Annotated in this window: 56 protein-coding genes (2 of these 56 cut by a window edge); 26 read left to right on the forward strand and 30 right to left on the reverse strand. The window is 63.9% G+C overall.

What is annotated here, in order from left to right; translation table 11 throughout:
- Window positions 1–134, reverse strand: partial view of a sugar ABC transporter substrate-binding protein gene (locus AB4037_RS17190; protein ID WP_441772333.1) — the beginning only. Its footprint begins 892 nt before the window's first position; the window shows 134 of its 1,026 coding nt (coding positions 1–134); the start codon lies at window positions 132–134; its stop codon lies beyond the left edge, outside the window.
- 211 nt (window positions 135–345) lie between these two features.
- Between AB4037_RS17190 and AB4037_RS17195 the strand changes: the two genes are divergently transcribed.
- The 3 genes from AB4037_RS17195 to AB4037_RS17205 are packed head-to-tail and all read left to right on the forward strand — an operon-like array spanning window position 346 to window position 3,552.
- Window positions 346–1,071 (forward strand): GntR family transcriptional regulator, encoded by a 726-nt coding sequence (locus tag AB4037_RS17195; RefSeq protein ID WP_434957073.1) that lies wholly within the window; start codon window positions 346–348, stop codon window positions 1,069–1,071.
- A gap of 4 nt (window positions 1,072–1,075) precedes the next feature.
- A complete protein-coding gene (locus AB4037_RS17200) occupies window positions 1,076–2,545 on the forward strand; it encodes a mannitol dehydrogenase family protein (RefSeq protein ID WP_441772334.1) in 1,470 nt (489 codons plus the stop codon).
- Window positions 2,542–3,552, forward strand: a complete 1,011-nt coding sequence (locus AB4037_RS17205; RefSeq protein WP_441772335.1) for a zinc-binding alcohol dehydrogenase family protein — start codon at window positions 2,542–2,544, stop codon at window positions 3,550–3,552. The genes AB4037_RS17200 and AB4037_RS17205 overlap by 4 nt, the downstream gene beginning before the upstream one ends.
- 132 nt (window positions 3,553–3,684) lie before the next feature.
- Here the strand turns inward: AB4037_RS17205 and AB4037_RS17210 are convergent, their stop codons facing one another.
- The 11 genes from AB4037_RS17210 to AB4037_RS17260 form a co-directional block, all read right to left on the reverse strand.
- Window positions 3,685–5,055, reverse strand: a complete 1,371-nt coding sequence (locus tag AB4037_RS17210; protein WP_441772336.1) for an FAD/NAD(P)-binding protein — start codon at window positions 5,053–5,055, stop codon at window positions 3,685–3,687.
- Between the two features lie 115 nt (window positions 5,056–5,170).
- Entirely contained in the window at window positions 5,171–5,620 is a 450-nt protein-coding gene (locus tag AB4037_RS17215) for an RrF2 family transcriptional regulator (RefSeq protein WP_149254599.1), read from the reverse strand.
- Between the two features lie 135 nt (window positions 5,621–5,755).
- On the reverse strand, window positions 5,756–7,177 hold the full coding sequence (locus AB4037_RS17220; RefSeq protein ID WP_441772337.1) for an LLM class flavin-dependent oxidoreductase: 1,422 nt from the start codon (window positions 7,175–7,177) through the stop codon (window positions 5,756–5,758).
- 100 nt (window positions 7,178–7,277) lie between these two features.
- Entirely contained in the window at window positions 7,278–8,471 is a 1,194-nt protein-coding gene (gene ssuD / locus AB4037_RS17225) for an FMNH2-dependent alkanesulfonate monooxygenase (RefSeq protein WP_434957078.1), read from the reverse strand.
- 191 nt (window positions 8,472–8,662) lie between these two features.
- A complete protein-coding gene (locus AB4037_RS17230; RefSeq protein WP_441772338.1) occupies window positions 8,663–9,922 on the reverse strand; it encodes an SfnB family sulfur acquisition oxidoreductase in 1,260 nt (419 codons plus the stop codon).
- Between the two features lie 101 nt (window positions 9,923–10,023).
- Window positions 10,024–11,262: an SfnB family sulfur acquisition oxidoreductase gene (locus tag AB4037_RS17235; protein ID WP_441772339.1), complete on the reverse strand. Its 1,239-nt coding sequence runs from the start codon at window positions 11,260–11,262 to the stop codon at window positions 10,024–10,026.
- A 21-nt stretch (window positions 11,263–11,283) separates the two neighbouring features.
- Window positions 11,284–11,793: a flavin reductase family protein gene (locus AB4037_RS17240; RefSeq protein ID WP_434957081.1), complete on the reverse strand. Its 510-nt coding sequence runs from the start codon at window positions 11,791–11,793 to the stop codon at window positions 11,284–11,286.
- Between the two features lie 259 nt (window positions 11,794–12,052).
- The gene (locus tag AB4037_RS17245; RefSeq protein WP_441772340.1) at window positions 12,053–12,865 is read right to left on the reverse strand and encodes a MetQ/NlpA family ABC transporter substrate-binding protein; all 813 of its coding nucleotides are present in this window, start codon (window positions 12,863–12,865) and stop codon (window positions 12,053–12,055) included.
- A 148-nt stretch (window positions 12,866–13,013) separates the two neighbouring features.
- A complete protein-coding gene (locus tag AB4037_RS17250) occupies window positions 13,014–13,679 on the reverse strand; it encodes a methionine ABC transporter permease (protein WP_434957083.1) in 666 nt (221 codons plus the stop codon).
- Window positions 13,669–14,772 (reverse strand): methionine ABC transporter ATP-binding protein, encoded by a 1,104-nt coding sequence (locus tag AB4037_RS17255; protein ID WP_441772341.1) that lies wholly within the window; start codon window positions 14,770–14,772, stop codon window positions 13,669–13,671. The genes AB4037_RS17250 and AB4037_RS17255 overlap by 11 nt, the downstream gene beginning before the upstream one ends.
- Window positions 14,769–14,996, reverse strand: a complete 228-nt coding sequence (locus tag AB4037_RS17260; protein ID WP_434957085.1) for a hypothetical protein — start codon at window positions 14,994–14,996, stop codon at window positions 14,769–14,771. Before AB4037_RS17260 ends, AB4037_RS17255 begins: the two co-directional genes overlap by 4 nt.
- A 44-nt stretch (window positions 14,997–15,040) precedes the next feature.
- On the opposite strand from AB4037_RS17260, the gene AB4037_RS17265 reads away from it, so the two are divergent.
- Together AB4037_RS17265 and AB4037_RS17270 are read left to right on the forward strand one after the other, a co-directional pair.
- Window positions 15,041–15,250, forward strand: a complete 210-nt coding sequence (locus AB4037_RS17265) for a hypothetical protein (protein ID WP_441772342.1) — start codon at window positions 15,041–15,043, stop codon at window positions 15,248–15,250.
- A gap of 697 nt (window positions 15,251–15,947) precedes the next feature.
- Window positions 15,948–17,273: an NCS2 family permease gene (locus tag AB4037_RS17270; RefSeq protein WP_434959660.1), complete on the forward strand. Its 1,326-nt coding sequence runs from the start codon at window positions 15,948–15,950 to the stop codon at window positions 17,271–17,273.
- An 81-nt stretch (window positions 17,274–17,354) separates the two neighbouring features.
- Here AB4037_RS17270 and AB4037_RS17275 read toward each other — a convergent pair whose 3' ends face one another.
- Genes AB4037_RS17275 through AB4037_RS17285 form a run of 3 tightly spaced genes read right to left on the reverse strand, consistent with a single transcriptional unit; the run spans window position 17,355 to window position 19,938 of the window.
- Entirely contained in the window at window positions 17,355–18,200 is an 846-nt protein-coding gene (locus tag AB4037_RS17275; RefSeq protein ID WP_441772343.1) for an ATP-binding cassette domain-containing protein, read from the reverse strand.
- Complete coding sequence (locus tag AB4037_RS17280) at window positions 18,155–18,967, reverse strand: ABC transporter permease subunit (protein ID WP_434957088.1); 813 nt, start codon at window positions 18,965–18,967, stop codon at window positions 18,155–18,157. Before AB4037_RS17280 ends, AB4037_RS17275 begins: the two co-directional genes overlap by 46 nt.
- Window positions 18,968–18,981: 14 nt before the next feature.
- A complete protein-coding gene (locus AB4037_RS17285) occupies window positions 18,982–19,938 on the reverse strand; it encodes a sulfonate ABC transporter substrate-binding protein (RefSeq protein WP_441772344.1) in 957 nt (318 codons plus the stop codon).
- 285 nt (window positions 19,939–20,223) lie between these two features.
- On the opposite strand from AB4037_RS17285, the gene AB4037_RS17290 reads away from it, so the two are divergent.
- The 17 genes from AB4037_RS17290 to AB4037_RS17370 all read left to right on the forward strand — a co-directional run bounded on the left by AB4037_RS17290 (window position 20,224) and on the right by AB4037_RS17370 (window position 37,594).
- Complete coding sequence (locus AB4037_RS17290) at window positions 20,224–21,267, forward strand: isopenicillin N synthase family dioxygenase (protein ID WP_441772345.1); 1,044 nt, start codon at window positions 20,224–20,226, stop codon at window positions 21,265–21,267.
- A 43-nt stretch (window positions 21,268–21,310) separates the two neighbouring features.
- Entirely contained in the window at window positions 21,311–22,642 is a 1,332-nt protein-coding gene (locus AB4037_RS17295) for an O-acetylhomoserine aminocarboxypropyltransferase/cysteine synthase family protein (protein ID WP_441772346.1), read from the forward strand.
- Window positions 22,643–22,826: 184 nt separating this feature from the next.
- On the forward strand, window positions 22,827–23,846 hold the full coding sequence (locus AB4037_RS17300; protein WP_322431304.1) for an ABC transporter substrate-binding protein: 1,020 nt from the start codon (window positions 22,827–22,829) through the stop codon (window positions 23,844–23,846).
- 9 nt (window positions 23,847–23,855) lie between these two features.
- Window positions 23,856–24,875: an ABC transporter permease gene (locus tag AB4037_RS17305; RefSeq protein WP_441772347.1), complete on the forward strand. Its 1,020-nt coding sequence runs from the start codon at window positions 23,856–23,858 to the stop codon at window positions 24,873–24,875.
- On the forward strand, window positions 24,875–25,642 hold the full coding sequence (locus AB4037_RS17310) for an ABC transporter ATP-binding protein (protein ID WP_434957094.1): 768 nt from the start codon (window positions 24,875–24,877) through the stop codon (window positions 25,640–25,642). The genes AB4037_RS17305 and AB4037_RS17310 overlap by 1 nt, the downstream gene beginning before the upstream one ends.
- The gene (locus tag AB4037_RS17315; RefSeq protein ID WP_434957095.1) at window positions 25,639–25,932 is read left to right on the forward strand and encodes a hypothetical protein; all 294 of its coding nucleotides are present in this window, start codon (window positions 25,639–25,641) and stop codon (window positions 25,930–25,932) included. The genes AB4037_RS17310 and AB4037_RS17315 overlap by 4 nt, the downstream gene beginning before the upstream one ends.
- Window positions 25,933–26,150: 218 nt before the next feature.
- Entirely contained in the window at window positions 26,151–27,026 is an 876-nt protein-coding gene (gene osmF / locus AB4037_RS17320) for a glycine betaine ABC transporter substrate-binding protein OsmF (protein ID WP_434959661.1), read from the forward strand.
- A gap of 101 nt (window positions 27,027–27,127) precedes the next feature.
- Complete coding sequence (locus AB4037_RS17325; RefSeq protein WP_441772417.1) at window positions 27,128–28,243, forward strand: ABC transporter permease; 1,116 nt, start codon at window positions 27,128–27,130, stop codon at window positions 28,241–28,243.
- Window positions 28,240–29,202 carry an ABC transporter ATP-binding protein gene (locus AB4037_RS17330; protein ID WP_441772348.1) on the forward strand — a complete coding sequence of 321 codons (963 nt, stop codon included), beginning with the start codon at window positions 28,240–28,242 and terminating at the stop codon, window positions 29,200–29,202. The genes AB4037_RS17325 and AB4037_RS17330 overlap by 4 nt, the downstream gene beginning before the upstream one ends.
- Complete coding sequence (locus tag AB4037_RS17335; protein ID WP_441772349.1) at window positions 29,199–29,945, forward strand: ABC transporter permease; 747 nt, start codon at window positions 29,199–29,201, stop codon at window positions 29,943–29,945. The genes AB4037_RS17330 and AB4037_RS17335 overlap by 4 nt, the downstream gene beginning before the upstream one ends.
- 139 nt (window positions 29,946–30,084) lie before the next feature.
- Window positions 30,085–30,924 carry a serine O-acetyltransferase gene (gene cysE, locus AB4037_RS17340; protein WP_434957098.1) on the forward strand — a complete coding sequence of 280 codons (840 nt, stop codon included), beginning with the start codon at window positions 30,085–30,087 and terminating at the stop codon, window positions 30,922–30,924.
- A gap of 293 nt (window positions 30,925–31,217) precedes the next feature.
- On the forward strand, window positions 31,218–32,261 hold the full coding sequence (locus tag AB4037_RS17345) for an amino acid ABC transporter substrate-binding protein (RefSeq protein WP_441772350.1): 1,044 nt from the start codon (window positions 31,218–31,220) through the stop codon (window positions 32,259–32,261).
- A 291-nt stretch (window positions 32,262–32,552) separates the two neighbouring features.
- A complete protein-coding gene (locus AB4037_RS17350; protein WP_441772351.1) occupies window positions 32,553–33,743 on the forward strand; it encodes an amino acid ABC transporter permease in 1,191 nt (396 codons plus the stop codon).
- The gene (locus AB4037_RS17355) at window positions 33,740–34,840 is read left to right on the forward strand and encodes an amino acid ABC transporter permease (protein WP_441772352.1); all 1,101 of its coding nucleotides are present in this window, start codon (window positions 33,740–33,742) and stop codon (window positions 34,838–34,840) included. Before AB4037_RS17350 ends, AB4037_RS17355 begins: the two co-directional genes overlap by 4 nt.
- A gap of 193 nt (window positions 34,841–35,033) precedes the next feature.
- Window positions 35,034–35,615: a TetR family transcriptional regulator C-terminal domain-containing protein gene (locus tag AB4037_RS17360; RefSeq protein ID WP_434957102.1), complete on the forward strand. Its 582-nt coding sequence runs from the start codon at window positions 35,034–35,036 to the stop codon at window positions 35,613–35,615.
- Between the two features lie 96 nt (window positions 35,616–35,711).
- Window positions 35,712–37,196: an MFS transporter gene (locus AB4037_RS17365; protein WP_434957103.1), complete on the forward strand. Its 1,485-nt coding sequence runs from the start codon at window positions 35,712–35,714 to the stop codon at window positions 37,194–37,196.
- A gap of 14 nt (window positions 37,197–37,210) precedes the next feature.
- Window positions 37,211–37,594, forward strand: a complete 384-nt coding sequence (locus tag AB4037_RS17370) for a DUF427 domain-containing protein (protein WP_441772353.1) — start codon at window positions 37,211–37,213, stop codon at window positions 37,592–37,594.
- A 24-nt stretch (window positions 37,595–37,618) separates the two neighbouring features.
- Here the strand turns inward: AB4037_RS17370 and AB4037_RS17375 are convergent, their stop codons facing one another.
- From AB4037_RS17375 to AB4037_RS17400, 6 genes are all read right to left on the reverse strand, one after another.
- Window positions 37,619–38,464: an ABC transporter permease subunit gene (locus tag AB4037_RS17375; RefSeq protein ID WP_441772354.1), complete on the reverse strand. Its 846-nt coding sequence runs from the start codon at window positions 38,462–38,464 to the stop codon at window positions 37,619–37,621.
- The gene (locus AB4037_RS17380; RefSeq protein WP_441772355.1) at window positions 38,461–39,243 is read right to left on the reverse strand and encodes a taurine ABC transporter ATP-binding protein; all 783 of its coding nucleotides are present in this window, start codon (window positions 39,241–39,243) and stop codon (window positions 38,461–38,463) included. Before AB4037_RS17380 ends, AB4037_RS17375 begins: the two co-directional genes overlap by 4 nt.
- Window positions 39,244–39,399: 156 nt before the next feature.
- Window positions 39,400–40,410: a taurine ABC transporter substrate-binding protein gene (gene tauA / locus AB4037_RS17385; protein WP_441772356.1), complete on the reverse strand. Its 1,011-nt coding sequence runs from the start codon at window positions 40,408–40,410 to the stop codon at window positions 39,400–39,402.
- Between the two features lie 383 nt (window positions 40,411–40,793).
- On the reverse strand, window positions 40,794–41,216 hold the full coding sequence (ndk, locus tag AB4037_RS17390) for a nucleoside-diphosphate kinase (protein ID WP_149254567.1): 423 nt from the start codon (window positions 41,214–41,216) through the stop codon (window positions 40,794–40,796).
- A 213-nt stretch (window positions 41,217–41,429) separates the two neighbouring features.
- Window positions 41,430–42,137 (reverse strand): aquaporin Z, encoded by a 708-nt coding sequence (gene aqpZ, locus AB4037_RS17395; RefSeq protein ID WP_441772357.1) that lies wholly within the window; start codon window positions 42,135–42,137, stop codon window positions 41,430–41,432.
- Window positions 42,138–42,501: 364 nt separating this feature from the next.
- Window positions 42,502–42,924 (reverse strand): VOC family protein, encoded by a 423-nt coding sequence (locus AB4037_RS17400; RefSeq protein WP_441772358.1) that lies wholly within the window; start codon window positions 42,922–42,924, stop codon window positions 42,502–42,504.
- A 159-nt stretch (window positions 42,925–43,083) separates the two neighbouring features.
- On the opposite strand from AB4037_RS17400, the gene AB4037_RS17405 reads away from it, so the two are divergent.
- Both AB4037_RS17405 and AB4037_RS17410 read left to right on the forward strand, forming a co-directional pair.
- A complete protein-coding gene (locus AB4037_RS17405) occupies window positions 43,084–44,943 on the forward strand; it encodes an ABC-F family ATP-binding cassette domain-containing protein (RefSeq protein WP_441772359.1) in 1,860 nt (619 codons plus the stop codon).
- A 20-nt stretch (window positions 44,944–44,963) separates the two neighbouring features.
- Window positions 44,964–45,446, forward strand: a complete 483-nt coding sequence (locus AB4037_RS17410) for an ester cyclase (protein WP_441772360.1) — start codon at window positions 44,964–44,966, stop codon at window positions 45,444–45,446.
- A gap of 36 nt (window positions 45,447–45,482) precedes the next feature.
- Here AB4037_RS17410 and AB4037_RS17415 read toward each other — a convergent pair whose 3' ends face one another.
- The 6 genes from AB4037_RS17415 to AB4037_RS17440 all read right to left on the reverse strand — a co-directional run bounded on the left by AB4037_RS17415 (window position 45,483) and on the right by AB4037_RS17440 (window position 51,056).
- Window positions 45,483–46,259 (reverse strand): amino acid ABC transporter ATP-binding protein, encoded by a 777-nt coding sequence (locus tag AB4037_RS17415; protein ID WP_441772361.1) that lies wholly within the window; start codon window positions 46,257–46,259, stop codon window positions 45,483–45,485.
- A gap of 1 nt (window position 46,260) precedes the next feature.
- Complete coding sequence (locus AB4037_RS17420; RefSeq protein ID WP_434957113.1) at window positions 46,261–46,917, reverse strand: amino acid ABC transporter permease; 657 nt, start codon at window positions 46,915–46,917, stop codon at window positions 46,261–46,263.
- On the reverse strand, window positions 46,917–47,624 hold the full coding sequence (locus AB4037_RS17425; protein ID WP_441772362.1) for an amino acid ABC transporter permease: 708 nt from the start codon (window positions 47,622–47,624) through the stop codon (window positions 46,917–46,919). Before AB4037_RS17425 ends, AB4037_RS17420 begins: the two co-directional genes overlap by 1 nt.
- A gap of 95 nt (window positions 47,625–47,719) precedes the next feature.
- Window positions 47,720–48,541, reverse strand: coding sequence for a transporter substrate-binding domain-containing protein (locus AB4037_RS17430; protein WP_434957115.1), 822 nt, complete (start codon window positions 48,539–48,541; stop codon window positions 47,720–47,722).
- A gap of 236 nt (window positions 48,542–48,777) precedes the next feature.
- Window positions 48,778–49,911, reverse strand: a complete 1,134-nt coding sequence (locus tag AB4037_RS17435; protein WP_441772363.1) for an acyl-CoA dehydrogenase family protein — start codon at window positions 49,909–49,911, stop codon at window positions 48,778–48,780.
- Window positions 49,908–51,056: a CaiB/BaiF CoA transferase family protein gene (locus tag AB4037_RS17440; RefSeq protein WP_441772364.1), complete on the reverse strand. Its 1,149-nt coding sequence runs from the start codon at window positions 51,054–51,056 to the stop codon at window positions 49,908–49,910. The genes AB4037_RS17435 and AB4037_RS17440 overlap by 4 nt, the downstream gene beginning before the upstream one ends.
- A gap of 90 nt (window positions 51,057–51,146) precedes the next feature.
- Between AB4037_RS17440 and AB4037_RS17445 the strand changes: the two genes are divergently transcribed.
- Entirely contained in the window at window positions 51,147–52,076 is a 930-nt protein-coding gene (locus tag AB4037_RS17445) for a LysR family transcriptional regulator (RefSeq protein WP_441772365.1), read from the forward strand.
- 128 nt (window positions 52,077–52,204) lie between these two features.
- Here the strand turns inward: AB4037_RS17445 and AB4037_RS17450 are convergent, their stop codons facing one another.
- The 3 genes from AB4037_RS17450 to AB4037_RS17460 are packed head-to-tail and all read right to left on the reverse strand — an operon-like array spanning window position 52,205 to window position 54,778.
- Window positions 52,205–52,651, reverse strand: coding sequence for a DNA polymerase III subunit chi (locus AB4037_RS17450; RefSeq protein WP_434959663.1), 447 nt, complete (start codon window positions 52,649–52,651; stop codon window positions 52,205–52,207).
- Window positions 52,652–52,664: 13 nt separating this feature from the next.
- Window positions 52,665–53,285: a glutathione S-transferase family protein gene (locus AB4037_RS17455; RefSeq protein ID WP_441772366.1), complete on the reverse strand. Its 621-nt coding sequence runs from the start codon at window positions 53,283–53,285 to the stop codon at window positions 52,665–52,667.
- On the reverse strand, window positions 53,282–54,778 hold the full coding sequence (locus tag AB4037_RS17460; protein WP_441772367.1) for a leucyl aminopeptidase: 1,497 nt from the start codon (window positions 54,776–54,778) through the stop codon (window positions 53,282–53,284). Before AB4037_RS17460 ends, AB4037_RS17455 begins: the two co-directional genes overlap by 4 nt.
- Window positions 54,779–54,954: 176 nt before the next feature.
- On the opposite strand from AB4037_RS17460, the gene lptF reads away from it, so the two are divergent.
- Window positions 54,955–55,853 carry the 5' portion of an LPS export ABC transporter permease LptF gene (gene lptF / locus AB4037_RS17465; RefSeq protein ID WP_434957121.1) on the forward strand. 268 nt of this gene lie beyond the right edge of the window, so only the first 899 of its 1,167 coding nucleotides appear in the window; its start codon is at window positions 54,955–54,957; its stop codon lies beyond the right edge, outside the window.

Consider the following 55,853-nt stretch of genomic DNA (forward strand, 5'->3'; position numbering starts at 1 on the left):
CAGGCCGAAAAATAGGGATGCGGACCGCCGGGCACCAGCGCCACCTTGGTGTCGTTGGCAGCCAAAGCGGGCAACGCACCGGCGAACAAGGCAGCCACAGCCGCGCAAGCAAAGAGCTGACGTCGAATGAACATGAAATTCCCTCCCTCTGGGGATGACGTGCTGCGGGCGCTTCTCGACTTCGCTTGGCCCGCTTGACAGGTGTGGATACTAGGATCCAAGGTCAATCTATGCAACCATGTTTGCAAGATAATGGTAGCGATCTTGGTCCTCCCCCCATGCCATTCCGATTCAGGATGGAGCACCATATCATTGCGATCATTGCGGTTTTGAAGGAGCCGGCCGATGTCTGCCTTGCCCAACAAACAGTCCGGGCCGGACGAAGACGGGCTGGGCTTTGCCGTCGACATCAATCGCAAGCATCCGGTGGGCGACCAGATCTACGAAGCCTTGAAGCAGGCCATCATCACGGTCAGGCTGATGCCAGGCACCTCGATCAGCGAGAACCGCATCTGCCGCCATTTCGGCGTGTCGCGCACGCCCGTGCGTTCCGCGGTGGTGCGGCTGAGCGAGGATGGCCTGATCGATGTCTATCCGCAGCAGGGCAGCTTCGTCTCGCCCATCCGCCTTGCCGAAGTGCGCGATAGCCATTTCATCCGCAAGCATCTGGAACTGGCTTTGCTGCGCGAGGCTGCTTCGCGCTGGACATCGGCCAAGAGCGTCGAGGCCCGCGCCATCGTGGAAACGCAACGCCAGGCCATGCTCGCCGATGACAAGGACCGCTTCTTCGAGCAGGACGAACGCTTCCACTACGCCTTTGCCGGCTTCGCCGAGCGCGAAGGCGTATGGCCGACCATCCTGCAGGTCCGCGCCCGCCTTGCACGCTTCGTGCGGCTGTTCGGCACGCCTTCCCGTCTGCCCCTGGTGCTGGAGGAACATCTGGCCGTACTCGATGCCCTCGACGACGGCAGGACGAACGAAGCCGCCGCCCGGCTCGAACAGCATCTCGACATGATCTTCACCATGCTCGCCCAATTGCCGGACGAGTATGGACCCTATGTTACGGAGTAGCCCGATGCGTCTCGGCACCAGTACCCTCGCCCAACTCAAGGCTGATATCGCCAAACCGCGCTATGATCGGGCCGCGATCCGGCCCGGTATCCTGCATCTGGGCACGGGCGCCTTCCATCGCGCGCATCAGGCTGTCGCCATCGACGATTGCCTGGCCCGCGGCGAGACGGATTGGGCCATCCTCGGCAGTTCGCTGCGGGGCACCCAGACGCGCGACGCCCTCGCTCCCCAGGATGGGTTGTACACACTCGCCATACGCGACAGCGGCCGCGAGGATCTGCGCGTGATCGGATCCGTGCTCGGTGTCACCGTCGCACCGGAAAATCCCACTCTTCTCCTGGACCAACTCGCCGCCCCGGCTATCCGGATCGTCACGCTGACGATCACTGAAAAAGGCTATGCAGTCGATCTCGGCAGCGGCGGCCTGAGGCAGGATCATCCCGATATCGTCCATGATCTCGCCAACCCGCAGGCGCCCCGCTCGGCCCTCGGTTTCCTGGTGGAAGCGATCGCGCGCCGCCGCCGGGAGGGCGGTCGCCCCTTCACCGTCCTGTCCTGCGACAACCTTCCGCAAAATGGACGCACGCTGAAACGCGTGCTCGCCGAATTCGCTGCCCTGCGGGACAAGGACCTGGCGGCCTATATCGCCGGCGAGATCCCCTGCCCCTCCTCCATGGTCGACCGCATCGTGCCGGCGACGACCGACGCGGACCGCACCGCCATTTCCGCCTCGCTCGGCCTCGAAGACGCCTGGCCGGTGCTGGGCGAGCCGTTCAGCCAGTGGGTGATCGAGGATCGCTTTGCCGCCGGCCGGCCGCGCCTGGAGGAAAGCGGCGTCGAGTTCACCGACGATGTCGAGCCCTTCGAGCATATGAAGCTGCGCCTGCTCAACGGCACGCATTCCACCATCGCCGCGGTGGGGCGGCTGGCCGGCCATGAATTCGTGGCGCAGGCGATCGCCGATCCGGTGATCCGCGATCTGATCGAGCGCTATTGGCAATGCGCCATCCCGACCCTGTCCATCCCGGCCGGCAGGGCCTTCGCCTATACGAGGCAGCTTCTCGGCCGCTACGAGAACACCTCCCTGCATCACCGCACCGCACAGATCGCCTCCGACGCTTCGCAGAAACTGCCGCAGCGCATTCTGTCGCCCCTGCGCGATTGCCTCGCCAAGGGACTGCCCTGCGGCCCACTGATCTTCGCTATCGCCGCCTGGATTCGCTCCTGCGGTGGCAGCGACGACAAGGGCCGTCCCCTGCCCCTCAACGATCCGACCTTCGAGGCCTGGACCGGCCAGCCGGACCAGCGCAGTGCAGCGCCCCAGGCTGTGGTCGAGGCTTTTCTCGGCCTTTCTGCTGTTTTCGGCGACGACTTGCCACGCAACGCGGCCTTTGTCGGCGATCTGCAGGCGGCTTATCGGGCGATCGCCACCCAAGGCGTCCTGGGCGCCGCCCAATCCTGGAGACAGACATGAGAGCCCTGAGTTGCGACGAGCCCGGCAAGCTGAGCATCATCCAGCGCGACGAGCCTCGCCCCACCGGGAACGAGGTGTTGGTGCGCATTCGCCATGTCGGTGTCTGCGGCACCGACTATCACATCTTCCATGGCAACCAGCCTTATCTGAGCTATCCGCGGGTGATCGGACACGAGCTCGGCGCCGAGGTCGTCAGCGCGCCGGCGGGATCGGCCCTGCGCACCGGCCAGATCGTCTCGATCATGCCGACGATCTATTGCGGCCACTGCCGTGCCTGCCGGATGGGCAAGACGAATTGCTGCCAGCACCTGGAAGTCCTCGGCGTCCATCGCGACGGCGGGGCCTGTGACTTGATCGCCGTGCCGGAGGCCAACGTCATTCCGGCCGACGGCCTGACGGCAGGACAGGCGGCCATGGTCGAGTTCCTGGCCATCGGCGCCCATGGCGTGGCGCGCGGCGGCATCGGGCCGGGACAGCGCGTGGCGATCGTCGGCGCCGGGCCAATCGGCATCGCAGCCGCCGTCTTCTCCAAGGTGGCTGGCGCCCATGTCAGCGTCGTCGACATCAATCCCCACCGCCTCACCTTCTGCGCGGACGAATTGGGGGCGGATGGCGTCTTCGAGGCCTCCGCCGATATCCGGGATCGCCTCGGTCAGGCAACGGGCGGCGATTTCTTCGACTGCGTCATCGACGCTACCGGCAGCCCCGGCGCCATGCAGAAGGGTTTCGATCTCGTCGGCCATGGCGGCGCCTACGTGCTGCTGTCGCTGGTGCGCGCGGACATCACCTTCAACGATCCGGAATTCCACAAGCGCGAGACCACGCTCTATGCCAGCCGCAATGCCATCAGGCAGGATTTCGAGACCGTGCTGCAGGCGATGCGGGCCGGCAAGGTGCCCCTGCAAGCCCTGGCCAGCCATGAGGGCAGCCTGGACGATGCGCCCGGCCTGATACCGGAATGGTCCAGGCCGGAAACCGGCGTGATCAAGGCGATCCTGACCGTATAAGGCGGCCTGCGCGTCTCAAACCAGGCGGTTGCCACACTCCCTGCCGAAGAAGGCCTGTCGCGTCTTGCTTTGTCAGCCCCGCCCCGTCCGCCGGGACGTCCGTGCCCGCATCAGCCAGCAAGCTGCAGATTTCTAGGACGGTGCCGTCAGCAGATGGCCCGCCAGCTTGGCCACCTGCTGGCGGATATCCGGCACGGCTACGATCTCCCAGAACGTGCCGGAGGTGATCGGTCCCACGGCAAAGAGCCGATCCGAGGGCGTGCCATCCACCCCCAGCACACCGCAGTCCAGGCCGACATCCAGGCCGAGGCCGAGGCTGTCGGGCCGCACCCTGCCATCGGCGAGCAATTGGCGCAGAATCGGGTTGTCGGTCGCCGTGACGTCAGCCGCGCGCCCGCGGCACTCGAAGACGGCATCCGCATCGATCTGCATTTCGGACGCACCAGTGCGGGCGGTGTAGCGTACCGTTACACCGCCTGCCTGCGGATCGAATCCGGTAACCCGTCCCGCCACGATGGCGAGCTGCCCTGCCCGGCGAGCTTCTTCGATCCGCGCTGCGGCGTCCGGTGCCATGCGATGACGATGGATGTCCCACCAGGCCCGGGCATGGCGCAGAAAACGTCGGCGCGCCTCCTGAGACAGGCTGCGCCACAGGGGCTGTGTATAGGGCCGCAGCCCGTCGACGATGGCACGCCAATCGCCCCCCGCTCTCTGGTGTTCAGCCACGAGCCGACGCAGCCAGCGCGTGAGATAGACGATACCCGTGCCATAGGGGATGTCGGCGGCGTCGAGGCGCAGCGGCTGGACCGGCTTGTGCGCCTGCGGGCTGAGGCCGCGCCTGGAAATCGCGGTGATCCGGCCTCGATGTCCGGCATGCAGCAGGGACAGGACCCGGTCGGCCATGGTGAGGCCGGTACCGACGATGACGACAGCGGCATCGGGGGAGAAGGCCGCCGGCCCGGCATCGAACCAGCCATCGAAACGCCAGGGGGCCGGCGACAGCCTGGGACCCTCATTGCCGGTCGCCAGAATGGCGATGTCGGCATTCAGCCTGCCGCCCCCGCTCAGATGGACGACAACGCCTTGCCCGGTTTCCGCGATGCCGACCGCCTCGTCCTGCACGATAACCAGACGCCGGCTACCCGGCCGCTGCACGAGATGCGGCGAGAGCAGATCGGCGAGGTAATCGCGATAAAGGCGCCGGGGCGCGAAGGACTGGGAGTCCGGACAATGGCTGCTGCTATGCTCGCCAACCCAGCGCCAGAAATGGTCGGGATCATCGGGATAGGCGCTCATATTGGCAGCGCGAACATTCAGGAGATGATCGGGATGGCTGGTGCCATAGGCAATGCCGGCGCCGAGCTCCCGGCTCTTCTCCACCAGGGTCACACGCAGATCCGGATGATGATGGCGCAGCAGATGGGCCGTCATCAACACGCCGCTCGCTCCGCCTCCGATGACGACGATATGCCTGGAGGAGGCGGAATGGACAGTGGGCGGCATGCTGCAAACTTCGATTAATCTAGTATTTTGATAGATCAATCACACACAGCCGACAAGGTGCTCAGCTGGTGAATTTCAAAGCAGGCCGTCTCAGACACCGATCCAGATGGGTGGATCAGATATGATACATCAAAGTCAGGTCGTCGAGATCGGCGAGCGCCCGCATCTCGGCGAGATTGCGATTGTCCAGCACGGTGGAAATCGCCTGCCGCACTTCCAGCATCATCAGACGCACCGCACACTGGTTCTCGTCGGAACAGTCGTCACAGCGCTGATAGGCCGTGCGGCTGGCGCAGGGGATCGGCGCGAGCGGCCCGTCCAGCACGCGCACGATGTGGCCGACTCGGATTTCGCTTGCGGGCCGGCCGAGAACATAGCCGCCGCCCTTGCCCTTCTTCGAATGCAGGAAGCCAGCATTCTTCAGCTCGCCCAGAATCGTATCGAGGAACTTCTTGGGAATGCCATTCTGTTCAGCGATATCGGAGACAAGACATGGCTTGCCCGGCTCTGCACCGGCCAGATGCACCATTGCCTTGAGGCCGTATTTGCCTTTTTTCGTCAGCATGCGGCCCCCGGACTGCGATTCGGAAATCCACTTCAGCCTTCTGGTAATAGCAAAAGCACTGATTTGCTACTCATGCCGTCGCCAAAGCTTGCCAAAACTAGAGCAAAGCGCGTTCAGGCGTGAACGAGCTTTGCTCTAGCTCCTTGCTTTGGACGCGTCTTTGCGATTCGACGTGCTCCCGTCCAATCGCAAAACGCTATGGCGATAAGCCGACGCCGCATGACTTTCGGGCAGCCGCGGCGAGCCGCCGAAAAGCTTCTCGCGCAAGGTTCCCTCGGCATAAACAGTCTTGTAGCGTCCCCGCCGCTGCAGCTCCGGCACCAGCAGATCGGCGACATCCGCAAAGGTCTCCGGGCGCACCGCGAAGGCGAGGTTGAAGCCGTCAATGCCGGTTTCATCGACCCAGGCTTCCAGCTCGTCAGCCACGCTGGCAGGTGAGCCGATCACCACAGGCCCGATGCCGCCGATCGCCACATGCTCGGCGACCTCGCGCACAGTCCAGCGGCGATCGGGATCGGCGCGGGTGATGTTCTCGAGCGCCGAGCGTCCGGCCTCATTCTCGACATGCTCCACGATCGCATCGCGGTCGAGTTGCGAAAAATCGACACCGGTCCAGCCCGACATCAAGGTCAAGGCTCCCTCGTGATCGGCATAGCGGCGATAATCGGCGAACTTGGCCGCTGCCTCCTCATCCGTAGGCGCCACGATCACCGTCAGCAGGGTAAAGATCAGGATATCGGCAGGGTTGCGTCCGAACCGTGCAGCGGCCTGCCGAATGGCAGCCACCCGGCCGGCGATCACCTTGCGGCTCGGCCCGGAAATGAAGACGCACTCGGCATGCCGCGCCGCGAAGCCGAGCCCCGCCGGCGAGGTTCCGGCCTGATAGAGCACGGGCGTGCGCTGTGGCGAAGGTTCGCTCAGATGCACGGCATCGATGCGAAAATGCGGTCCGTCATGCTGGACTTTGCGCACCCGCCCAGGATCGGCGAAGACCCCGCTCTGCGCATCCGCAACCACGGCATCGTCAGCCCAGCTTCCTTCCCACAGCTTGTAGACCGCAGCCATATAGTCCTCGGCGATGGCATAGCGGTCGTCATGCGCTGTCTGCTTGTCCTTGCCGGCACCGCGGGCCGCACTATCGAGATAGCCGGTGACGATGTTCCAGCCGATGCGCCCCTCCGTGAGATGGTCGAGCGTCGACATGCGGCGCGCAAAACCATAGGGCGGCTCGTAGCTGAGATTGACGGTGACGCCGAAACCCAGATGCCGCGTCACCGCCGCCATGGCCGGCACGAGCAGCAGGGGATCGTTCACCGGGATCTGCGTGGCGTGGCGCAGGGCCGCTTCGCCATTGCCGCCATAGACGTCGTAGACACCCAGGACGTCGGCCAGGAACAATCCATCGAACAGGCCCCGTTCCAAGATGCGGGCGAGATCGAGCCAATAATCGAGCCGGTTATAGGCGCGCGAACGATCGCGGGGATGGCGCCACAACCCGGGGGACTGATGCGCGACGCAGTTCATCTCGAAGGCATTGAAACGGATGGGTTTGGACATCACTCGGTGTGCCGGTCTTCAGACCGGCAATCCTTGTTGGAAGAAGATTGATGCCGGTCTCGCTCCATCACTTGATGGAGCTGAAAAGACCGGCACACCATTATCCTGCTGCCGCCTTACGATTGGAAGGCGCCACGACATTGGCGATGACCTCGCCGAAGGGGCCGGCATTGCGGGCGGGCCCAAGATCGTTGCCGGTGGTCTTCTTCAGGGGAAGCTTGGGGAAGACCAGTTCGGCGAAGCGATAGCATTCCTCCAGATGCGGATAACCGGAGAGAATGAAGCGGTCGATGCCGAGCGCCATATATTCCTTCATGCGCTCGGCCACCTCGTCGGGATTGCCGACCAGGGCGGTGCCGGCCCCGCCGCGGACCAGGCCGACACCGGCCCACAGATTGGGGCTGATCTCCAGCTTGTCACGCGACCCACCATGCAAGGCCCGCATACGGCTCTGCCCCACCGAATCCATGCGTGCGAACACCTTCTGGGCCGTGGCGATGGTCTCGTCGTCGAGCTTAGAAATCAAGGCATCCGCCGCCTGCCAGGCCTCGGCCGAGGTTTCGCGCACGATCACATGCAGGCGGATGCCGAAGGTGAGCGTGCGGCCATATTTGGCGGCGACCGCCTTGGCATTGGCGATCTTCTCGGCGACCTGCTGGGGCGGCTCGCCCCAGGTCAAGTAGACGTCGACATGCTTGCCGGCGACCTCGTTACCCGCTTCCGACGATCCACCGAAATAGAGCGGCGGATAGGGCTGGCTCACCGGAGGATAGAGCAGCACACCATCTTCGATGCGCAGATGCTTGCCCTCGCGAGTGATCTTGCCGCCCTGCAGGAGGTCGCGCCAGATATCGAGGAATTCGTCGGTGACCTCGTAGCGCTCCTTATGGTCGAGGAAGACGCCGTCCCCCTTCAGCTCCACCGGATCACCGCCGGTGACGACATTGATGAGCAGCCGCCCGTCGGAGAGCCGGTCGAGCGTCGCCGCCGAGCGCGCCGCGAAGGCCGGCGTGGTCAGGCCGGGACGGATCGCCACCAGGAAGCGCAGGCGCTTGGTCAGCGGCACCATGGCCGAGGCGATGACCCAGCTGTCCTCGCAGGAACGGCCGGTGGGCAGCAGCACGCCGAAATAGCCGAGTTCGTCGGCGGCCTTGGCAATCTGAGAGAGGTAGCCGAGCGAGACATGCCGCGCGCCCTCCTCGCTGCCGAGATAGCGCCCGTCGCCATGGGTCGGCAGGAACCAGAGCACATCGGTTTCCTGGGCGGGCGGGGGCAGGTCGAGATCATAGGGCATGGTAAAGTCTCTGGTCGTATATTGGAGGGTCGATCTCCAGATCGACCGTCTCGGAAACGTAGGACGAGATGGGGCGCGAAGACGGTCGATCTGGAGATCGACCCTCCATGCTCCCGGCGCCTTCGGCGGTTAAGTCAGCGCTTATGGAGGTCGGGCCAATTCGGTTCGCGTGTTCATGAACGGGCTTTTGCTTAGATGGCGCCGTGGCGCGGCGGATTGATGCCGTTAAGCCAGTAGTCGCCGATGGCGCGGTATTTCCAGCGCACGGGATCGTGAACGGTGTGGGTGCGGGCGTTGCGCCAGAAACGGTCGAAGCCGAACTGGGTCTGGGTGGCGCGCGAACCGGCGAATTCGATCAGCTTGCTGCCGGCGAGCAGCGAAGCCTCGGTGGAGGCAACCTTGGCCTCGGCGACGGCTATCGAGGCGGCCGCGACCGTCTCCACCGTGGGATCGGCCACGGCGATGTCGGAAAAGCGCCCGGCCCGCTCCAGCAGCGCATCGGAGGCGGCCACACGGATCTTCACCTCGCCAATGCCGGCGATCGTATAGGGATCCTCATAGCCATGATCGAGGCCGCTGTCCTTCCAGGGACGGGCATGCTTCTTCACGAAGCTCAGCGTCTCGGCGAGCGCGGCCCGCGCGATACCGGCCTCGACGGCAGCGTGCATGATCTGCGCCACCGGCCCCATCGAGGTCGGCCGGTCGAAGACCGCCTTCAACGAAATCACCGAGAAGGGATGCACCTCGACATTATCGAGCGTGGTCGTGCCCGAGCCGGTTACCCGCTGGCCGAAGCCGGCCCAATCGTCGATGACATCGAGCCCCGGTGTCGACCGCGGCACGAAGGAGATGGTCGAACGCCCCTCATCGTCATTGGCCACCACGGCCACCCAATGGGCGAACAGGGCACCGGTGCAATAGAATTTGCGCCCATTGAGGCGCAGCACCGGCCCGTCTTTGCTGAGGCGGGTGTTGTGGTCCTGGGCCGTCTTGGTGCCGATCTCGGACAGGGCATTGCCGATGCGCTCGCCAGCCAGGATGCGGCCATAGAAGAAGCGCTTCTGCTCCTCGCTGCCTTCCAGGCGCAGGGCATGCAGGATGAAGAAGTGGTTCTGCGGAATCTGGCCGATCGAACCATCCGCCGCGGAGAGAAGCGCAATCACCTCCGCCAGAGTGCCGGATGATACCTCGGCGCCGCCATAGGCCTTCGGCACGGTGATGGCGAGCAGGCCGGCATCGGACAGCCAGTCGAGTTCCTCATAGGGCAGGCGCCGCTCGCGATCCCGTTCGATCGCGGTCTCGGCGATGCGGGCCGCGACCTTGCGCGCGGCAGCGAGTGCCTCGGCGTCATCCTTGATGATATGGGCCTTGCCGGCCCGCAAGGGCGGTGCCTTGAACGCAACCAGGCGCTCAGGTGGGGTATCGGCGGTCAGGGCGGCGGCAGTGGGCATGATTTAGTCCTATTCCGGGTGCGCGGGCGTCTCGCCCGCTCTTCCTTCCGGCTTATTCGATGTTTCCAAGGACGGGCGAGACGCCCGCGCACCCGGAGAAATCAACTCCAGGGGTGGCGCGGCGGGCTCACGCCGTTCAGGGCGTGATTGCCGACATGGAAGAATTTCCAGCGTACCGGATCATGCAGCGTGTGGGTGCGGGCATTGCGCCAATGCCGGTCCAGATTGTACTGGCCCAGGGTCGAGCGCGTACCGCCGAGTTCGTGCAGCTTGTTGGTGGCGAGGATGGCGATCTCGGTGGTCAGCACCTTGGCCTCGGCAACCGCGACGGCAGCCGCCGTCACGCCCTCCTCGGTCGGCTGCTCCACGATCGCGTCGACAGCCCGCCCGGCCTTCTCCAGCAGGGCCTCGGCGGCATGCAGCTTGATCTTGAGATCGCCGATCTGGGCGATGGTGAAGACATCCTCATAACCGTGCTCCTGGCCGCTATCGATCCAGGGCCGAACGTTGTTGCGCACGAACTTGATGGTCTCCTCGATAGTGCCGCGCGCAATGCCGGCATCGACGGCGGCCTGGATGATCTGGGAGACCGCCCCGTTGGTCGAGGGATTCTCGCCGCCGAGATAGGCCGGTATGACGCCCTCGGGGCCAACCCGGACATTGTCGATGCGGACATTGCCGCTCGCCGTGGTGCGCTGCCCGAAACTCGACCAATTGTCGATGATATCAAGGCCTTCGGCATCGCGGGGCACGATGGCCAGATGCACCTTGCCGGCGGGATCGACGGCGCCGATATGGATGTAATGCGCGAACAGCGCTCCGGTGGCGTAGAACTTCTCGCCCTTGACCCGGTAGCCGTCACCATCGGGCGTGAGCGTGGTCTCGAAGGCACCGACATGCTTGGACTTGGCCTCGGAGAAGGCGTTGCCGAGCCGGTAGCCCGAGAGCACGCGGTCGAACCATAATTTCTTCTGCTCTTCCGACGCGGTGGCCCTGATAACGTCCACGGCGGCGAGATGGTTCTGCGGGATCTGGCCGATGGAAGGATCCGCCGCCGAGATCAGCTTGATCACCTCCGTCAGCGTCACCCAGGAGACGCCGGCACCGCCATATGATTTGGGAATGGTTATTCCCCAAAGGCCGCTCTTGGAGAAACGGTCGAGTTCCACCGCCGGCAGAAGCCGTTCGCGATCGCGCAGCGCCGCCTCGGCCGCGAATTCCGCCGCCAGAGTCGTGGCAATCTCGATCGCCTCGGCATCGGACGTGATGACATGGGCCTTAGGCTGGAGATCGAATTGAGGTGGCTCGGAGGTGAGCGGCGGCGCAACGGAAATGGTCATGGTGATCCCGGTCTTCTTGAATCAGGCAGGATGGAAGCCGCCATAGCCGCCCTGGGCATAGACGAGCGGCCTGCCATCGGCGGTGCGAATACCGCGTACGGCACCGATGATGATGGAATGGCTGTGGCGGTCGATGAACTCCTCGACCTCGCAATCGACGGAGGCGAGCGCGCCCTCCAGCGCCAGGGCGCCGGTGAAGAGGCGGTTCCAGCCGGCGTTTTCGTACCGGGCCACCCCCTTGATGCCGCCCCGCCCCGCAAAGCGATCGGCGACGTGGCGCTGGTGGTCGGCCAGGATGTTCACGCAATAATGGCCATAGCGGCGGATGACGGGCCAGGCCGAGGCATCGCGGTTGACGCAGATGATCATGGTCGGTGGCTCGACCGACAGCGACACGGCCGACGTCGCCGTGAGGCCGGTACGCTCGTCCCCCTCGCCCGCGGTGATGACGCTGACGCCGCCAGCCACCAGCCGCATGGCGTCGCGCAGATTCGGTGCCGTAACCGGCGGCAGCTTCACGGCGATATTCATGTTCGTATCCGTCATCTGAAAGAAGCAGTGGAGGCCTCGCCTCCCCTTTCGCTGGCACCCAACGGCGCATCGTGGGCGGATGGTGCAACAGCAACAATCTTATGTCTATAGATTTTATAGAATTTATGGCCAAAAAAAATTCGAGAGCTTCTACTCTCGCCTGGGGCCCGCCCCGCTTGCAGCCGATGACGATCATCGGGCTGAGTGCGGTCCGGAAGTGGGTGCGCCGACCGTCAGCCGGCGCACCCCTGAAACGATCTTACCAGGCCGGCTGGATCGCGCCCTTGAAGTTGGCGTTGATGAAATCGGCCACTTCCTGATTCTGGTAGGAGGCGACCAGCTTCTTGAAGATCGGCTTACCCTTGTCGGCTTCGCGCACGGCGATGAAGTTGCCATACGGATTGTTGGTGCGGCTCTCTTGGATCAGCGCATCCTTGGCCGGCGTCAGGCCGGCGCCGAGGGCGTAGTTGGTGTTGATCACCGCGCCGTCGAGATCGGGCAGCAGATTGGCGAGCTGCGAGGCCTCGATCTCCTTGAATTCCACCTTCTTGGGATTGTCGGTGACGTCGAGCACGCTCGGCACCTGGCCATCGGCGGTCTTCAGCTTGATCAGGCCATTGGCCTCAAGGAGCTTGAGGGCGCGGCCGCCATTGGAGGGATCATTGGGAATGCCGATGACGGCGCCTTCCTTCAGGTCGGCGAAGGCCTTCAGCTTCTTCGAATAGAGGGCGATCGGCTGCACCAGCGTATAGCCGATCGGCACGATCTTGTAGCCGCGGGCCGCGATCTGGCTATCGAGATAGGGCTTGTGCTGGAAGGCGTTGGCATCGAGATCGCCCTTCTCCAGCGCCTCGTTGGGAATGGCGTAGTCGGAGAAGGAAACCAGTTCGATGTCGAGCCCATCCTTGGCGGCGACCTTCTTGGCCACCTCCCAGATGCGCTCCTCGTCGCCACCCATGACGCCGAGCTTGAGCTTGTCGGCAGCAAAGGCCGCACCGGCGGGAGCGAGGGCAAAGACCAGGGCCAGGGCAGCACCGGCGAGGCGGCGGCGCGTCAATGTGTAGGCGGACATGGGAGTCTTTCCTGTTTTAGATAGACGTTGAATCATGTCGAGAGGCACTGGAAATGACTCTCGGTTCCGTCTCGCAAATCACTGCGTTTACCCAATAATTTGCGAGGTGTTCAGGTCTCGGATGCCTCGGCATCTGCGAGACTTGATATCAGTCCTGTCGCACGCGCTTGTTGAGTTTCCGAGCGGCCAGGTCACCCGCCGACTGCACGCCCTGCACGAGCAGGATGAGGATGACCACCACCGCCCCCATCACTTCGGGCATGAAGCGCTGATAGCCATAGCGGATGGCGACATCCCCCAGGCCACCGCCACCGACTACGCCGGCCATGGCCGAATAGCCGATCAGGCTGACCGTGGTGAGGGTGAGGCCAAGCACGAGCCCCGGCAGGGCCTCGGGAAACAGCACCTTGCGGATGATCTGGAACGGCGTGGCCCCGAAGGAGCGCGCCGCCTCGATCAGCCCGGCATCGACTTCGCGAATGGCGCTTTCCACGATACGGGCGATGAAGGGAGCGACCGCGATCGTCAACGGCACGATCACGCCTTTCAGGCCGATCGAACTGCCGACCACGAAACGCGTGAACGGAATGATCGCGACAATGAGAATGATGAAGGGCACCGAGCGCACGGCATTCACGATGGCACCGAGCACGGCATTGGCCTTGGGTGAGGCCAGCAACTCGCCACGCCGGCTGGTGGCCAGGAAGATGCCGAGGGGCAAGCCGAAAAGCGTACCGAACAGGATGGAGACACCCACCATGATCAGGGAATCGCCGGTGGCATCGCGAATGACTCTGAGGATTTCAGGCGACATAGCCAATCACCTCCCCTTGCAGATTGAGCCTCTCCACCGCCGCGACCACGGCAAGCCGGGTTGCCTCGTCGCCTGGCACCGAAACCAGCAGTGCCCCGAAGGGCTCGCCACCGATCGTATCGATGCGACCGGCCAGGATATTGATGTCGATGCCGAGAATGGTGGTGAGACGGCTGACCACCGGCGCTGTAGCATGCGAGCCGGTGAAGGTGATGCGCAGCACCGCGTGGCTGCCCGGGCTCGGCTGGTCGGCGAGGCGCCGGGCCAGATCGGCCGGCAATTCGACACCGGTGACACCGCGCACGAAACTGGCCGTGGTGGCATGGCGCGGCTGGGTCAACACCTCGAAGGCGCGCCCCGTCTCGATCAGCTTGCCGGCCTCGAGCACGGCAACCCGATGGCAGATCTCCTTGATCACCGACATTTCATGCGTGATCAGTACGATGGTGACGCCGAGGCGCTGGTTGATATCGGCGAGCAGGGCCAGGATGGAGGCTGTCGTCTCCGGGTCGAGCGCCGAAGTCACCTCGTCGCCAAGCAGGATCTTGGGCCGGGTCGCCAAGGCGCGGGCGATGCCGACGCGCTGCTTCTGGCCGCCCGACAGCTCCGCCGGATAACGGTTGCGCTTGTCTGCCAGCCCGACCAGATCGAGCAGCGGTTCGACGCGCTCCCGGATCTCGGCGGCGGCAATACCGGCCACTTCCAGGGGAAGCGCCACATTCTCGAAGACTGTGCGCGAGGACAAAAGATTGAAGTGCTGGAACACCATGCCGATGGACCGGCGGACCGGGCGCAACTGGCTTTCGCTGAGGGCATCGACCTCGATGCGGTCGACGACGACGCGGCCGTTGGTCGGCCGCTCCAGCCCGTTGATCAGCCGCAGCAGTGTCGATTTGCCGGCACCACTGCGCCCGATCACGCCGAAGATTTCGCCGCGCGGAATCTCCAGGCTGAGATCGTCGAGCGCGAACACGGCAGAACTGCCCTTGCGCGCGGCGAAGGAACGCGACACGCGTTCGAAGCGCACGATCGGTTCGACTGCCTCCACCTCACCAGGCAAGGTCAGGCTTTCCACTCTCACAGGTGCGTTCACGCCACCAACTCCTCCATGAGGGAGTGCAGGCGCCTGGCAACCTGGCCAGAGAGATAACGTTCGGCATCACGCGGACCCACGAAGGTCATGCCGTCGAAACGGCTGAAGCGCCGGCTCGCAGCATGAAACGCAAAGCGGCGCGCCTGGGGTTCGCGCACCACGATGCCGACAGCGGCACCGGAGATCTCAATAACATAGGATTCGGAATTGGAGGGATGAGACATGATAAGGCCGCCACTTGGTGGCGCTCCGGAAAGACAGGGAATGCATGCGTTCAGACCAGCTTCAACAACAACAGCTGCAACACATCTTTCCGTCTGGCTTTTTGATACCTGTCCCGCTGATCGCGATCATGGGTCACTTCCTGTTTGGAGCCCACGACATCAGCCGTGGCGCTTTAGCGTTTGATGACGCGGCGCAAGCTGCACGCTCAAATGCCCGCGATCGACTCCCTGAGAAGCCGATGACACAAAAATAAATAGTCCACAAAATTAGTCAACTGTTGTTCGTGGATTTTTTTGGTCTCCACGAACTTCGTTTGTTCCCTCCATAGACACTGACTTGCATGAACTCAATGTGCCGTAATGATCGGACAAAAAGACGGTCTGCCAGTCAGTAACTCATCGGACCAATGGCCAACCCCACAGGCACGCTGTATAGTGAGCGTAATTTCAGGCTGTATGCCAGCAAGGCCGCTGCGCAAGGTGGATGAGAGCCCAGCGCAGCCCCGTGCAAGGCGGATCGAGAACGGCGCTCATCCCCGAAGGCCTCTGCAAGTCGCGCGGAAACCCTCCACTTCCCTCCCCCTTCTCTTACAAATAATTGCGAAAGACCTTCCAGCTTAGCCGGCTGTTGAAAGCCTTGTGTCTCTAGGCAAAGCAACGGAGAAAGGAATGGTTTGAAGCTGGTATCTTGCCGCGTCGAACGAATGGCAGCCACCATCCCCTGGTGGGAAGAACAATCCGGCGGGCGCCACAGCTGATGTTTTCGGGTCGGAACATGGTTCCCGCCCGAAAGCACCAGCAAAAAACTTGAGAAGACGCAGCAATTTCTGGTCTCATCCTTTGGGTTGAAGCAGAAATGCTGCTTAGGGAGTCATAACGCTCGGCAGAGGCCAGCCCCGAACAGGCGATCGAGATCGCTTTACAGGGATGGCCAGACGCGCGACCAAGGTCATGCGCGTGCCGCAAGAGAGGAAGCAAACCGTGCTGGACGCGTTTTTCAAACTGAAGGAACAGGGCACCTCGGTGCGGACGGAGGTGATCGCCGGCATCACCACCTTCCTCACCATGGCCTATATCATCTTCGTCAATCCGGAGATCCTGTCGACCACCGGCATGGACCGCAATGCGGTCTTCGTCGCGACCTGCCTGGCCGCGGCCCTCGGCTCGCTGATCATGGGCTTGGTCGCCCGCTGGCCGATCGGCATGGCGCCGGGCATGGGCCTGAACGCCTTCTTCGCCTTCACCGTCGTCGGCACCATGGGCTTCACCTGGCAGCAGGCGCTGGGCGCGGTGTTCATCTCCGGCTGTATCTTCCTGGTCCTGACCGTCACCGGCGTGCGCAGCTGGTTGATCGCCGGCATTCCGCACTCGATGCGATCGGCCATCGCGGCCGGTATCGGCCTGTTCCTCGGCATCATCGCCCTCAAGAGCTCGGGCATCGTGGTCGCCAGTCCCGCCACACTGGTTACCCTGGGCTCGCTCAAGGAGACCGGCACGCTGCTGGCCATCCTCGGCTTCTTCATCATCGCGGCGCTCGACGTACTCAAGGTTCGCGGCGCCATCCTGATCGGCATTCTCGTCATCACCGCGCTTTCGATCGCACTCGGCGTCAGCAAGTTCGGCGGCGTCATCTCCATGCCGCCCTCCATCCTGCCGACCTTCCTGCAGCTCGACCTGGTCGGCGCCATGCATGCGGGCCTGGTGCATGTCATCCTGGTATTCGTGCTGGTCGAGGTGTTCGACGCCACCGGCACGCTGATCGGCGTTGCCAAGCGCGCCGGCCTGATCCAGCCCGACAAGCCCAACCGCCTCGGCCGCGCTCTGCTGGCCGACAGCTCCGCCATTCTCGCGGGCTCGCTGCTGGGTACCTCCTCAACCACCGCCTATGTTGAAAGCGTGTCCGGCGTGCAGGCTGGCGGGCGCAGCGGCCTCACCGCCATCGTCATCGCCATCCTGTTCCTGGCCGCGCTGTTCTTCTCGCCGCTCGCCGGTTCCGTGCCTGTTTACGCCACTGCGCCCGCTCTGCTCTACGTGGCCTGCCTGATGATGCGCGAACTGCTCGAAGTGGAGTGGGACGACATCACCGAGGCCGCTCCGGCCGCGCTGACCGCGCTGATGATGCCCTTCACCTATTCGATCGCCAACGGCCTCGCCTTCGGCTTCATCAGCTATTGCGCTCTCAAGACCCTCACCGGCCGGCCGGGCCAGGTGCATCTCGCCACCTGGCTGGTCGCCGCGCTGTTCGTCGTCCGCTTCGCCTTCTTCGCGGGCGGTTGAGCCTCCGATCCTCGGACATGGCACAAGCAAGAAGGCCAGGGCAGCATGCTTGCCCTGGCCTTTTTCATATCGGCAGAAAGATCAAACGTAGGACAGCACGCGGCTCGCCAGCTTGGCCGTCCGCTCGTCATCGCGACGCGGGCGCGGCAGGTCGATGGCCAGGTCAAGCGCCACGGCGCCTTCGCGCAGCACGATCACCCGATCCGCCAGCGCTACCGCTTCCGACACGTCGTGCGTGATGAGGATGGCGGTGAAGCCGTGCTCGCGCCAGATCCGCGACAGCAATTGATGCATCTCCACCCGCGTCATGGCGTCGAGCGCGCCGAAGGGCTCGTCGAGCAGCAGGATGTCGGGCCGGCTGACCAAGGCGCGCGCCAGCGCGACACGCTGCCTCTGGCCGCCCGACAACACGCTCGGCCATTCATTGGCCCGATCCCCCAGCCCCACCTCGTCGAGGGCAGCTTGGGCCAGGCCGCGCCAGCTCGGACCGCGGGCGATGCCGACATTGCCGATCACGCGCTGCCAGGGCAGCAGCCGCGCGTCCTGGAACATCAGACGGGCTCCGGCATGTGCGCCTCGCGCGGCCGTTCCGCCGATCTCCACCTCGCCGGCGCTGGGACGGTCGAGGCCGGCAATGAGACGCAAAAGCGTGGATTTGCCGCCGCCCGAACGCCCGACGACGGCGACGAACTCGCCCGGCTTGATGGTGAGATTGAGCCTGTCGAGCACGACGCGGTGATCGAAGGCTTTGGATGCCCCTTTCAGCTCGATCGCCAATCCCTTGGGTTTGGGGGACGGCGCGACGAAATTCGACGGCGCCAGGCTGTTGCGGGTCAATTCGGGAGTGAAATAGCCGTCTTCGACATGTAGCAGAGCGTGGGTCAAGCTAGTGCCTCCCGGCGGGGTCGCGCATAGGTGGGATGCCATTGCAGGGCGGCCTGTTCGAGCAGCTTCACCAGCGTGTCGGAGAGCTTGCCGAGCACGGCATAGATGATCACGCCGAGCAGGATGACGTCCGTCTGCAGGAATTCGCGGGCATTCATGGTCATGTAGCCGATGCCCGATGAAGCGGAGATGGTCTCAGCCACGATCAGCGTCAGCCACATGATGCCAAGGCCGTAGCGCAGGCCCACGAAGACCGACGGCAGGGCGCCTGGCAGGATCACCCGCCAGAATCGCGCCACCGGGCCCAGGCCGTAGACACGAGCCATCTCGGTGAGATGCGGATCGATGGTGCGGATGCCGTGATAGGTATTGATGTAGACGGGAAAGAGCACGCCGAGGACGACCAGGAAGATCTTGGCGCTCTCGCCGATGCCGAACCAAAGGATCACCAGCGGAATGATGGCAAGGTGCGGCACGTTGCGCAGCATCTGCAGGGTGGAGTCGAGCAAGAGCTCGGCCGGGCGCCAAACGCCATTGGCGACGCCGAGCGCGAAACCGATGAGGCCGCCAATGGCAAGGCCCTGCAATGCGCGTCCGGCGCTGACGCCGACATTGTGCAGGAGGCTGCCATCCTGGAGTGTCTGCCAGAAGGCGAGCGCCACCGCACTCGGTGCCGAGAGCACCCGCGCCTGCAGCCAGCCGAGATCGGCGGCAAGCTCCCAGCCGGCCAGCAGCAGCACGGGCAGCAGCCAAGGAATCAATCGTCTAATCAGGCGCTGGGTCAGCCCATTGATGCGTTGCGATGCCATCGGTCCCTCCCCGCTCAGAGCGTCACGCCGGGACGTAGCGCGTCGGCGATCTTGATCGCCTTCGGGATGAGGCCGAGCTTATGGAAGGTGTCGGCAATCTGCTGCTGGGCAGCCACCGTCTCGGCAGTGATCGGCTGCACGTTCCAGGACTGCCGGCCGAGCGCCAGCTTGAGCACCGGCGCGGGAATGCCGACGGCGGGGGCGAGTTCCTTCGCCGCCTCGTCGACATGGTCCTTGGCCCATTGGTCGATCTCATTGATGGCGGCCAGGACGGCGTCGATCGCGGCCGGATTGGCCTCGGTGAAGGAGCGTTCACCCAGATAGAATTGCCGGTTGGCGACCAGTCCCTCGCCATTGGCGAGCTGGCGCGCTTCGACGGCGATCTCGGCCGCCGCCTGGAAGGGGTCCCAGATCACCCAGGCATCGATGTCGCCATGCTCGAAAGCGGCTCGTGCGTCGGAAGGCGTCAGGAACACGGTCTGAATGTCGCCATAGGCCAGACCCGCCTTCTCCAGCGCCTTGACCAGAAGATAGTGAACGTTCGATCCCTTGTTGAGCCCGACCTTCTTGCCCTTCAGCTCCGCCATCGATTGCAGCGGGCTATCCTTGCGCACCAGGATCGCCTCGCTGAGGGGGGCAGCCGGTTCGTTGGCGACATAGACCAGGGGTGCGCCAGCGGCCTGGGCAAAGATCGGCGGAGCCTCACCGGTGATGCCGAAATCGAGCGCACCGACATTCAGGGCTTCCAGCAATTGCGGCCCACCGGGAAACTCCGTCCAGGTCACGCCGAAGCCGAGCGGCTCGAGCTTGCGTTCCAGATTCCCGCGCGCCTTGAGCAGCAGGAAGGTGCCGTATTTCTGATAGCCGACGCGCACCGTCTTCGCCGCGGCGCGCGCGGGTCCAAGGGCGGCGGTCACGGCAAGTGCGGGCGCGGCGGCAAGCAGGAAGCGGCGGGTCCAGAGCGCGGTCATCAGGTCATCCTTAGGCATATCGGCCTCTATAATCCCAATAGTTGATAGATTTAGTCAATAATTAATTTCCCGCCCCGGCTGCATGGAATTTGGCCTGCAATCCGGCCTCTTCTTCCAGTGCGGATCGTTCACGATCTGATTCCGTTCTGGTACCTAACTCTCTGGCCGAAAGGCGTTATTTCGGCAGTCCGTCGTTATAATTCTATATAGTCTATAAAATCAGTTGACTTATAAATACCGCCATGGTCGATTTCACACAGAGATTCAACCAGACGGTCCAACGCCATGACGACTTCAGCCGAAAGCCTGCCTATCCTCGATTTCCGCTGGTTCGAGGCCGGGCCGGCGGAGCGCAAGGCCTTCCTGGAGGACCTGCGCGAGGCAGCCCGCGGCCCCGGCTTCTTCTACCTGACCGGTCACGGCATTCCCCAGCAGCTGATCGGTGACGTGCTGCGCCTGTCACGTCGCTTCTTCGACCTGCCCGAACAGGACAAGCTGGCGATCGAGATGATCAAGTCGCCGCATTTCCGCGGCTATAACCGGGCCGGTTTCGAGCATACGCGCGGCAAGCCGGACTGGCGCGAGCAGGTCGACATCGGCGCCGAGAAGAGGGCCCGTCCCCTCGACCCCGCAACCCCGGCCTGGCACCGCCTGCAAGGTCCCAATCAATGGCCCGCAGCCCTGCCCGAATTGCAGCTCATCACGCTGCGCTATCTCAGTGAAATCACCCAGCTCGGCGTTCGTGTCCTCAGTGCCTTCGCGCTTGCCTTGGGCCAGAAGGCTGATGCCTTCGAGCCGATCTACACACCCGAACCCAACCAGCTCCTCAAGATCGTGCGCTATCCCGGCCGCGAGGCCAGCGAGGGCGACCAGGGCGTCGGTGCCCACAAGGATTCGGGTTTCCTCACGCTGCTGCTGCAGGATGTGCAGGGTGGCCTGCAGGTCGAGGGAGAGCATGGCTGGATCGAGGCACCGCCCATTCCCGGCACTTTCGTCGTCAATATCGGCGAGATCCTTGAACTGGCTTCGAACGGCTATCTGCGCGCCAACATCCATCGCGTCGTCTCGCCGCCCGCCGGAACCGACCGCCTGTCGGTGCCCTTCTTCCTCGGCGCCAATCTCGAAGCCGAAGTACCGTTGCTGACACTTGCACCGGAACTCGCAGCCGAAGCACGCGGCTTGACGCAGGACCCGCTCAATCCGCTCTTCCGCGAGGCCGGACGCAACTATCTCAAGAGCCGCCTGCGCTCTCACCCCGACGTCGCCCGCCGCCACCATTCCGACCTGATCGATACCAGCAAAACCGCACAGGTCGCGTCCGCCTACTGAACCGAAACTACTGACCTCAAGCCCCTCCTCCGGAGCCATTCGCATGACCACCGACTCCCGGCATTTCGAAACCCTCGCTCTGCATGGCGGCAGCTATCGCGCCGATCCGGCCACCGGTGCGGTGGCGGTGCCGATCTATCAGACCACCTCCTACCAGTTCCAGGATACCGGCCACGCCGCGCGCCTCTTCGCGCTCGAGGAGCTCGGGAACATCTATACGCGCGTGCAGAACCCGACGACCGACGCGCTGGAACAGCGCATTGCCGCCCTCGAGGGCGGCGCGGCCGCCCTGGCTGTCTCGTCGGGGCAGACGGCCTCGGCCTATTCGATCCTCAACCTCGCCCAGGCCGGCGACAATATCGTCTCGTCCACCGACCTCTATGGCGGCACCTGGACCCTGTTTGCTTCGACCCTCAAGCAGTTCGGCGTCGAGGTCCGCTTCGTCGATCCCTCCGATCCGGAGAATTTCCGCCGGGCGAGCGACGACAAGACCCGCGCCTTCTATGCCGAGACGCTGCCCAATCCCAAGCTGCAGGTGCTGGCAATCCGCGAGATCGCCGACATCGGCCGCTCGATCGGCATTCCCCTCATCGTCGACAATACCGCCGCGCCGCTGATCGCCCGCCCGCTCGAACATGGCGCAGCCGTCGTGGTCTATTCGGCGACCAAATACATCGGCGGCCATGGCACCTCCATCGGCGGGCTGATCGTCGATGGCGGCAATTTCCCCTGGGAAGACCATGCCGAACGCTTCCCGCTGCTGACCCAGCCGGACGAGGCCTATCACGGCGCCATCTGGACCGAGGCCGCCAAGCCGCTCGGGCCGATCGCCTATGTTCTGCGCGTGCGGGTGAAGCTCCTGCGCGACGTCGGCGCGGCCCTGTCGCCCTTCAACGCCTTCCAGCTGCTGCAGGGGCTGGAAACCCTGCCGCTGCGCCTGCGCCAGCACAATGAGAACGCCATCAAGGTGGCGGACTTCCTCGCCAAGCACCCAGGCGTCAGCCATGTCATCTTCCCCGGCCTGCAGTCGGACGAGAACCGCCGTCGCGCCGAGGCCTATCTCAAGGGTGGCTATGGCGCCCTGGTCGGCTTCGAGCTCAAGGGCGGTGTCGAGGCCGGCAAGCGCTTCATCGACGCACTCAAATTGCTCTACCACGTCGCCAATATCGGCGATGCCCGCTCGCTCGCCATCCACCCGGCCTCGACCACCCATCAGCAGCTGACGCCGGAAGACCAGCTCGCCACCGGGGTGACGCCCGGCTATGTGCGCCTGTCCATCGGCATCGAGCACCCGGACGACATCATCGCCGACCTGACCCAGGCCCTGGCCACTGCCGAAGACGAGCACGACGCCGCGGAACGTAAGGCGGCCTAAAACATCGCTCGAGAATAGCGCCTGTCATCCCCGGCCGAGCCTCACAAGCTTGCTTGTGAGTGCGAGGGGAAGGGGGTCCAGGAACTGAAGGGCTCGACTGATGGCCCCTGGATCCCCTTCCCTCGCTTCGCTCGCCGGGGATGACACAGTCTTTTCACCGCCCAGCCGTCCACGGATGAAACCCATGTCCAAACTTCCCACTTTCTCGCGCCGCAGGGCGCTCAAACTGGCCGGAACGGCCGGTGCCCTCGCCTCCCTCGGCGCCGTCGGCGGCCGGATCTTCTCGCCCGCCATCGCGGCGCCAGCGCCCAAGATCCGCCTGGCCTGGACGGAGGTGGCTGCCTGCCACTCGCCGCTCGGCTTCGGCGTGGCCAAGGGCATCTACGCCAAGCACAATCTCGACGTCGAGTTGTTCTACCAGGGCGCCAGCGGCCAGACGCTGATCCAGGCTCTCGCCACCGGCAAGGCCGATGCCGGCGCCGGCCTGATCGGAGACTGGCTGAAGCCCCTGGAGCAAGGTTTCGACGTCAAGCTCTTCGTCGGCTCCCATGGCGGCTGCCAGCGCCTGCTCACACGCAAGGATTCCGGCATCAAGACGCTGGCGGACGCCAAGGGCAAGACCATCGCCACCTATGGCATCGGCGCTCCGCCCCAGGTCGCTTTCCAGGTCAGCTTCGCCAAGGCCGGGCTCGATCCGGAAACCGACGTGACCTGGAAGGCCGTGCCCTTCGATCTCGTCGGCGAGACGCTGAACCGAGGCGATGTCGATCTTGCCGCCCATCTCGATCCCTGGGCCTGGGCCATCGAGAAGCAATTCGGCTTCACCAAGATCGCCGACACCCAGACCGGTTATTACGAGAACCACACCTGCTGCGTCCTCGGCGCCAACGGCCCCTTCCTGGAAGCGAACAAGGATGCGCTGCGTCGCCTCGCCGAGGCGAATATCGAGATCCATGAATATACCGCCAACCATCCCGACGAGGTGGCGCAATGGTATTTCGAAACGCTCAAGCCCGCCGGCCTGACGACCGCTCAGCTCACCGAAATCCTGGGAACGCTGGTCTACCACAACCATCCGATCGGCCAGCCGCTGATCGACCAGATCCGCCTGGCGGCTGAAGATCTCAAGCTGGTCAAAGTGCTCGATCCCACCACCGATCCCAAGGAGTTCGCCGAGCGGATCACCATCAACCTGCTCGCCTGAGGCCTTGTCATGAGCGATACCCTGCGCGCGCCCAACTCCGGAGTCCTCAAGGCGAGGCCGCCTTCACAGGCTTCCCTGCAGGCCCTCTGGAACGGCGTGTGGAAGCATGGGCTGCTTGCCTCGGCCGCTCTGGCGGCCACTGCGGGCATCACGATCGGCTTGCCCGACGTGGTCCCCTGGGGCAGCGCTGGTCTGTTCGCCGCCCTTACCGGCACGGCGGCGCTGGTCTTCCTGGCCCTAGCCTTTGCCGTGCACCGTCTTGGCGGGCTGGGACGCACGCTGCTGTATTACGGTCCCTGGTTCGCTGCCATCGGCGTCTGGCTGGCGCTGTGGGAACTCTCGACAGCCAAGACCGGCTGGCTGCCCAAGCCGTTCTTCTCGCCTCCGCATGGCCTGCTCCATGTCTACGTCACCGAGAGCCAGCGCCTTCTGATCTGCATCGCCTATTCGCTGCGCCTATGGTCCGCCGGCTTCTTCTGCGGCATCGCCGTCGGCTATGGGCTCGGCATTGCGCTGGGCTGGTCGAAGCGCTTCAGCTATTGGGGCATGCCGATCCTCAAGCTGATCGGCCCGGTTCCGGCCACGGCCTGGATCCCCTGCACCTTCTATTTCTTCCCCAATACCTTCGATGCCAGCGTGTTCATCGTGGCGCTGGCGTCCGGCATTCCCGTCGCCATCCTGACGGCCTCCGGCGTCGCCTCGGTCAACCGGGCCTATTACGACGTCAGCCGCATCTTTGGCGCCAAGAGCTGGTACCTGATCCGCAACATCGCCATTCCCGCCTCCCTGCCACATGTCTTCGTTGGCCTGTTCATGGGCCTCTATTACTCATTCGCAGTCCTGGTGGTCGCCGAGATGCTCGGCGCCAAATACGGGCTCGGCTGGTACATCCAGTTCCAGACCGCCTATTCGGGCTATGCCAACGTCTACGCAACGCTGCTGATCATGTCCGTCATCTGCGCCGGTATCGTGAAGCTGCTCTTCGTGCTGCGCGATCGCCTCCTCACCTGGCAGAAGGGCTTCATCTGATGGCTGTCTCCGGCCACAGCATCGGCATCGACGTCCACGGCGTCAGCCATCATTTCGATCTCTCGGGCGCGGAACTGCCCGTACTGGATGGCATCGATCTCAAGGTCGCGCCCGGCGAATTCGTCGCCCTGCTCGGTCCCTCGGGGTGTGGCAAGTCCACCCTTCTTCGCCTGATCGCAGGATTGGAGCCCCCCGCCACCGGCACGATCCTGGCCGACGGCAAGGCGGTCGGGGCACCCGATCCCTCCCGCATCCTGGTCTTCCAGGACCCGACCTTGTTTCCCTGGCTCACCGTCCGCAAGAATGTCGCGGCCGGGCTGGAGGCGCGCGGCGTGCTCGCCCGTCAGCGCCATCGCATAGGCCATGCCTTGTCTCTGGTCGGGCTCGAGCGCTTCGCCGATGCCTATCCCCACCAGCTTTCGGGCGGCATGGCCCAACGAGCCTCGCTCGCAAGGGCCCTGGTGCACGACCCCGCCCTGCTGCTGCTCGACGAGCCGCTGGGCAAGCTCGATTCCCTGACGCGCCTCGCCCTGCAGGACGAGTTGGTGTCGCTATGGCAGCGCACGGGCTTCACGGCGTTGCTCGTGACCCATGACGTCGAAGAGGCGCTGCTGCTCGCGTCGCGCGTTATCGTGTTCTCCGACCGGCCCGCGCGGATCAAGGCGGAATTTCCTATCGACAAGCCCTATCCCCGCCATCGCGACGACGTGGACTTGGTGCATCTGCGCCGGGAAATTCTGGCGGCGCTGGGATTGGTCCTTTCATGAGCGTCCTGCCCTTATATCCGCGCATTCTCCTCATCCTGGGAGTAGCCATCGTCACCCTGTCCCTGCTCTGGTGGTGGATTACCTACAGGGATGTGATCGGCTACAATTATCTGTCGCTTCCCGATGCCGGGCTTTGCCTTGTCAGCAACAGCGATATTTGCCAGCTTGCGAAATCGCTGTGTCGCGGCACCCACCCTCTGGCGATTGTGGCCTATTGGTCGGCCAGCCTGTGGATCGGTGTCGCGGCGCTCTGCGCCAGCCTCGCGACGGGGACGGCACGAGACGCCTGAACAAAGACTGCCGGTACGAGTTCCGGAGTCGGATCAACAAGATACGGGGCCTCGCTCAACTTCAGAATCTGAATCATCGACCGTCGGCACAACCCTTCCAGCTTCCGGCGTCGTTCAAAGGACACCAAGAGGATCACAAGATGCCATTCTCGCTCCCCCTCCGCTCCCTCATCGGCAAGCGGGCGGCCCGGCTGACATCCGCGGCGGCTGCCGTCGCCATGATGGCGACCGCCGGCATGGCCCAGGCCGCCGACGTCACCGTCGCCTCCAAGATCGATACCGAAGGCAATCTGCTCGGAAACCTGATCGTGCAGGTGCTGGAATCCCACGGCCTGTCGGTCAATAACCGGGTCGGGCTCGGCACCACGCCGATCGTGCGCAAGGCGCTGGTCGCGGGTGATATCGACCTCTATCCCGAATATACCGGCAATGCCGGCTTCTTCTTCAACAAGGCCGATGACGGCCTGTGGAAGGATGCGGCCAAGGGCTATGCCGAGGCCAAGAAGCTCGACTACGACGCCAACAAGCTGGTGTGGCTCGATCCGGCCCCCGCCAACAACACCTGGGCCATCGCCATCCGCAAGGATGTGGCTGACACCAACAAGCTGAAATCGCTCGACGATTTCGGTAAATTTGTCACCGGCGGCGGCAAGGTGAAGCTGATTGCCTCGGCCGAGTTCGTCAACAGTGCCGGCGCCCTGCCCGCCTTCCAGACCACCTATGGCTTCAAGCTCTCGTCCGACCAGCTCGTGGTGCTTTCGGGCGGCGACACCGCCTCCACCATCAAGGCGGCGGCCGAGCAGACGGACGGCGTCAACACCGCCATGGTCTATGGCACGGATGGCGGTATCGCCGCGGGCAACCTCGTGGTGCTCGACGACGACAAATCGGTCCAGCCCGTCTATGCGCCGACCCCGGTCATCCGCGAATCCGTACTCAAGGCCCATCCCGAGATCGCTGAATGGCTGAAGCCGGTCTTCGCCAGCCTCGACCTCACCACGCTGCAGGAGCTCAACGGCCGCATCCAGGTCGACGGCGAGGCGGCAAAGGACGTGGCAACCGACTATCTCAAGAAGAAGGGTCTGGTGAAGTGAGTGCAGGCGCCGGGGAGGTTCAAGCCGACAACGGTGCTTTCCCGGCGCCGCCCGCCGCCACGGGCACGCGTGCCCTGGCCTTCGACAAGCTCGGCGTCGTGATGGCCGTCATCGCCACCGCGGCGCTGTTGCTGCCTTTCGCCAATTTCCGGCCGAGCCGCATCGGCCAGGCCCAGGGCATCGGCTTCATCCAGGCGCTTCCCGCAAGCCTTGCCTGGGCCAGCCTGGCCCTGCTCGTCCTCTGCCTGATCTTGCTCCTGCGCCGGAGCTCCCCGCGGCTCCGGCTCTCCCTGGCGGCCGGTGTCCTGGTGCTCCTGGCCATCCTGATCGGCCTGGTGCCTGAGGTCCTGATCCCGCCAGGCAATGCCAGGCCGCGGGTCGGCCCTGCCGCCGGGTTCTGGCTGCTCGCCTTCTCCTTCGCCATCCTGCTCACCGACGCGTTGGTCAAGCTGTCGCTACGACCGGCCCAGAGGGTTGTCGCCCTGCTGCTCACGCTGGCGGTCTTCCTGGCCTTCCTGCTTTCGGGGCACTGGAGCGGGCTGTCGATCATGAAGGAATACAACACCAACGGCTCGGGCTTCGCCGCCAATGCAGGGGTGCACGTCACGCTTGCCCTCACCTCCCTGCTCGGCGCCCTGGTCGTCGGCCTGCCGCTCGGCATTCTCTGCCAGCGCCAGCCGGGATTGCGCAGCGTGGTGCTGCCGGTGCTCAACATGATCCAGACGATCCCGTCGCTGGCGCTGTTCGGCCTGATGATTGCGCCGCTGACCTATCTGGCCAAAACCTATCCCATCGTCGAAGCCATCGGCGTGCATGGCACCGGCGCCTCGCCGGCCTTGATCGCGCTGTTCCTCTATTCCCTGCTGCCGGTGGTTTCCAACACGGCGATCGGCCTCGACTCCGTTTCCTTCAACGTCGTGGATGCCGCCCGCGGCATGGGCATGACGCAGTGGCAACGCCTGTTCCAGGTCGAGCTGCCCCTCGCCTTCCCCGTCATCCTGACAGGTGTTCGCATCGTGCTGGTGCAGAATATCGGCCTGGCCACGATCGCCGCCTGGATCGGCGGCGGCGGCTTCGGCGTCTATGTGCAAAACGGCATGGGCGCCACGGCCATCGACCTCGTTTTGCTCGGTGCCATCCCCACCATCGCCCTCGCCTTTTCGGCAGCCATCATCCTCGATGCCATCGTCGACACACTTAAAGGACGGCACGCATGATCGAAGTCAGGCAAGTCAGCCGCCGTTTCGGCTCCCAACTGGCCGTCGACGATGTCTCGCTCATCATCGAGCGCGGCACGATTACGGTGCTGGTCGGCACCTCCGGCAGCGGCAAGTCTACGCTGCTGCGCATCATCAACCGCCTGATCGAACCGACTGCCGGCACAGTCCTTATCAATGGCCGCGACACCTCCAGCCTGTCGGGTGAGGAGCTGCGCCGGGGCATCGGCTATGCCATCCAGGGCCACGGTCTCTTCCCGCATTGGACGGTGGCCCGCAATATCGGCACCGTGCCGGGCCTGCTCGGCTGGGACCAGGCTCGTATAGCCAAGCGCGTCGACGAACTGCTCCGCCTGTTCGATCTCGACCCGGCCACCTATGCCGAAAAACTGCCGCATCAATTGTCCGGGGGCCAACAGCAGCGCGTCGGTGTCGCTCGCGCTCTGGCCGCCGAGCCGGCGGTCTTGCTGATGGACGAGCCCTTCGGGGCGCTCGACCCGATCATCCGGGCCAAGGCGCAGGAGGATCTGCTCGCTCTGCAACGCCGGCTCGGCATCACCGTCGTCCTGGTCACCCACGACATGGAAGAGGCCATGCTGCTGGGCAACCGCATCGGCGTGATGGATGGCGGCAAGCTCCTGCAATATGCCACACCGACGGAAATCCTCACCAATCCGGCTCCCGGTTTCGTCGAACGCCTGATCGGCGGCCCCGACCGCTCGCTGCGCCTGCTCTCCTTGCTCAAGGTCGCCGATTCCGTGCAGCCGGGTACCGCCGAGGGCAAGCCCGTGCAGGAAACCGCGACGCTGCGCGATGCACTCTCCGAGTTGCTGTGGGCTGGCACGCAGGCACTGCCGGTGGCGGCAGCGGATGGCACGCCGCGCGGCCGCATCACCCTGCCGGCCATCCTGGGCCAGGCAGGCGCGGAAGCGCATCGCGTGGAAAGCTCGCCCGCATGAAATGGCTCGGTTACGGCGCCAGGGCGCTCGCCCTCATCCTGCTGCTGCTGCTGTTGGACACGGAGCTGTTCACGCCGGTCCTGGCACCGCTCAACGACAATGGCGCACCGGCTGTCTATCGCCAAGGCAGCCTGCTGTTCCTCGCCCTCAGCCATCTCGGCCTGGTCGCCGTCTCCACCCTGATCGGCGGCACATTGGCCCTGGTCGCGGGTATCTTCGTGACACGGCCGGCGGGCGCCGAATTCCTGCCGCTGTCGCGCACCATCGTGAATATCGGCCAGACCTTCCCGCCGATCGCCGTGCTCGCCATCGCCGTGCCCTCGCTCGGCTTCGGCGCTGAGCCCACCTTGCTGGCCCTCACCCTCTACGGGCTGCTGCCGATCTTCGAGAACACCATGGCGGGCCTGAAGAGCGTTCCGACCACCGCTCTCGACGCGGCCCGCGGCATGGGCATGACCGGCTGGCAACGCCTGACCAAGGTGGAGCTGCCGCTCGCCCTTCCGGTGATCCTCACCGGCATACGCCTTTCCTTCGTGGTCAATCTCGGCACGGCCACCATCGGCTCCACCGTCGGTGCCAAGAGCCTCGGCGAAGTGATCATGGCCGGCATCACCACTACCAATACCGCCTATATCCTGCAGGGCGGCGTCATCGTCGCGCTCCTCGCCGTGCTCATCTACGATGCGCTCGGCAGCCTCGAGCGTTCTCTCGCCAAGCGTGCCGGCACAGCCAGCGCACGTTGATCCCAAGCGTTTTGCGATCTGGCGGTCATGCCAGCAATCGCAAAACGCTCCAGCCAATCCGTCGGATTGGCTTGGAAACAAAGAGTTAGAGCGAAAGCACCTTTCCTTCCCAACGCGCTTTGCTCCTGAGGAAGTTGCCATGAACGCCTCGAACAGCCGCAAGCTCTCGCGCCGGACCCGAAGTCCGGGTGCCGTATCCGACCTGATCTGGGACAGGCTGGTGGACGAAGCACAGGAGGCCATCGTCGCCGAACCGCAGCTCGCCACCCAGTTCTACGCCAGCGTGCTCGACCACACATCCTTCGAGGATGCGCTCATCCAACGCCTGGTCCAGCGCATCGAACATCCGGATATGCCTGCCTCCGTGCTGCGCCATGCCTTCCGCACGGCGATGGCCGCCGATCCCGGCATCTGCCTCGGCATACGCGCCGATATCCAGGCCGTGCTTGAACGCGACCCGGCCTGCAAGCGCTATCTGGAACCACTGCTTTACTTCAAGGGCTTCCATGCCCTGCAATTGCATCGCCTCGCCCACTGGCTCTGGCATCATGGCCAGCGCAACTTCGCGCTCTATCTGCAAAGCCGGATTTCCGAGGTGCTGCAGGTCGACATCCACCCCGCCGTTCCGATCGGGCGCGGCATCTTCTTCGACCACGCCACCGGCATCGTCATCGGCGAGACGGCAGTGATCGAAGACGATGTCTCGATCCTGCAATCGGTGACGCTGGGCGGCAGCGGTATCCGGTCCGGCCAGCGCCATCCCAAGATCCGCAAGGGTGTCCTCATCGGCTCGGGCGCCAAGCTGATCGGCAATATCGAAATCGGCGAAGGGGCCCGCATCGGCGCCGGCTCGGTGGTGACGGCTCCGGTACCGCCGCACAAGACGGTGGCGGGCGTGCCGGCCCGCATCATCGGCGACACGCCGAGTGCCGAACCGGGGCGGACCATGGACCAGATCTTCTTCGACGTCGGGCTCTGAGGCGGGGCACAACACCCAGTTTCATATTGTTCATTAGTTTATAAAACTAGTAGACAGTGTGTAATAAATCATTCTACGATCACATTCTGCTGAATGGATGAAACAGCTGACAGGGATTGGAGCGGTCGCTGCCGATCTTGCCATCGCGGTGTAATCGCCCGATCATGCCTGGAGGCAATGGCATCCTTCCGAAAACCACTGATCCCGGCGCATGCTGCCAGGCCGGTGACATAAGAGAGCAACGGGGCGCCCTGTCGTGGATACCGACCGCGCAGGGAATGAAAGGGACTTTCATGCTGAACTCAGTCAAACGCGGCTTCAGGCGGAACGCCGGCATCGCCATCGCCGCGCTCGCGGCCGGCTTCATCGCGGCGGCGCCGGCTCAGGCCGGTCCCACGCTCGACAAGATCAAGGAGCGCGGCGTCATCAAGGTCGGCGTCGGCAGCCAGGCCGGATTCTTCGCGCCCGACGCCAATGGCCGCTGGCAAGGCTTCTTCGTCGATTTCGGCCGGGCTCTCGCCATTACCGTGTTCAACGATCCCGACAAGGTCGAATTCACCAATTCTTCGCCCCAGCAGCGTCTCCCCGCCCTGCAGGCCGGCCAGTTCGACATCCTGCTCTCGGCCGTGACCCAAACCATCACCCGCGCCTTCAAGCTCAATTTCCATTTCGGCCCGGTGGTGTTCTATGACGGCCAGGGCATCCTGGCGAAGAAGTCGCTCGGCGTGACCAAGGCCGCGGAGCTCGACGGCGCCACCATCGGTGTGCAAAGCGGCACCACGGGTGAACAGAACATCGCCGATTTCTTCAAGAAGGCCGGCAAGACCTACAAATCCGTGGTGATCGAGGACACCGCAACCTTCACCCAGGCCCTGACCTCCGGCCGCGTCGACGCGCTGACGCAGGACGGTACCGATCTCGGCCTGCGCCGCGCCGCCCTGCCGAACCCGGACGAGTATGTGCTGCTGCCCGAGCGCCTGTCCAAGGAACCCCTGGCACCGGCAGTGCTTGGCGGCGACGACCGCTGGCTGGAGATCGTGAACTGGACCGTTTACACCACCATCCAGGCCGAGGAATTCGGCATCACCAGCGAGAACGTCGATTCTTTCCTTACCAGCGAGGATCCGGCGATCAAGCGCTTCCTCGGCGTCGACCCATCGCTCGGCCAGGCCATTGGGCTCGATCCGAAATTCGCCTACAACATCATCAAGAAAGTCGGCAATTACGGCGAGATCTTCGAGCGCAATCTCGGCAAGAGCACGAAGATCGGCTTCGATCGCGGTCTCAACAATCTCTGGACCAAGGGTGGCCTGATCTATTCGCCTCCCTTCCGTTGAGATGCAATGGGGAGCGGGTCTTCGGACCCGCCCCTTTCAGGGTCTTTCGAACAAACCGGGGGAAGGCCGGGATAGGGCATCGCGCCCCCTCATCCGCCTGCCGGCACCTTCTCCCGCAGGGGGAGAAGGGGGATCATTAGGGAAGGCGCTGGCTAGCCGGTCGCCTTCTCCCCTTGCGGGAGAAGGTGGCACGAAGTGCCGGATGAGGGGTTGCTCCGCTCTATCGGGACTTCAGTCTCCAACACCTTGAAAAGGGGCGGGTCTTCGGACCCGCCCCCATGGGATGCCTTTATGGCCGATACGATCAGCATAGTGTCCCCTGATGTTCCCGGCCCCATCGGCAGGATCCGCCGGTGGTGGGGCGCGCACCCCTATGGTCAGCTCCTGCTGATCGCCGCTCTGGCACTGTTCCTCGGTCTCATCTGCCATAACATCCTGGGCAGCATGCATCGCCTGGGCATGGCGCCCGGCCTCGACTATCTCTGGCAGCCGGCCAATTTCGACATCACCGAAAGCCTGCTCGTCTACCAGGCCGGCGACAGCTATGCGCGTGCCATCGCGGTCGGCCTTCTCAACACGCTCAAGCTCGCCGTGCTCGGCTGCCTGTTCGCCACCATTCTCGGCACGAGCCTGGGCATTGCCCGCCTATCCGGCAATCTGCTGCTCTCACGCCTCGTGCAGGCCTATGTCGAGTTGATCCGCAACACGCCCCTGCCCCTGCAGCTTTTCTTCTGGATCGCGATGACCCAGGCCCTGCCCTCCACCCGGCAGGCCCTGCAGCCCTTCTCCTCGACCTTCCTGTCGGTGCGCGGCATCTTCCTGCCCTGGGTCGAGATCGGCAACGGCGAGAGCCTGTGGTTGCTGGCCCTCGTGCTGATACTGCTCGCCTTCGCCGTCAGGGCCTTCCTCCGTCGCCTGCAGCATCCCCTGTCGGCTCTCGGTCTTTTGGGCGTATCAGCCCTCTTTCCCGCCATCGCCCTGGTTTGGATCTTCATCGCCAACGTCACCTTCACGCCGGACCTGCCGGTGCTGCAAGGCTTCAACATTCGCGGCGGCATCACGCTGACACCGGAATTCGCCGCCATGCTCGTCGGGCTGACGATCTATTATTCCGCCAGCATTTCCGAAAGCGTGCGCAGCGGCATCGAATCCGTCAATGCAGGCCAATGGGAAGCGGGCCGGGCGATCGGGCTGCCGCGCGGGCGCATCATGCGCCTGATCGTGATGCCGCAGGCGATGCGCGTGATCACGCCCTTGATGACCTCGAGCTATCTCGACCTCACCAAGGACACCACGCTCGGCATCCTGATCGGCTTCACCGAGGTGACCGCCATCATCAAGACGAGCGCCAACAACACCGGCAATGCCGTCGAGACCATCATCGTGCTGGTCGCCGTCTTCCTGGCCGTGAGCATGCCGACCTCATACCTGATCAATCTCTATAATCGTCGCATGGCCCAGCGCGGGATCATCGCCAAATGAGCACGGTGTCCCTCCCCGATGCGCTCCGGCCCCGCTCGGCCCAACGCTGGCAGACGATCAAGGCCGGCCTGTTCTCCTCGCCGCTCAACACGGCGATCACGCTCATCGTGCTGGGCCTGGTCGCCTGGGTCGGCTCGTATCTGATCGATTGGGCCTTCATCCGGGCGACCTGGTCGGGCACCGCGCAGGACTGCCAGGCCAATGGGGGCGCCTGCTGGGCTTTCGTCGGCGTCAACCTCAAGCTGATGCTGTTCTGGACCTATCCCTCGGACCTCATCTGGCGCCCGATTCTCGGCCTGGTCCTGATGTTCGGCCTGGCCGGCCTCAGCACCATCCCGCGCTTTTGGGGGCGCGGCCTGATCCTCGCCTGGATCGCGGTGCCCCTCGTCACCTGCCTGCTGCTGCGCGGCTATTTCTCCGGCATCATCGTCTCCACCAATGATTGGGGCGGCCTGCCGCTGACCATGCTGATCTGGACGATCGCTTATGCCTCGTCCTTCCTGATCGCCATTCCCCTGGCCCTGGGGCGCCGTTCGAGCATGGGCGGCGTGCGGTTGGTGAGCACAAGCTTCATCGAGATCGTGCGCGGCATGCCGATGCTGGTGGTGCTCTATGTCTCAAGCCTGATCGTGCCGATGGCCCTGCCCTATTTCGACGTGAACCTGTTCTTCAGCGTCGAAGTCGCCCTCACCCTCTTCATCGCCTGCTATCTGGCGGAGGTGATCCGCGCCGGCATGCAGGCTCTGCCATCAGGCCAGAACGAGGCGGCACGGGCCTTGGGCCTGAGCTACTGGCAGACCACCGGCCTGGTGATCCTGCCGCAGGCCCTGCGTGCCATCATCCCACCCCTGGTCAATCTGGGCATCGGCGTCCTCCTGAGCACGCCGCTGATCGGCTTCATCGGAATGATCGACTTCCTGACCGCCGTCAGGAACACGGCCGCTACCAATGAGCAGATCTGGCCGCACGCCTATCCGGAGGCCTATGCCTTCGCCGCCCTGGTCTATTTCCTGATCTGCTTCCCGGCCTCGCGCTACAGCCTGTGGCTCGAGCGACGCCTGAAGGCATCGACCAGCCATCAGGCCAAGGACAAGTAGAACCCGACAACGAAGCGCAACTTCATGGGGCGCGGACATCTCAGCCCCGTGAAGTCATGGGGCGATGTCCGCTCTTGGAAACGTCGTATTCGCGGCAAGGGAAGAGTGGACAAGATGTCGGCGCTTCCGGGAACAGAACCTGCTCCCTGGAAATCGCGCTTGACAAAATAATACGGTCGTACATATTGAAATCATGGCACGTGCTTCCAACCGTGAAAAACTTCTCGTCGCCGGGCTCGGTCTGATACACGAGCATGGCTTCACCGCTACCAGTGTGCGCGACGTCGTGCGCGCGGCGGGTGTGCCTCAAGGGTGCTTCACCAACCACTTCACGTCCAAGGAGGCTTTCGGCCTGGAAGTGCTGGGTCTCTACCGTAGCGAAAAGCGGGAAGATGCCCACAAGACGTTGCTCGACGACAATAGCCCACCCTTGCAGCGCGTGAGGGCCTATATCGACGCCAGGACGGAGCGGTTCAAACAGAACGGCATGCGTTGCGGCTGTATGTTCGGCAATTTTGCCGCTGAATCCAGCAGCGACAGCGAGGCCATTCGCCATGAATTGCTCGACATCTTCGCCGAGAGCCGGGGCGCCATGAGCTATTGCCTGGAGGCCGCCGTGCGGATGGGCGAACTGCCAGAAGAGTTCGACTGCCACGAGGCGGCCGCCCTCATTCTCTCCTCTCTTCAAGGAGCTTTCCTGACCGCGAAGACGGAGCGCAACGCCGAACCCGTCGAACGCCTCAAGAAATTCCTGTTCGGTTCGATTTTGCGTTGAGGCCGCTCCACGCCCGGGCCTCGATTCGAAAATCCATTGATGCCGCAAAATAATACGTTCGTCCGTATTTTATATCTTTCAGAACGAGGTCCTGCAATGCCAGACTCGGCACTCAGTGTTTCCGATATTACCCGGCCGACCAGCCCTGCGCCCGATCCCCGCCGCTGGTCGGCCCTGGCCATTCTGCTGACTGGCGCCTTCCTGGCCCCTCTCGACTTTTTCATCGTCAACGTCGCCATGCCGGCCATCACCACCGGCCTCCATAGCACCGCCGCCGACGTACAGATGGTGATTTCCGGCTATGCGGTGGTTTATGCCGTCTTTCTGATCACCGGCGGGCGGCTCGGCGACATCTTCGGCCGCAAGGCGATTTTCATGATCGGCCTCGCCGGATTTGCTGCCGCCTCCGCCCTTTGCGGCCTGGCCTGGTCCCCCACCGTGCTGATCGCCGCGCGGATGCTGCAGGGGCTCGCCGCCGCCGCCATGGCTCCCCAGGCCCTGGCTTCAGTCCATGCGCTCTTTCCGGCCCATGAGCGCGGACGCGCCCTCAGCATCTACGGTATCGTGCTCGGCGTATCCTCCATCATCGGCCAGTTGCTGGGCGGCGCGCTCGTCGGCGCCGATCTCGACGGTTTCGGCTGGCGGCTGATCTTCCTGATCAACCTTCCCATCGCTTTCGTTGCCTTCCTGGCGGCGATCCCGCTTTTGCGCGAGACCCGCAGCGAAAAGCGGCCCCGTCTGGATCTTGGCGGCGTGGTGCTTTCGAGCCTGGCGCTCAGCAGCCTGGTGGTGCCGCTGGTCGAAGGGCGCGAGCGCGGCTGGCCCTGGTGGTCGATCGTGATGCTGGCGATGACGCCCATCTTCGTGGAACTGTTCCGACGTTACGAGCGGCGCCTCGCCCGGGCCGGCGGCGATCCCCTCATCGATCTCGGCATCTTCCGCCTGCCCGGCCTAGTGCGCGGTATCAGCGCCATCCTTGCGCTCTACGCCATGGCGACCTTCTTCCTGACCTATTCGCTCTATCTCCAGGGCTCCCTCGGCTACACGGCCTGGGAAGCCGGGCTCGCCATCTTGCCTTTCTCGGCCGGCTTCCTGGCCGGATCGACCTTCAGCCCCGCGATCAGCCGCTTGGTCGGCGGCTCTGCGCCCGCCTTCGGCTTCGCCAGTTCGGCCTTGGGCACGGCGCTGACAGCCCTGCTCGTGCTGGCCTTTCCGGCCGGAATCATGCCGCCGCTCCTGCTGATGGCACCCGCCATTGGCTTCATCGGCCTGGGCATGGGCACGTCGATGCCGACCATGATGCGTGCAATCGTCGAACGGGTCGGTCCGCATCACGCCGGCCTGGTCGGCGGCATCGTCAATTCTACGCTGCAGGTCAGCGCCGCCATCAGCGTGGCGGTGCTGGGCGGGCTGTTCTATACATTGGTAGGCACGAGAACCGATGCTGCCAGTATCGGACATGCCTTCGCCTGGACCCTGCTGGCCATCGCAGCCTGTCACACCGTCGGTGCCTATCTCGCGGCCGGCCTGGGTCGGCGCAAGGCCATGGGCCCGCAGGCGGTTCCCTCCGCGGCGGATTGAGGAAAGGACTGGCCATGACGAACAAGGCGATGAAGATTCCAGGTCCCGATCATCCCATCAGTGTCGAGCCTAGCGGGGAACGTATCGTTGTCAGCCTCGGCGGCCGGGTGATCGCCGACAGCCGGCGGGCGCTGCGTTTGCAGGAGGCCTCCTATCCTGCCGTCCTCTACATTCCGCGCGGCGACGTCGACATGGGGGCGCTCGCACGCACCGAGCATGCCACCTACTGCCCCTACAAGGGCGAATGCTCCTATTTCAGCCTTCCGGCGGGCGGTGATCGCTCAGTCAATGCCGTCTGGAGCTATGAGACGCCCTACCCCGCGGTATCAGCCATCAAGGACCATCTCGCCTTCTACCCGGACCGGGTGGACGCAATCGAGCGACTGCCGATCGGCTGAGGCCGCTTGATCATCCCGGATCTTTCACGCCTTGCCGTGCCAGGGCACCAGCAACTTCTCGGCCAGCCTGACGATCCACTCGAAGCCGATCGCCACCAGGGCGATCACGAAGATACCGAGGACGACGATATCGGTCTGCAGGAAGTCCGACGCCGTCTTGATCATGATGCCGAGCCCTTGGGAGGCGGCGACCAGTTCGGCAGCGATAAGCGTGGACCAGCCGACACCGAGCCCGATGCGAACACCGGTCAGGATCGATGGCAGGGCATTGGGCAGGATGACATGCCAGAGCACCTGCCAGCGACGCGCGCCCAGGGCCCGCGCCGCATCCACCCGGTCCGACGGCACGGCGCCGACACCGGCGGCGGTGGTGATCGCCACCGGTGCGAAAACTGCGATCAGGATGATCAGCACCTTGGTGGTTTCGCCGATACCGCACCAGATTACCATCAGCGGCAGATAGGCAAGCGGCGGCACCGGGCGCAGGAATTCGATGATGGGATCGAGAATGCCGCGGGCGATCGGGCTGAGCCCGATGGCGATGCCGGCCGGCACGGCAGTGATCAGCGCAATCAGCAGAGCTGCGAGGATGCGCCAGAGGCTGGCATCAAAATGCTGCAGCAGGGTCGCGTCGGCATAGCCTTCCGTGGCGACCGTGAAGAGTTGCTCCACCACGGCCCGGGGCGACGGCAGATAGAAGGCCGGCAACCATTCGAAATAGGTGGCGAACGACCACAGCAGCAGCAGAGCGAGAATGGTGAGAATGCGTACCGGTGTCGCGCCGAGGGGTGCGCTGGATCTTGTCAGACGGCCCGTGCCGCCCTTTTCCTCGATCTCGTCCAGGCCGGCGGAGTTGGCGAAATCGCTCATGCATCAGCTCCCTGCAGGACAGCTGCCAGGACTTGCTCGCGCAGGGCGATGAAGGCAGGATCGGACTTGATCGACCGGCTGTTCTCCCCGGCCAGGACCCGCCGCGAGAAATCGGTATGGAATTCGCGCGTGATGCGTCCCGGGCGCGGCGACAGCACCACGATGCGGGTGGCCAGGAAGATGGCCTCCTCGACGCTATGCGTGATCAGGAAGACGCTGCGCCGCGTGCGGTCCCACAGCCGGATCAGCAATTCCTGCATTTTCTCGCGCGTCAGCGCATCCAGCGCGCCGAGCGGTTCGTCCATCAGCAGGATTTCCGGCTCGTTGGCGAGCGCCCGGGCCATGCCGACGCGCTGACGCATGCCCCCGGACAATTCCCAGATCCTGTGATCGGCGAACTCGGCCAGCCCCACCAGGTCGATGATGCGTCCGCAGCGCTGCTTGCGTTCGGCAACATCGAGCCCGGCAAGCCTCGGACCGAACTCGATATTGCCGCGCACCGAAAGCCAGGGAAACAAGGCATCGTCCTGGAAGACCACGCCGCGCTCGCCGCCGGGCCCTCGCACTGGCTTGCCGCCGAGGGTGATGGCGCCCGAGCTCGGCGGCAGAAAGCCAGCGAACAGCTTGAGCAAGGTGGTCTTGCCACAGCCGGACGCACCCACCGCCACGACGAACTCGCCGGATTCGATGGTGAGGGAGACGTTGCTGAGGGCCGTAACGGACCGCCCTCCTCTTCCGGAATAGACGACGTCGACGTCACGGGCGGACAAAGCGGACACGGGAACCTCTTTCGGCCCCTGGAACGTCATTGCGAGCTCTGCCAATCCTGCGGATTGGCAGAGCTCGCAATGACGATGCGGGCCACCGTTTCAAGCCATTGAATAAGGCCCGCCCCGGAAGGGAGGAGATCCCGGGGCGGGCGAGCCTGCGAAAATCTATTGGGAGGAGAGTTTCGTCAGGGCTTGTGCGGCGAAGGCCTTGTTCACATAGGCAGAATAATCCGGCAGCACCGCCGGGATCTTCTTCTGCTCGGCGAGGAATCCGGCCGTGTCGGCGATGGCCTTGATCGTGGCACCGCCCAGCAGGTCGGGCGAGGATTGCTCCGCCAGGAGCGGCCAGACATTCGCCTTCAGCAAATCCGGCACGTCCTCGGGCTTAGAGCCGGTGAGCCGGGCGATCGCCTTGGCCTGATCGGAGGCGGCGCTCCAGGCCTCCGGTTTGTCCCGATAGGTCTTGTAGGCCTCGCCGGTGACTTTGACGAAGGAGGTCACCACATCGGGATGGGCCTTGGCGAAATCCTTCGAAGCGATCCAGGCGTCGAAGGTCGGCGCACCCCATTTGGCGACATCGGCCGAGGATACCAGCACCTTGCCCTTTTCCTTGAGCTTGCCCAAGGCAGGATCCCAGACATAGCCACCGTCGATGTCCCCGCGCTCGAATGCCGCCGCCAGTTCCGGCGGGCGCAGATTGAGGATCTGTAAGGATTTTGGCGCGATGCCCCAATGCTTGAGTGCCGCCAGCAGGCTGTAATGCGAGGTGGAGACGAAGGGCACGCCGATCTTCTTGCCGGCAAGGTCCTTGGGCTCCTTGATGGTGTCGCGCACCACCAGTTCCTCGGAATCGCCCAGGAGGGCGGCGACGAAAATCGTCTCGATCGGCAATTGGCGGCTGGCGGCGGCAGCGAGCGGGCTCGAGCCGACATAGCCGATCTGCACGTCGCCCGAGGCGATGGCGGCAATCACGTCGGCGCCGGAATCGAATTTGCGCCAGGCGATCTGCCAGCCGGTCGCCTTTTCATAGGCACCAGCGGCCTGCGCCGCCTTGGCTGGGTCCACGCCGGTCTGGAAGCCGATGGTCACCTTGTTGTCGGCCGCATGGGCCGTGCCGAGGGCGGTGCCGAGAGCCAGGCCAGCAGCCAGGAACAGTCGGCGGTTGAGCGATGTCATGTGAGATCCTTGAAGACGCGATCCGTCATGCGCTGCGCAAGAGCGTCGCAAAACGCTCGGCAACGTCGATGCGGTGATGAAGGGTATGCGAGATGCGACGCCGGTCAGGCGCCCGAATGCAAAGGACTCAGCAGCGACAATAACTGGTCATGGTGATCCCCTTCCACAGGTTCGGCTTGCGGGGAAATCAGGGCTGCCCGCTCCTCATGACTGAAGGGTGCGACGGCGGCGCGAGCGTGTCAATTATTTTCTATAGAATTAGTAGAAAATTAAAATCGGGAAAAGGCGGACCCAATGGATCCGCCTTGAAGGATGCCTGCCCCGCCTGAAGCAAAGCGCGTTCGAGCTGAACGTGCAATCAGGCCGGCAGCCCGTCGGCCAGCTTAGCCGACGATCTCGTTGCCCGAGAAGAACTGGCCGATCTCGATCTTGGCATTATCGAGCGAGTCCGAGCCATGCACCGAGTTCTCGCCGACCGACAGAGCAAAGAGCTTGCGGACGGTGCCTTCGGCGGCATTGGCCGGATTGGTGGCGCCCATCACTTCGCGATGCTTGGCGACGGCGTTCTCGCCTTCCAGCACCTGCACGACGACGGGGGCGGAGATCATGAACTCGACGAGTTCACCGAAGAAGGGACGCTCCTTGTGCACGCCGTAGAAGGTCTCGGCCTGCTCGCGGGTCATGCGGACGCGCTTCTGGGCGACGATACGCAGGCCAGCCTTCTCGAACACGGCATTGATGGCGCCGGTGAGGTTGCGGTTGGTCGCGTCGGGCTTGATGATCGAAAAGGTGCGCTCGAGAGCCATGATCGTCCTGGTTGCTATGAGTTGAGGTGAGCGGCTTATAGCCATGCCCCTGCCCGGCTTCAAGCTCTAGCTCTTTGTCTGGGCGCGTCTTTGCGATTCTTGGCGATTCCGTCGAATCGCAAAACGCTCCGGCAATGCTCAGTTTCCTCGCTGCCAAGCAAGCGGCGACCGGAGGGACCGGTCGCCGCTTGCTTGTCTTGTTGCGGGTCAGTCTCAGGCCTGCTCAGGCTCCAGCAACACCTTCCAGATCAGGCCGCCCACGATGGCACCGACCAGCGGCGCGACCCAGAACAGCCAGAGCTGGTTCACCGCACCGGTCTGCGCAAAGAAAGCGACCGCCGTCGAGCGAGCCGGATTGACCGAGGTGTTGGTGACCGGGATCGAGATCAGATGGATCAGCGTCAGGCCAAGGCCGATGGCGATCGGCGCAAAGCCGGCCGGCGCGACCTTCGACGTCGAACCCAGGATGATGATCAGGAACGCCGCCGTCAGGACGATTTCGGTGATCAGGGCAGCGATCATGCTGTATTTGCCGGGCGAAAGGTCGCCATAGCCGTTGGACGCAAAGCCTCCAACCTCGAAGCCGGGCTTGCCGGTGGCGATGGCATAGAGCACCGCCGCGCCAGCGAGGCCGCCGACGACCTGCGCAATCCAGTAGGGAATGAGCTCGGCCCAACTGAACCGACCACCGACGGCCAGACCCAGCGAGACGGCGGGGTTGAAGTGTCCGCCCGAGATACCGCCAACGGCATAAGCCATGGTCAGCACGGTGAGGCCGAAGGCAAGTGCGACGCCAACAAAGCCGATGCCGAGCTGCACGTTACCCGGACCGAGAAAGAGGGCAGCGAGGACAGCAGAGCCGCAGCCACCGAAAACCAACCAGAACGTTCCGAAGAACTCTGCCGCGAGTTTTTTAATCATGTCTCATCCATTTGGGCTTGTCTAATGAGAGGTTGCTTGGTTCACGCCGTGAATGACTCATCTTCATGGACCAATTTCGATGTCGCCCGGTATCCTAAATTGACGCTGGGGAATGCATTAATATTTTACCTCCCCAATCGCCACAGACAGATGAAGTATCATGATTCTGGCGCAACGCCATGAAACAAATGCCGGATTTGCGAGTGAAACCTCAGCAATTGGTTAAAAACGGGGATCATACACTGCCAGCTTCGGCAAGACCAAGCTGCTACCTCACGGAGCGGAAGGACCGAATAGTTCTCCGCGCGGACTACTGAAAGGGGCCCCAGCCTCCCGCGTATTCCCCCGCTCCGGCACCAGGTTTTCACGCAGCCGGCAGAAAGGCTGGATTGAAAACGATCTCCCACAAATGGTCGTCAGGGTCCTGGAAATAGCCGGCATATCCGCCCCAGAAGGTCTTCTGGGCGGGCTTTACCAGGCGCGCACCCGCTGCGATCGCCCGCTGCATCACAGCATCGACCTCGGCCTCGCTGCCGACATTATGGCCGAGCGTGAATTCGGTCGGGCTGCGCGCCGATTGCATGATACCAGCGTCGTGCGCGATGTTGGCGCGGGAGAAGATCGCAAGCTTCAATCCGCCCTGCAGATCGAAGAAGGCGACGGCGCCATGCTCGAATTCACGGCCGATGATGCCCTCGGTGGGCAGACCGAGGCCGTCGCGGTAGAAACGCAGGGCGGTTTCCAGATCGTCCACACCGATGGTCAGAACGCTGATATGCGGTTTCATCGCGATAACTCCTTGTTCGGTTCCCGCAGGAACGCTCTTTTCCGGTATGCCATGCATGCCATGCGCAAGCCTTGAAGATTTCGGCCATTTGCCGGCCGATCGCCATCGGCAGGCATTGCATGATTGCCCTGCCGCCCGGCTCATGCCAAAAGCCCGGCCATGTTGCATGTGAACGGCCTCACTTTTCGTCTTGGTTCCCGCGTCCTGTTCGACAACGCCACGGTGGCGCTGCCGCCGGATGCGCGCGTCGGCTTTCTTGGGCGCAACGGCACCGGCAAGACCACCTTGTTCCGTATGATCATGGGCGAGGTCTCCCCCGATCTCGGCAGCGTCTCGGTGCCGCGCGGCATGCGCATCGGCCGCGTCGCCCAGGAAGCGCCGGGTGGGCCCGAAAGCCTGATCGAGGTGGTGCTGGCGGCCGACGAGGAGCGCACGGCCCTGCTGGCCGAGGCGGAGATCGCCAGCGATCCTCATCGCATCGCCGAGATCCAGACCCGCCTCGCCGACAAGAATTCCCATGCCGCGCCGGCCCGCGCCGCCACCATCCTGGCAGGTCTGGGCTTCGACCATGCCGCACAAAGCCGTGCCTGCTCGGAATTCTCGGGCGGCTGGCGCATGCGCGTGGCGCTGGCCGCCCTGCTCTTCACCGAGCCGGATCTCCTGCTGCTGGACGAGCCCACCAATTATCTCGACCTCGAAGGCACGCTCTGGCTTCAGGATTATCTCGCCTCCTACCCGCATACCGTGGTGGTGATCAGCCATGACCGCGACCTCCTCAACGCCTCGGTCGACTACATCCTGCATCTGACCGAGGGCCGGCTCGAACTCTATCGCGGCGGTTATGACGGCTTCGAAAGACAGCGCCGAGAAAAGCAGGCGCTGAGCCTGAAGCTCAGGAAGAAGCAGGAAGACCAGCGCCGCCACATCCAGTCCTTCATCGACCGCTTCAAGGCCAAGGCCACCAAGGCGGCCCAGGCCCAGTCGCGCATGAAGATGCTGGCGCGCATGGAGCCCGTGGCGGCAATTGTCGACGAGGAAGTCAGGCCCTTCGACTTTCCGCCGCCCGCCAAGCCGCTGTCACCGCCGATCATCGCGCTGGAAGGCGCCAGCACCGGTTATGGCGAGCGCACGGTGTTGTCGCGGCTCGACCTTTCTGTCGACAGCGAGGATCGCATCGGCCTGCTCGGCTCCAACGGCAACGGCAAGTCGACCTTCGCCAAGCTGCTGGCCGGGCGCCTGGCGGCGATGGCTGGCCGCATGCGGCGCTCCTCTGCGCTGAAGGTCGCCTATTTCGCCCAGCATCAGCTCGACGAGCTCAATCCGGCGGCCTCGGCCCGCGACCATGTCGCCGAGATGATGGTCGGCGCCACCGAAGCCCAGATCCGCGCCCGCACCGCCCAGATCGGTTTCGGCGCCGATAAGGCCGACACCCCGGTCTCCAACATTTCCGGCGGCGAGAAGGCACGCCTGCTGATGGGTCTGGCCACCTTCGGCGGCCCGCATCTGCTCATCCTGGACGAGCCGACCAACCATCTCGACATCGACAGCCGCCAGGCCCTGATCCAGGCGCTCAACGACTATCCCGGCGCGGTCATCCTGATCAGCCATGACCGCTATCTGCTCGAAGCCTGCGTCGACCGGCTCTGGCTGGTGGCCGACGGCACGGTCAAGGGCTTTGAGGGCGACATGGAGGATTATCGTCGCCTGGTCCTGGCCAAGCCGGCCGTGGAGAAAAGCGAGCGCAACGGCGAGCCGACGCAACGCCAGACCAATGCTGCGCGGCGGGCGCAAACCGCGGCTGACCGCGAGAGGATCCGCCAGATCGAGGCCGCCATGGAGAAGCTGCAGGCCATCATCGCGGATCTCGACGAGAAGCTGTCGCGTCCCGGCCTTTTCGAGCGTTCGCCCGACAAGGCGGCCGAGATGGCCAAGGCCCGCGCCACCGCCGAGGAAAGACTTCTCCTCGCAGAAGAGGCCTGGCTGGAAGCCAGTGCCGCCCTGGAGGACGCGTCTTCCTGACGCAAGAACGGAGGCCTGATATGGATTGTGGACGCAGACTGATGATCCTGGGCGGGCTCGCCCTGGCGGGTGGCACGAGCCTGCCGGCACTGGCGCAGGAGCCCAATGCCGCCGAGCGCTTCGCGGCTCGGCTGAATGCACACGATATCGACGGCTTCGCCACTCTGTTCGCCGAGACCTACATCAACAACCAGGCCAGTGCCGCCGCTCCGGCTCGCAAAGAGCTGAGTGCCAAGCAGGCGACCGTGGCCTTCTTCCAGGCCCGCCTCACCGCCATGCCGGACCTGCAGGTCGCGATAGAGACGCATGTGAGCCAGGGCGCCAAGGTCGCCGCGAGCTTCGTCTATACCGGCACGCATAAGGGCCCGTATTTCGGCATCGCCCCCACGGGCAAAACCTTGCGCTTCACCTCTTGCGACATCTTCCGCGTCGAGGCCGGCTTGATCGCCGAGCATTGGGGCATGGGCGACATTGCCGGCGTCATGGCGCAGTTGAAGGGGTAGGCCTGCGGCAAGCCTCGTGCAGCAAGGCTTGCCGCGCTAGAAACTGTTGCGCTCGTTATAAGTCCGCAGGAAAGACTGGATACGCCTGTCGGCCGGGTCGTGGAAGATGGCCGCCGGCGTATCGACGGCAACCAGTTCGCCCGCTTCCATGAAGCCCACCTGGTCGCCGACATGGGCGGCAAAGCCCATCTCATGGGTGACGACCACCATGGTCATGCCTTCCGCGGCAAGCTGCTTCATGACATTCAGCACCTCACCGACGAGTTCGGGATCGAGCGCCGAAGTCGGCTCGTCGAACAGCATGAGCTGGGGTTCCATGGCGATGGCGCGGGCGATGGCGACGCGCTGCTGCTGCCCGCCCGAAAGCCGGCCGGGGTGGCTCGCCATCTTGTCGGCCAGTCCGACCTTGCGCAGCGCCTCAGCCGCGCGCGCACCAGCCTCGGATTTGGAGAAGCCGCGTACCTGGACAAGTCCTTCGGCGACATTCTGCAGCGCGGTCATATGCGGCCAGAGATTGAACTGCTGGAACACCATGCCGATGCGCCGGCGCATCTCGCGCAGTTTGCCCGAGGCCATGCGGCGGCCACCCGGGGTCTCGTAGCCGATCAACCGGCCGTCGATGCGGATCTCGCCGGCATCATACTCTTCGAGGAAGTTGATGCAGCGCAGCAGGGTCGACTTTCCCGATCCGGAGGGGCCGATCAGGCAGGTGACCTTGCCGGGGGGAACCGAGACGGAGATCTGCTTCAGCGCCTGGAACGGCCCATAGAACTTGTCGACCTTGTGGATCTCGACGGAGGAAGCCTGCTCCATATCAGCGTCTTTCGATCATGTAATGGGTGACGCGGCTTTCCAGCCAGCGACCGAGCCGGGAGACGAGTTCCACCAGACCCCAGAAGAACAGGGCCAGCGCCAAAGTGGCCTCGAAATAGCGGAAGGTCTCGGTGATCATCCGGTCGACCTGATAGCGCAGTTCGGGCACCGTGATGGTGGAGAGCACCACCGTTTCCTTGGTCAGGATGATGGCGAAATTGACCAGCGCCGGCAGGGACGAAACCAAGGCGAGCGGCAGCAGGATGCGCCGCACGATGGCGAACTCGCTCATGCCGATGGTTCGCGCCGCCTCGATCTGCCCCACCGCGACCGCATTGAAGCCCGAGCGGAAGATCTCGGCGAAATAGGGACTGCCATAGATCGACAGCCCGATCAGGCCCGCCGGCAGGGCATCCAGCCTCAAGCCGAAGGCAGGGCCGCCATAATAGAGCACATAGAGCTGAACCAGGAAGGGAGTGCCGCGAATGGCCTCGACATAACCGACGAGCAGCCAGCGCAACGGCGCCGGCCCGTAGCGCTGGGCAAGCGCGATGACGAGGCCCAGGACCACGGAACAGGCGGTTCCGACCAGCCAGCACAGCACCGTCATGCCGAAACCGCGCAGCAGTGCCGGCCCGTAGTGAACGATCAGCTCCATTATGCCGCCGCCCTTCGTTCCAGGTACCGGCCAAGCGTGGCCAGGCACAGATTGATCACGAGATAAAGGCATCCCGCCGCGACATAGGCTTCGAGCGGGCGATAGCTCGCGCCAGCCTCCGCCTGGCTGGCTCGCGTGATCTCCCAGATCCCGACCAGGGAGACCAGCGAGGAGGCCTTGACCAAGAGGATGAGTTCATTGACGAGCGCCGGCAACGACAGGCGGACCGCCTGCGGCAGGATGATCCGGGTCCAGATCGCGTGCGGCAGCATGCCGATGGCGACCGCCGCCTCGGCCTGTCCGCGGGGCAGCGCATTGATGGCGCCCCGCCAGATTTCGGCAACATAGGCGCTGGAGCACAGGCCGACGGCCAGCACCGCCGCCACCATTGGCGGCACGTTGATGCCGGTCACCGGCAGGAGGTAGAACATCAAAAGCAACTGTACCATCAGTGGCACGCCGCGAAAGAAACTGATCCAAACGGCGGCTGCCGACCGCAGCGTACGCGAGAGCGACAGGGCGCCGGCGCAGATCATCGCGCCGACGAGGAGCCCGATCGCAATGCCCGATAGGGAGACGATCAGGGTACTGGGCACTCCCAGCGCCAGCGCGTGGAAGCTCTTGATGAAGGCATTCAGCGAGAACATGCGGGGAGGCCCAGTGACCGAAGCACGGCGCCGCCAGGCGGCCATGCGTTCCCAGAGCAAGGCACGATTCCTGCGAATTACACCCTACTCCAGCTCTTCTTTGCGACGCGCCTTTGCGATCTGACGGGATCCGTCAAATCGGAAGACACTTCAGGTCACTTGGCCGGCACCTCCAGCGGCAGCTCGGTATATTTGCCGAGCCATTTTTCCTGGATCGCCTTGACGCGCCCGTCCTTGGTCATCTTGACGATGGCATCCTTGATGGCGCCGGCAAAGCTCGCGCTGTCGTCGCCCTTGCGGAGCACCCAGCCAAAATAGGTCGGCTTGCCGAAGGTCGACACTTCAGGCAGGGCGAACACATCGCCACGCTGCTTGACGAGATAGGCAAGATTGGGCGCCGAGCCCGCCACGGCATCGAGGCGACCAGCGGCAAGATCGGCATAGGCCTCGTCGGTGGTGCCGTATTCCTTGACGGTCACATTGCCGACCTTGGCACCGAATTCCTGCAACTGCTTGAACTGCGCCGTGCCCTGTTGCACGCCGACGGTCTTGCCGGCGATGTCCTCGGGCTTGTTGATGTCCTTGTTGGCGGCGGCCTTGACGATGCCGACGGTCGCGTCGGCGATCGGCAGGGTGAAGGTGTAGCGCTCGAGCCGTTCCGGCGTGATCGTCACCGGCGCGATGACGATGTCGAATTTCGACACTTCCAGGCCCGGAAGCTGGGAGGTCCAGGGCAGGTCCTGATAGACGGGTTCGACGCCGATCTCCTTGGCGACATTGTCGAACAGGTCCTTGGTCATGCCCTGATAGGTGCCGTCGACGACCATGTCGAACGGTGCATAGTGCATATCCGTCGCCGTCACGATCTTACCGGCACTTTTGACATTGCTCAGCTGATCGGCCGACGCTGCCATTCCCGAGAGCCCGCCAAAGGCAAGCCCAAGCAGCGCGCCACACAATAAGGTTCCGATTTTCATTATGTTCTCCACCTGGATAGCCATTGGATTGAAGCCGCTTTTTAGCGCACCGTCGAGAGAGGATTTCGCCTTCGCCCGACGACAGTTTTATGGTTCACGGCCTCGCGTTAAATCATGAGGAGGTATTACTATCAGGACGCCGGGAGCAAAGCGCGCTTTGATGAAGCCACGTCCTTGCTCTCCCTTCGTTGCGATAGGTCTCTACGATTTGCGGTAGTCGTCAGATCGTACAACACTCAGGCAAGCACCATGCGCGCTATGATGTTGCGCTGTACCTCCGAGGAACCCTCGTAAATGCGCATGATACGGACATCGCGCGCCATCCTCTCCAGGGGCAATTCCTGGGAATAGCCATAGCCGCCATGGATCTGCAGGGCGCGGTCGATGATCGACCCGGCCTTTTCCGAGGCAAACAGCTTGGCCATGGAGGCTTCCTTCGAAAAACGCTCACCCTTCTCGCGCAGGGAGGCGGCCCTCAGTCCCATCAGGCGAGCGGCATCGAGTTCGGTCGCCATGTCGGCGAGCATCCATTGCAGGCCCTGGAACTCGGCGATCGGATGGCCGCCGACGTGGCGGGTCTTCGCCCATTCCACCGCCATGGCCAGCGCCTCGCCGGCCATTCCGGTGCACATGGCAGCGACTTCGGTGCGACCATTGTCGAGCGTCTTCAGGGCGGTTCTGAAGCCACTCCCCTCGGGTCCCAGCCTGGCCTCCTCGTCGACGCGGCAGTCGAACTCGACCTCGAACACATGTCCACCGCGCAGGCCCATCGTCCTTTCGGGCGGACCGACTTTCACCCCCCCTTTCGCCGGTTCGACCACAAAGGCGCTGATGCCGCGCGCGCCTGCCGCGGCATCGGTCTTGGCGAATACGACGATGAAATCGGCATGCGCCGCGTTGGAGATGAAATGCTTGACGCCTCGCAGATGATACGACCCGCCGTCCCAGACGGCTCGGGTCGTCATATCGGCCGGATTGGAGCCCGCAGCCGGTTCGGTCAGGCCGAATGCGCCAACGGTCTTGCCTGCAGCCGCATCTGGCAGATAGCGGCTGCGCTGCGCATCGTCGCCACCGATGAGGATCGCATCGGTCGCCAGGAAATGCGCCGTCATCATGGAGACGGTGGAACCGCAACCGGCTGCCAAAGCCTCGACGGCAAGATAGAGCGCCACCGGCGAGAGGCCGGGGCCGCCCCATGCCTCCGGCAGGTTCATGCCCATCGCGCCCAGTTCGGCCAGAGCCGGAATATGCCGCGACGCGAAGATCCCGTTCGCATCGATCTCACGGGCATTCGGCTTGAGGACGTCCTCGGCGAAGCGGCGGATCTGTTCGACCACCGCGAGGGTGTCGGCATCCGGCTCGAAATTCATGAGCGCTCCTCCTGTGCGGCCAGACCGGCGAGGATGTCGTGCGTGTGCTCTCCGAGCCGCGGCGCTCGCATGGGCCGGCCACGCCGGGAGCCGGAGAAATGGGCAGGCTGTTCCGGCAGGGGGACAATGCTCCCTTGCCGAAAAAGGCCACGCCCGCGCGCCTGCTCCGAATCGATCGCCTGCGCCACGGTGCTGATCGGTGCCACTGGGATGCCGGCGCTGGCCAGGACCTTCACCACCTCGTCGGTCGACCGCCCCCCCGTCCATTGCTCCACGCAGGCGCGCAAGGCCGGCTCGTTGTCCGAGCGCAGAGAATCGGTGTGATAGCGCGGATCGCTCGCCAGTTCGGGCTGGCCGATGGTCGCGGCGAAATGGGCAAATAGCTTCTCATTGAGGACCGCAATCACCGCATGGCCGTCAGCGGTTCGATAGGCCCCGAAAGGCGCCGAGAGCGGGTGGCGGTTGCCGGCGCGCATCGGCACGCGGCCCGTCGCCAGATAGCGGCACGCTCCGGTCGGCAGCAGCGAAAGCAGGGCATCGAACATGGCGAGGTCGATATGGCAGCCACGCCCGGTGCGCTCGCGCTGCCACAGCGCGGCGGTGACGGCCCAGGCGCCATACAGACCGGCGGCAATGTCGCCGATGGCCTCCCCGATCAAGGTGGGCGGCCCGTCGGGCGTGCCCGTCAACGCCATCAGCCCGCTCTCCGCCTGCACGATGATGTCATAGGCCGGCCGATCGCGCCCGACACCTTCCTGTCCGAAACCGGAAATGCTGAGATAGACGAGATCGGGATTCTCACCGACGAGGTCGGTATAGGCGATGCCGAGCCGCGATGCGACGCCCGGCCGGAAATTCTCGACCACGACGTCGGCCCCGGCCGCCAGCCGCCGCGCCGTGGCACGGTCGGCCTCGCTCTTAAGGTCGAGTACGATGCTGCGCTTGCCGCGATTGGCGAATTCGAACAGGGCGCTGTCGTTGCCGACGAACGGGCCGACATGGCGATAGTCGTCGCCTTCGCGTCCCTCGACCTTGATGATGTCGGCGCCAGCATCGGCGAGGAGAGCGGTGGCGAAGGGCCCCGCGAGCACGCGCGAGAAATCGAGCGCGACGAGGCCCTCGAGCGGCAGGTCAAATCCAGTCATGACTGTTCCTTGGTTCTTCCGCAGGATTTGACAGTTCCTGAATAGATGCAAATAATCTTATTGCATCAATAGAATAAGTTTTTCCTATTCATGGTCACAGTACGCCAGCTGAGCTATTTCGTTGCTGCCGCCGAGCATGAGGGCACAGCCCAGGCGGCCCGCGCCCTTCATGTCTCCCAGCCGGCGATTTCCGTGGCCATCCGCCAATTGGAGGAAAGGGTCGGTCAGCCCCTGTTCGTGCGCCGCCACGCCCAGGGCCTCGTCCTCACCCAAGCCGGGCGCGACAAGCTTGCCGAAGCTCGCTCCATCCTCTCCCAGATCAATGCCTGGGCCGCCTCGCCGGGCATTTCGTCCGGGCGGAAGACTTTCGTCGACGTCGGGTGTCTCGCAACGCTGGGCCCACTGCACATGCCGCCTATCATCCGCGCCTTTCGCCAGTCCCATCCGCATGTCGAAGTCCGGATGCGGGAGGGCGATATCGAGGAACTGCACCGGCTGGTCGACAATGGGTTGATCGAGGTTGCGCTTCTCTACGATCTCGATCTCGGCCGCACCGGCACGGCCGAGACCGTCGCTGAATTCAAACCCTACGTGCTCGTTCCGGCCGGCCATCCGCTTGCTGACAAACGCCGCGCCCGGCTACGGGATCTCGCGGCCTGGCCGCTGATCCTGATCAATCTGCCGCACAGCCGCGACTATTTCCTGGCACTGTTCCGCCAGGCGGGGGTGACACCCACCCTGGGGATGGAGGCACGCACGATCGACATGGTGCGCGGCCTCGTCGCCAACGGCCTCGGTATTGCCCTGCTGACCACGCGCTCCCGGTCCGGTGTCAGCGAGGATGGCCTCCCGCTGGCCATCGTGGAGCTCGAGGATGTGCTGCCCCCGCAAAAGGCCGTGATCATCACACCGCGCCAATTTCCCATTACCTGGATGGCAAGCGCCTTCATCGACCATGTCCGCGCGCATTTCGGGCAGGGTCCGGAAGTTTCGTCAGCCGGGGGGCAGGAATGCGCTTAGAGCAAAGTGCGATTTCTCCGAACCAGACTTTTCTCTAACTCTTTGTTTCGACGCGTCTTTGCGATTTGAAGTGATTCCGCCAAATCGCAAAGCGCTTTAGATCGATTTCCGATTCGATCAGGTCTGGCCTACGCCTTCTTTTCCCAGCGCCCCTCGTCGCTCTGCTGCCAATAGGTCGCGGCAAAGCCGAGTTCCTTGGCCTGCTTCCACTGATCCCGCGCCCCCTGCACGGCGTCGGCGTCGTTGCCGTCGAACATCAGCACGATGCGTTCATAGCTCGGCGCATCCGTCGGCAAGGGCGCGCCATCGACGAGGAAACGAATCACGGCCCCGTTGGGATTGCCTTCATGCGCCACCAGCACGATCGGCTGGGCCGGACCATCGTCACTCTCCAGGCCATGCGGCAGGAAGGCTTCGTCATTATAGGTCCACAATACGTCGTCGAGCGCGCGCAGGCGCTCCTGTGGCCCCTGCACCGCGCAACGCCAGCCGCGCTGCAGGGATTTTTCCAAAAGGCCCGGCAGAATCCGTTCAAGCGGGGCTCTCTGCAGATGATAGAAGAGCAATTCCGTCATCATCTCCCCTTTCTCAATAGTCGCTTTCCGGCGAGCGCGTCCGCAGCATGGCAGGCGCGTTTCGGATAGAATGCCACCATTCCTTCAGCGCCGGCACGCGATCGATCAATTCGCTTCCAGCCGAGACACTGTCGGCAACGGCCAGGACGGGTGCGAGGTAGCACCAAGCCAAGTTGGGAGAAAGCCCGACACCCCCCTCGCATACCAATTCCTGCAGGGCACGCAATGCCACCTCGGCCTGCGCCAGAGTCTCCGGGGTGGGCATCGCGCCATCGCGCCACCATTGTGGCACGTAGATTCCCCATACGAGAGGCCGATAGGCGTAATTGTCGACCACGCGCATGATCTGTCGCATGCGTACAGCCGCGCGAGGATCGGCCGGTATCAGGAAAGGATCGGGCAGCAGCGCCTCGAGATAATGCGCAATGGCGTCGGTCTCATAGACGACCGTACCATCGATCTCGATGCTCGGAATACGCCGGAACGGATGCAGCCGCTCATACTCATTCGGCACGCCCCTGTCGTCGAAAATATCAGCCATGACAAAGTCATGACCGACATTCTTGAAATCCAGGATCAGCCGGATGATCCGTGTATAGACGCTGTCAGGCGTGCCGAACAGTGTGATCCTCACCCCTCGTAATGCTCAGCCACCAGCCGGTCGAGCAGGCGCACGCCCCAGCCCGAAGCCCAACTGCGGTTGACGTCGCTGGCGGGCGAGCCCATGGCGGTGCCGGCGATGTCGAGATGGGCCCAAGGCGTCTCGTTGACGAAGCGCTGCAGGAACTGGGCCGCCGTGATCGACCCGCCATTGCGGCCGCCGGTGTTCTTCATGTCCGCGAATTTGGAATCGATCAGCTTGTCGTATTCCGGGCCGAGCGGCATGCGCCAGACCCTCTCGCCCGTCGTCTGCCCTGCCACGAACAGGCGCCCGGCGAGCTCGTCATTGTTGGAGAAGAGGCCGGCATATTCCTGGCCGAGCGCCACCATGATGGCGCCGGTGAGCGTGGCGAGATTGACCATGAATTGCGGCTTGTACTTGTCCTGGATGTACCAGAGCACATCCGCCAGCACGAGCCGGCCCTCGGCGTCGGTGTTGATGATCTCGATGGTCTGGCCCGACATCGAGGTGACGATATCGCCCGGACGCTGGGCCTTGCCGTCTGGCATGTTCTCGACCACGCCGATGGCCCCGATGACGTTGGCCTTGGCCTTGCGGGCGGCAAGCGCGTGCATCAACCCGACCACGCAGGCCGCGCCGCCCATGTCGCCCTTCATGTCCTCCATGCCGGAAGCCGGCTTGATGGAAATGCCGCCGGTGTCGAAGGTCACGCCCTTGCCGATGAAGGCAACAGGCTTGGCCTCGCGATTCTTAGCGCCATTCCAGCGCATCACCACCAGCCGGCTGTCATGCTCGGAGCCCTGGCCGACACCGAGCAGCGCCCCCATGCCGAGTTTCTTCATGGCCTTGACGTCGAGAATGTCGATCTCGACGCCGAGTTCCTCCAGTTCGGCCGCGCGTTTGGCGAAGGCCTCGGGATAGAGCACGTTCGGCGGCTCGTTGACGAGATCGCGAGCAAGCCTGACGCCGTCGGCGATCGCCTCGCGAGACTTGCCAGCCTTCTTGGCCGCACCGTCGACACCGCTGGCGATCGTCAGTTCAAGCACCTTGCCCGCCGCATCGTCCTGCTTGCGCGTCTTGTAGCGCTCGAACTTATAGGCCCGCAGCCTGGCCCCGAGGGCGAAGTCCGCCACCTGATCGGCGGTGATGGCCGCCTCCGGCAGGTCCAGCACCACGGTAACCGTCTTCGCCGAGACCGGCAGCTTGCCGATCACATTGCCACCGGCCTTGACCCAATCGGTGCGGGCGCTTTCTTCAGCCTTGCCGAGAGAAACCGCGATCACCCGGTCCACCGGCAGGCCGGACGGAGCAAGAATGTCGAGGGAGGCCAGCGCCTTCCCCTTGAAATTATCGGCGGAAGCCGCACGTTTGACCAGACTGCCGATACCCGGTAGAGCAGCTTCCGTTTCAGGCGATACGGCCAAATCGATATTTGTGAATATGACGGCAATGCCGTCGGCAATTTTCTCGACTTTTGAAAAAGACAGTTTCAATTCGGAAACCATAATTGATGCCCATTCTAGGAAGCTGCCGCGCGGTTGACGGCTTGTTGGGACTTTTGCATGTCAATCCGTAACCATGTCTACAACAAATCGCTCGCAGCCTCGGTCCTGCCATACAAACGTCTCGCCTGCCACCTAGCAGGAGGATACAAGCAACGGGTAGGAGACCCGAGAAGGCAATGAACCTCGTCAGCCGATATATTGCCAGACAGTTTGGCTTTGCTTTTCTGGTCTGCCTCGTCGTGCTGACGCTCCTGGCCTGGATGGTCGGCGCCCTGCGCGAGTTCAATGTCATGACGGCACAGGGCCAGTCCGTCCTGGTCTTCCTGGCCATCAGTTCGCTTGCCCTGCCTGCGCTTATGGTGGTGGTCGCGCCACTTGCTGTCTTCCTGGCCGCAGTATGGCTGCTGCAACGTCTCAATGCCGGTTCCGAACTTGTCGTTCTCAATGCGGCGGGCTATTCCCCCTCGCGGCTGATCACGCCCTTTGCCGGCATTACCGGCCTCGTCGCCGCGGGGATCGCCGCCGTCACCCTCTATATCCAGCCTGCCAGCCAGCATGAGCTGACCGCCTGGCGTGTCGCCGCCGCGGCCGACGTGGTGCAGCACTTCCTCAAGGAAGGCCAGTTCACCGCTCTGCGCGGCTTCACCTTCCATATCCGTAAACGCCAGGAAGATGGCACGCTGCTCGGTATTTTCGTGCAGGATGCTCGCGACAAGGGCAAGACCAAGACCTATATCGCCGGGACCGGCAAGATCGTCGATACCTCGACGGGATTGGTGCTGGTCCTGAACAACGGCTCGCTGCAGCAGCAGGAAGGCGGCGCCTCCTCGGATGCCTCGATCGTCACCTTCGAGCAATATCAGTTCGACCTCTCCCAGCTCGCCCGCGACGACAACGATGCCATCAACTACAAGCCGCGCGACCGCTACACCAGTGAACTCTGGAACGCCCAGCCATCCGAGATGAAAGGACCGGCCGAGCGTGGCCGCGTTCGCGGCGAACTTGTGGACCGGTTTACTGCTCCCCTCTATCCGATCGCCTTCATGCTGATCGCCCTCGCCTTCCTCGGCCAGGC

Source organism: Labrys sp. KB_33_2, from assembly GCF_052114505.1.
In the GTDB taxonomy this organism is placed as follows: Bacteria; Pseudomonadota; Alphaproteobacteria; order Rhizobiales; family Labraceae; genus Labrys.

Coding starts and splice junctions, on each gene's coding strand:
- AB4037_RS17245 (WP_441772340.1), bottom strand. CDS start 12,865: ATGTCCGCCTACACATTGACGCGCCGCCGCCTCGCCGGTGCTGCCCTG.
- AB4037_RS17250 (WP_434957083.1), bottom strand. CDS start 13,679: ATGTCGCCTGAAATCCTCAGAGTCATTCGCGATGCCACCGGCGATTCC.
- AB4037_RS17195 (WP_434957073.1), top strand. CDS start 346: ATGTCTGCCTTGCCCAACAAACAGTCCGGGCCGGACGAAGACGGGCTG.
- ndk (WP_149254567.1), bottom strand. CDS start 41,216: ATGGCTCTCGAGCGCACCTTTTCGATCATCAAGCCCGACGCGACCAAC.
- AB4037_RS17265 (WP_441772342.1), top strand. CDS start 15,041: ATGCGTTCAGACCAGCTTCAACAACAACAGCTGCAACACATCTTTCCG.
- AB4037_RS17345 (WP_441772350.1), top strand. CDS start 31,218: ATGCTGAACTCAGTCAAACGCGGCTTCAGGCGGAACGCCGGCATCGCC.
- AB4037_RS17270 (WP_434959660.1), top strand. CDS start 15,948: ATGCGCGTGCCGCAAGAGAGGAAGCAAACCGTGCTGGACGCGTTTTTC.
- AB4037_RS17440 (WP_441772364.1), bottom strand. CDS start 51,056: ATGACTGGATTTGACCTGCCGCTCGAGGGCCTCGTCGCGCTCGATTTC.
- aqpZ (WP_441772357.1), bottom strand. CDS start 42,137: ATGATTAAAAAACTCGCGGCAGAGTTCTTCGGAACGTTCTGGTTGGTT.
- osmF (WP_434959661.1), top strand. CDS start 26,151: ATGATGGCGACCGCCGGCATGGCCCAGGCCGCCGACGTCACCGTCGCC.
- AB4037_RS17330 (WP_441772348.1), top strand. CDS start 28,240: ATGATCGAAGTCAGGCAAGTCAGCCGCCGTTTCGGCTCCCAACTGGCC.
- AB4037_RS17220 (WP_441772337.1), bottom strand. CDS start 7,177: ATGTCCAAACCCATCCGTTTCAATGCCTTCGAGATGAACTGCGTCGCG.
- AB4037_RS17375 (WP_441772354.1), bottom strand. CDS start 38,464: ATGAGCGATTTCGCCAACTCCGCCGGCCTGGACGAGATCGAGGAAAAG.
- AB4037_RS17310 (WP_434957094.1), top strand. CDS start 24,875: ATGGCTGTCTCCGGCCACAGCATCGGCATCGACGTCCACGGCGTCAGC.
- AB4037_RS17370 (WP_441772353.1), top strand. CDS start 37,211: ATGACGAACAAGGCGATGAAGATTCCAGGTCCCGATCATCCCATCAGT.
- AB4037_RS17260 (WP_434957085.1), bottom strand. CDS start 14,996: ATGTCTCATCCCTCCAATTCCGAATCCTATGTTATTGAGATCTCCGGT.
- AB4037_RS17400 (WP_441772358.1), bottom strand. CDS start 42,924: ATGAAACCGCATATCAGCGTTCTGACCATCGGTGTGGACGATCTGGAA.
- AB4037_RS17285 (WP_441772344.1), bottom strand. CDS start 19,938: ATGACCGCGCTCTGGACCCGCCGCTTCCTGCTTGCCGCCGCGCCCGCA.
- AB4037_RS17215 (WP_149254599.1), bottom strand. CDS start 5,620: ATGCTGACGAAAAAAGGCAAATACGGCCTCAAGGCAATGGTGCATCTG.
- AB4037_RS17240 (WP_434957081.1), bottom strand. CDS start 11,793: ATGAATATCGCCGTGAAGCTGCCGCCGGTTACGGCACCGAATCTGCGC.
- AB4037_RS17290 (WP_441772345.1), top strand. CDS start 20,224: ATGACGACTTCAGCCGAAAGCCTGCCTATCCTCGATTTCCGCTGGTTC.
- cysE (WP_434957098.1), top strand. CDS start 30,085: ATGAACGCCTCGAACAGCCGCAAGCTCTCGCGCCGGACCCGAAGTCCG.
- AB4037_RS17325 (WP_441772417.1), top strand. CDS start 27,128: ATGGCCGTCATCGCCACCGCGGCGCTGTTGCTGCCTTTCGCCAATTTC.
- AB4037_RS17365 (WP_434957103.1), top strand. CDS start 35,712: ATGCCAGACTCGGCACTCAGTGTTTCCGATATTACCCGGCCGACCAGC.
- AB4037_RS17275 (WP_441772343.1), bottom strand. CDS start 18,200: ATGGCATCCCACCTATGCGCGACCCCGCCGGGAGGCACTAGCTTGACC.
- AB4037_RS17235 (WP_441772339.1), bottom strand. CDS start 11,262: ATGACCATTTCCGTTGCGCCGCCGCTCACCTCCGAGCCACCTCAATTC.
- AB4037_RS17295 (WP_441772346.1), top strand. CDS start 21,311: ATGACCACCGACTCCCGGCATTTCGAAACCCTCGCTCTGCATGGCGGC.
- AB4037_RS17355 (WP_441772352.1), top strand. CDS start 33,740: ATGAGCACGGTGTCCCTCCCCGATGCGCTCCGGCCCCGCTCGGCCCAA.
- AB4037_RS17300 (WP_322431304.1), top strand. CDS start 22,827: ATGTCCAAACTTCCCACTTTCTCGCGCCGCAGGGCGCTCAAACTGGCC.
- AB4037_RS17200 (WP_441772334.1), top strand. CDS start 1,076: ATGCGTCTCGGCACCAGTACCCTCGCCCAACTCAAGGCTGATATCGCC.
- AB4037_RS17230 (WP_441772338.1), bottom strand. CDS start 9,922: ATGCCCACTGCCGCCGCCCTGACCGCCGATACCCCACCTGAGCGCCTG.
- AB4037_RS17335 (WP_441772349.1), top strand. CDS start 29,199: ATGAAATGGCTCGGTTACGGCGCCAGGGCGCTCGCCCTCATCCTGCTG.
- AB4037_RS17445 (WP_441772365.1), top strand. CDS start 51,147: ATGGTCACAGTACGCCAGCTGAGCTATTTCGTTGCTGCCGCCGAGCAT.
- AB4037_RS17305 (WP_441772347.1), top strand. CDS start 23,856: ATGAGCGATACCCTGCGCGCGCCCAACTCCGGAGTCCTCAAGGCGAGG.
- AB4037_RS17420 (WP_434957113.1), bottom strand. CDS start 46,917: ATGGAGCTGATCGTTCACTACGGGCCGGCACTGCTGCGCGGTTTCGGC.
- AB4037_RS17415 (WP_441772361.1), bottom strand. CDS start 46,259: ATGGAGCAGGCTTCCTCCGTCGAGATCCACAAGGTCGACAAGTTCTAT.
- AB4037_RS17315 (WP_434957095.1), top strand. CDS start 25,639: ATGAGCGTCCTGCCCTTATATCCGCGCATTCTCCTCATCCTGGGAGTA.
- AB4037_RS17450 (WP_434959663.1), bottom strand. CDS start 52,651: ATGACGGAATTGCTCTTCTATCATCTGCAGAGAGCCCCGCTTGAACGG.
- AB4037_RS17405 (WP_441772359.1), top strand. CDS start 43,084: ATGTTGCATGTGAACGGCCTCACTTTTCGTCTTGGTTCCCGCGTCCTG.
- AB4037_RS17430 (WP_434957115.1), bottom strand. CDS start 48,541: ATGAAAATCGGAACCTTATTGTGTGGCGCGCTGCTTGGGCTTGCCTTT.
- AB4037_RS17460 (WP_441772367.1), bottom strand. CDS start 54,778: ATGGTTTCCGAATTGAAACTGTCTTTTTCAAAAGTCGAGAAAATTGCC.
- AB4037_RS17350 (WP_441772351.1), top strand. CDS start 32,553: ATGGCCGATACGATCAGCATAGTGTCCCCTGATGTTCCCGGCCCCATC.
- AB4037_RS17435 (WP_441772363.1), bottom strand. CDS start 49,911: ATGAATTTCGAGCCGGATGCCGACACCCTCGCGGTGGTCGAACAGATC.
- AB4037_RS17360 (WP_434957102.1), top strand. CDS start 35,034: ATGGCACGTGCTTCCAACCGTGAAAAACTTCTCGTCGCCGGGCTCGGT.
- tauA (WP_441772356.1), bottom strand. CDS start 40,410: ATGACATCGCTCAACCGCCGACTGTTCCTGGCTGCTGGCCTGGCTCTC.
- AB4037_RS17410 (WP_441772360.1), top strand. CDS start 44,964: ATGGATTGTGGACGCAGACTGATGATCCTGGGCGGGCTCGCCCTGGCG.
- ssuD (WP_434957078.1), bottom strand. CDS start 8,471: ATGCCCTATGATCTCGACCTGCCCCCGCCCGCCCAGGAAACCGATGTG.
- AB4037_RS17280 (WP_434957088.1), bottom strand. CDS start 18,967: ATGGCATCGCAACGCATCAATGGGCTGACCCAGCGCCTGATTAGACGA.
- AB4037_RS17205 (WP_441772335.1), top strand. CDS start 2,542: ATGAGAGCCCTGAGTTGCGACGAGCCCGGCAAGCTGAGCATCATCCAG.
- AB4037_RS17210 (WP_441772336.1), bottom strand. CDS start 5,055: ATGCCGCCCACTGTCCATTCCGCCTCCTCCAGGCATATCGTCGTCATC.